Origin of the sequence: Sphingobacterium sp. UBA7625 (genome assembly GCF_002484085.1) — a bacterium.
Taxonomy (GTDB): domain Bacteria; phylum Bacteroidota; class Bacteroidia; order Sphingobacteriales; family Sphingobacteriaceae; genus Sphingobacterium; species Sphingobacterium athyrii.
Genome location: NZ_DLJD01000031.1, coordinates 1 through 57,671 on the forward strand (window position 1 = coordinate 1; position 57,671 = coordinate 57,671).

Here is a 57,671-nt window from a genome sequence, read left to right on the forward strand (position 1 = left end):
TTTGAAATTCAGAAATCTCCACATGCGGTAGGCTATCCAATAGCATCTGGTCCTAAAAAATACAATCAGATAAAAACTGTAAAGAACAAGCTACATCATGTAAAAATACACCTACAATTGAAAAATGAGTTTCAATATAAAACTAACGCTATTTTAAAAAAAAGTAATATTTGTTGTCGGTATCGTCCCGAAAAATAAGACACATCCCACAAATCAAAATAATGATGAAAACAAAAACTGATGATAAAAATCCAGAGCCAAAGAAAACCAGACTTCAATTAGCAATTTCCGAAATTATGAATGGCTATTTGTTATTGGATGAAGCCGTGGCCAAATATGACGTTCCAGCATCGAGCATTATCCAAGGTCTTAAGAAGATTCAGAAACTAAAGAAAGAGGCTGCACGCCCCAATCAGCAAGAAAGCCAGATCATAAAGCCTACTCCCCCGAAAAATGCGAAATAATGAGTTAATTATAACTCATATGTAAGATCGGATATGATTTTCCTTGTCCATCTAAAGCTGACTTTTTGACAACATTGAACCCCATATACTTATAAAAATCCACCGCCTGGGTATTTTGTTCATTTACATCTACTTTCGTCACATTTAAGCTCTCCATTGCATAAGAAATAAGTATTTTCCCAATACCTTTACCCCGAAAATCATTGTGAACAAATAACATTTCAAGGCTATCTCCCGAAATTCCCATAAAGCCAACTAAAGCTCCATTTTCTTCATATCCTAATAATACCACATGTTCAAAATATACGGGCATTTGTTCTTTGTAATAGCTAAAGTCTTCCTCTTTCAGAAAATCATGGGTGCTCTTTACTGCGCTCTCCCAGATAGCTATCAGATCCGGATAATCTCCTACTTCAATTTTTCTAATCATAACGGCAAATTTTATAAGCACAAAAGGCTGGTTTGAGCTGTCGACGAAAAATCATATTACTTATTCAATCTGATATGAACAAAAAATATTTCTCTCCCATTTAACTACTCCCGATTAATCGCACAGCGATTTGTATCGCGTAAATCGACCTATGTGATCTACTTATAGTTTTAAATTAAAATTAATGTAATAAAATTACAATTATTGCTATATTTCATATAATAAATTATTTCTATGACAAGGTCTACCGCATTCTTACTTAAAACAGCTTTGTTTTTCGGTTTTCTATCGAATGTACTTAGCATAAATACATTTGCTCAAAAAGCGCCAAAGATCTACTATGCTACTTTATCCGAGGGAGTAAAACTTTATGCAAGTCCTAGTATACAGGCCAATGCCTTAGCGACTGTCGCCTATGGCTCACAAGTTACATTCAGTAATTCGGATATAGACCAACTGGAAATGGTAGACAATCCGTTGGTCATAAATGGCACAAGGACGTATTGGATGAAAGTGATCTATAACACCGTTAAAGGCTATGTTCTTAAAAACAATTTTGCAACTATAAAACCTCCAAAGGAGAATACAGGTGCGCTTTCTGATTGGGTAAAACAGTTATCTCAACCCATTGGAAATAAGTGGGAAAGTGGAAAAATATCCGAAACGCTGAGCGAGAGCGAAAATGACAATTACTTTTCAAGACAAATATTTCAAAACGGAATGCTCTTGACCTCGACCTCAGGCTTTGATGTAAATTTTTCAGAAGCTTTGCAAATACCTCATACCGACGTGCTGACTGTTTATAATTTAATAAAAAACATTGGGAGCTTTTACCGGATTCTTAAATTAAATACTGCCCTACCCGAAGGGAACACGATCGTTAAGGACAGTGAAGGAAATGTATATCAATGGAAGATATTACGCAAAACACAAGAAGGAAGCGAAGATAAATCCCTAAAATCCATTGAAATAATTTGGAATAACGGGATTTACAACACACTTTCAATTTCCGCTATGGGTAATGATATTGTAGTATTTTATGAAAATACACTTTAAAAACTTTCAATCTGATTTCTTAAAACAAGAAGTAACAAAACCAAACGGCCTGTAACCACTACCGGCAAAAAATTAAATACTTGAGCATATATGATATACAGAAATTGTGGCGTTTTTTCTTTTTTAATCAGCGTTTTAATTTACCTTATCCCAATGAAGGGAATGGCACAAATGGAATCTTTCTATCATGTCACACCGATGGCGATTGAAGGCTATTTCACAAAGACCATATTCCCTTTCAATCCTACGTTTATAAAGGCAAAAAAGGTAAAAAGCATAACCGTTAAAAGTCGGGAAAATGGAATTTTTAATTGTTATACATTTAATTCCAATGGTCTTTTAATGAACATAAGCATGGCTCGGTACGATCAAGAGAAAAAGGATACCGTCTTTTACACAACATATAGTTATCAGGCAAATGGCTTTATTGCCAAAGAAGCGCGGATTGATTATAACAGTGGTGTCGTAAAAATAAAGGTATACGGCTACGACGAAAAAAATCGTATTGATAACATCAGAATCTTTTCATTGAATGCACAGATGCCTAATCAAACGCAGAATAATGATTGGATGGGCGAACCAGTTGCCGGTATCGATCAGCTTATTCTTAAAGGATCATGGCCAGAGGAAAAGCTGTTAAATAACATGATCCGTGAAAATAAGTTCTCTTCATGGCAGTATCGTTATTATACAGAAAACAAATTTGCGGTAGAAGAACGGACAGAGTTTTTCGATTTTATGAAAAATGGGAGTAGTCAAGACACCTGTTATCAAAAAATAACCTATTACCATTTAAATAATCATCCTGTCGCTCAATTCCTTCATTTTGGTTGCGCAGCTAAGACAATACCATCTGAACAATATGAATTCAAAGAAGGCCTCCTATCCGAAATTCATGAAACAGATGCAGACGTTGCACCTAAAAGTGAAAAATACAGTTACGACAAAAACAGAAATCTGCTTTCGATGCAAAATATCCGGAATGGACAAAAAGTAAGCGAACTAATTATGACATATAATCAAAAGGGCTTTTTAACCACGATACAGCGAAAATCTGAAACTGCCAAAATGGCCCAATATTTTGAAGATCGCATCCTTGATCTGAGCTATACTTTTTATTGAAAATCATACTGATATTAACCAATTTTTTTCACCTGTATAAATTTCTTTTACAATTGTAATGAAGCGATCAGATTTATTCATTTCCCTGTGTACATTTTTTATTAGCATTTATCTTTTCGAAGCTCTTATGATATCCCGAAAGAATATGGTCTTCCCGCTTTTGGTTATACCTTGAATAGTAATCCAAAACCCTTCTGGGTTACTATTATTAAAAAATGAGATCTCCATTTCTTTACTGCTTCCATCCAATTTGACACCCGGATTCCAATACAAAGTGGGGCGTGCATCAAATTGATCACTTGCTAAATCATCAGTATAAGCTATCAATTTAAAATGTTCTTCTCGCATATAACCTTCAACTTCTTGCTCGTCCAAAGCTCTGCCTATATATGAATCCCCTTCACTTGGATCCATTTGATAAATATACAATACTGAAGTAACGGAACCGTCGACTTTGAATTTCTCAAAGTACTTGACATACGGAATCCGATCCATGAATGTATCGTATAAATCTTCCATCTTCAATATATTTGTTCTTATTTCATAATTATTAACAAATACACGATCCCATCTGATTGAATCTGCGATTTTGGTATAATTTAAACGAGCATATTCTCCAAAATTTAACGGAAGAGCCTTGACGAAACGGTCGTTATGAGGATCAAGTACGGCATCAGCAGGTCCTTTAAATTTTTCTCGGGCATATCTACCCTCAAGGTAATCAATACGCCTCTGCTGCACACTTCGATCCACTTTGACTTCCTTTAATCGGATCCCCCCGTTTTTATCGCGATAGCTCGATGGTGTGTAGGCCCACTTACTTTCGTTCCATTCCTGAGGTGCTAAAAACTTTTGTTGTAAAGGGGGAATAAAAAAGGTAGAATCTACTTTTATCGGTCCAAAATTGTACTTAACCAGAAATTTATCAAACATCATCTTTTTTTCAATAGCAGACAGCTTAGTTGCTATCGTCCCCCGGATAATCAAATTATCCACGACAAAGTATCCTGAGAGATCAGGTATAATTGTTTTATACCGCATAACCTTATCTTCCGGAAATTTGTATCCAAAAGACATGCCACCGGGTTTTCCTTTCCCATTATTTTTTGTTATCTGATCAACAAGCTTCTTGTGGAAATGCCCCCATTTATTTCCTTCCATTAAAATCTGGCCTTGCAGGTAATAAACGGAGTCCTTTGTCGACTGTACCCTATTAAAATTCAAATTGGATGAAGAATTCCAGGCGCTGGTGGCTATCAAACCGTACTGCAATTGATCATTCCGGAATAAATGTGTTGAATGGACCGGTTCCTTACGCAAGAGATAGGGCCTAAAGTAAATATCCTCAGTAATATTTGGGACGCAATCATTGGGTACTTCCAAAGCTGTGATCGAGATAGACAAGTTTCCTTCTTCATCTGAAGGCAAACTTAGTCTAAAACTATTCTTTCCTCTTTCCTTACGCGTTATCTGCAACCATTTGATATTAGGCACAACTTGAATATCTCTCAATCCGCCCACAAAATGAGCGGATTGAGAGTGTATGCTATCTTGTTGATCGCGCAACTCAAGCCGCAGCAGACCATAATCTAGATCATTGCGGTTTAAATAAATAACAGTCCGTCGATCAGGTCTAATTGTAATCGTATCTATCAAGACCGACCGGTCATTCGAAGTCAATATGATCTTTGTCCTTTCAGCAGGAAGATTACTTTCCAAATAAACGGCGATAGTGTCACCTATATCCCTGCTATATATTTTTCTTCCAAGTTCGGTCTTTAAAAGGATGTCAGTTTTACGCTTACCATCCACTTCCCATTCAATACGACAATTACCAATAAAAGGAGTAATATCGACAACACCGTAACCGGAGCTATCTAACTGAAAACCTGAAAGTAAATCACCATCACTTTTTAAAATAGTCCCTTTAACAAGTAGTGGCTTTTCACTAGCCTCTATCGTTTGCAAATAAAGCCTATTATTTTTGTTTTGTAGAAAACGATTGCCTTCAGGGCGTGCAATCAGGGAGCAATTTACAGTTATTGCCCCACTGTCTGAATCATTTTTATTCTGGTCATTTATTTGAATAATTGGAATTTCCTTGAAATAGTATCGTTCAATCATTCCTTTATCTGTGCCCACGTAAGCATTAATATAGATACTGGTCTGCTTCCAATCCGACGGAAGCAAAAATACACCATCACTCATACCTCCGCGTTGTAAGCTAAGCATAGATCTCACAATATTACCCTGCTGATCCGCAAGATTCAGATGGAGATTGATAGCAGAAGAATCCAGATAACCATGCTGCACGACATAGCTTTTAAACCACACAGAATCCCCAGGGAAGTAAGCCTCCCGATCAGTATGAATGTATATTTTTCGTACTTCCTGTTGTCCATAAACCGGGCCCGAAAAGAAGCCGAAAATCAAAATTATTCTAATCCAAACAGCAACGGTTGAAGTACGGTCCAAAATCATCAAGCATAAATTTCTAATTGGTGCGTAAAAAATTAAAAAACTGTACATTAAGACATGGCTATAATTTACACTACGCCAGATCGGGATGTTGCCAAGGCGTTCGATAAGGTCTTTTCAATAACTTGGTCGCTTCTGGATCATCGGTACATATTTTTTTTTCAGGATCATAGCGCAATGGTCTATTTAATTGCATCGAAATATTAGCGAGGATACAACAGGCCGTCGATATATACCCCTCTTCAATGTCAGCCACGGGCAGTCGATCATGTTCTATTGCAGACAATAGATCCAATAGATGTTGTCGTGTAGCTGGAGCTGTATGCAGTTCAATTCGAGGTTCCTCCAAATCTTCCGGAAATTTTTCTTTTTCATAAACAACATCTTTTTTAATGGGAGTGCCCTTACCTACTGGAATAAATTCATATTTCATCACACTTCCCTTTAACGTTCCTTTATCGCCATAGATAATAAACGCCCAAGGGTATTCGGGATCCACAGGTCCACCCCAGGTACGATGTTGCCATACACAATTTAGCTCATCATATTCGAATACCGCTGTCTGTGTATCCGCAATAGTCGACTTTCCCTCCTGTTGCACGTAAATCCCTCCTGTCGCGCTAATTTTCTTTGGCCACTTGAGTTGTAACAACCAACGTACAGTATCAAACATATGCATCCCCATATCGCCCGTAATACCATTCCCATATTCCATAAAAGTTCGCCACCATCCCCCGTGAGGTAAGCCATCGTAAGGACGTAAAGGAGCAGGGCCTGTCCACATCTCATAGTCAAGAAAATCCGGCACCGGTTCCACCGGAGGGTTTCCATTCCTTCGCATATGATAATAACAGCACATTTCCACATGCGATATCTTACCGAGTAATCCTGGGTCTATTACCTGCTTTTTAGCATCAATCAGATGCGCTGTACTTCGTCTTTGCGTTCCTACCTGCACCTTCTTATTATATTTCCGCGCGTATCGAAGTATCGCTTCTCCCTCAAGTACATCTACACTAATAGGCTTTTGTAAATAGATATGCGCTCCTGAACGTATCGCATCTATCGCCTGTCTTGCATGCCAATGATCAGGCGTACCAATCAGAATGAGATCGAATTGATGATCAGCAAGCATTTTCCTGTAATCTTTGTAGAGCTTTGGAATCTGTCCCGAGCGTTGGCGTTCCCCGACCAGTCGTCCCGCCTCCTGCAAATGCCGGCTATCCACATCGCAAATCGCAACTACATTGACATCGCAGACCTGCATCAGTCTAAATAGATCGCTTTTCCCATACCATCCCGCTCCGACCAGTCCAACCTTGATATTTTTAGGCGGACGTTCAAAAGGCAATCCTTTAGCTTCTAAAGCAGATAAGGCAACAAAAGCACTTGTCCCCAGAATGAATTTTCTTCGGTTCAGTGTGTAATCAACCATAATTTATTGGCATATTGTTTAGTATAAGACAAAACAATAAACTTAAGATAATGTTTGTATACAGGACATTCTGGAGAAAAAGGCCATCAATATACCTATTTCGTCTTCTCGGATAAAAAAACAATGTGATCAACGATATGGATGACACCATTGTTTGTAACAAGACACCTGAAAACCAATACAAGCTCTCGTCATGTTCACCAGTTTTTTCAGGTCAGAATACAAACACAAAAAGCCCTAGAGCGGGGAACTCTAGGGTCTTAGCCATATATTAACCTATTTNNTATTTTATGAAAAGTATTTGCATTAATAACGTATTATTTGCACAACTTATTTTGTACGATGTAAAAAAAAACAATAATCATAAAAAATCCCGTTTGTAAATCTATAAACGGGATTTTTTCACGCTAAATATTTTATTATTTAATCGACACTGCAAAAGCGTATTCATCTGGAGGAAGACATTGCGATGCATCACATGCTTGCCATTCTACCGTACCTTTTACTGTTGCTGCTCCTTTTTTCAAAGCAACCTTTTGTTGAAAGATTACTTCATTTGTAAAATATCCTACATCCATTTTAAAAACCTCTTCGTGCTTTACTTTTGGTTTTGGTTCTGCAGTTTTACCTGTTAGGGCGTAATCCGCTGCTTTAACAAAATTAAATGAAGTCGGAATAGGCCCCCCATCTTTTACATTTTGCGAATAGATATGCCAGCCATTTTGAATTGTCGCCTTGACATAGACTATAGCCTCTTTGTTATTTAGCTTTTTACTGGCTACAGTCCATTTTACAGGTTTGTGAATTTGAGCAAAGGCGCCAGTTACCATAAAGATAACCGCAGTCATTAACAATACTAATTTTTTCATTTTTTATATTTATTTTGGTTTATTGCGCAAGATTTCCATATTGGTCTCCAACAACTTTATTTCTTAGGCGCCAATATATTTTACATAGGCGTTATCAATTTCCGACAGAAACATTAAAAGAGTTACATTGAATAAAAAGACAAAAATATCCACAACAATATTCGTTATAAACAATATAAAAGACAACAACATACAACCAGATCAAAAAATTTTATTGAAAACAGCAGAAAAAACAATATAATCCACACTTCAATACTATTTTTTTAATCTTCTTACCTGATTTTTTTTGTCTTCTAAAAAAGGGAAAGCAATAGCAACTCAGTTATCATTTTACCCAAAGACCTTTATTGCGATTATAAAGTTCGTAACAACAGATTTGTTACGTTATAAGATGCGGGAAAAATAATCTTTGGCACAAAAATCGCAATATTTAAAATTCATAATTTAGGTTAATAATTGGTTAGGTTAAAACGCTTGAAGCTCCCCACTTCAAGCGTTTTTTTTACATCACACAACCGAAATATACTACCATTCAAAAAAATTAGAACACACTCAAACATAATTCAAATCGCTGCAAACACAGCAGAAAAGAACGTTTTAAACAATTAATTTTCCTTCCCCATGCTGACATAGTGCTGTCAATATCCATGATTATCTTTGTCATAGAATAAAAAAACAGAACAATCTTTCATTTGTTCAAATGAGTGGATAAAAATTAAGAGCATCGTATCAAAAAGTATTAAATTAATAGATTCAAAAACAAGATGAATACACTTCAACAACTAAAATCTGAACTTGAAAATGAGTACCAGATCACCAAAAATTTTATCGAACTTTTTCCTGAAGGCAAAAATGACTATGCTCCACATGAAAAAAGCATGAAAATCATGCCCCTTGCTACCCATCTCGTGGAGGTGTTCGAGTGGCCAAGTACAATTTTGAAAACGTCCGAACTGGATTTCGCTGATGGCGGGTATAAGCCTACAATCCTCTCAACACGGGAAGAGTTGCTCAATAAACTAGACCAAGATTTCGAGGCTGGTAAAAAAGCTATAGAAAATGCAACGGAAGAGGATTTAATTCCGACTTGGACGATCAAGAATGCGGGCCATCAATTGGCGAGTTGGACAAAATATGAAGCAATCCGTCATTCTTTAAATCAGATCACACATCACAGGGCGCAATTGGGTGTTTATTATAGGCTGAATAATATTCCCTTACCGTCAAGTTACGGACCTTCTGCTGATTCACAGAACTTTTAGTATAGTTTAACATAACTAAAGTTTTTTGAATGAATATGCATAAAAACAGTCCGTGATCGACCTTCACTTATGATCTAAGACTGTTTTTACATAATTTCGCTATGCTCCTGGAAAGAGACAAGTTCGCTATCTGGGAGCTTCATCCGAGCATGCGGCGTGCCGTAGTGGGGGCAGCGTCAGGATGAATCCGTGGTGTTTCCATAGTGTGTCCGAGGTGAGTCCGTGTTATACTCTCTAAAACCACGTTCACATGATGGCCAGACTATCCTAACACCTGCACTCAGGTATGCTTAAAGCTCGAATCAGACACGAATAATTCTCAAATTGTTACCGAAAATAGTTCAGATACTTGGACTCGCATGCCGGAAACACGGTCTTTTGAGGTTAATAACCGTCCTGTATCCATCAATCACACGAAGAGTCAATATAATGGCATAATTTTTGAAAAAAAATCAATTAACCAATTAGCGAATTATACTAAATAAGCTAGAGGTTCAAAGCAAATATAAGAATCAGCATATTTAAACCTTGATTATGATTATTTTCGGAACAAGAACAAAGTTACTACAAAACAGCTCCAATGCAGCTGTTGGGACTTGCAATTATTGCAACACAGTCGGATCCTTATATGCCTACAAACAGGTTAAATACTTTCATATCTTTTGGATCCCCATTTTTCCATATCGTACAGAGATTATTAGTGTATGTAATCATTGCAAAAAAGTGAATTACCAACGTGAGATTGATCCCCAAACCCTTGCAACAATCCGTTCAAGTGGTATGCCGAAGACACCCGTTGGATATTTTTCCGGATTAATCCTAATCGGCCTTTTCTTCGGATCTGCGGCAGCAGCGGGAATATCCGGATCCATTAAAACAAAAAAATACCTGGAAAGTCCGGCCGCTGGTGATGTATATGAAATCAAACGGAAAGAAAACGGGAAGTCCATGTACACATTATACCGCGTGGCCAATGTTTCGACGGATTCCATTACTTTCGATGTCAATGACTACGAAGCAGAGGGAACAAAAGGTCTTCGTAAATTGAGAGAACAACGCGGTGATAGTTATTCAGAAAAGATTACTTTAGCCCGCACGGAGGTGGTCAAAATGGAAGCTGACAATCAAATATCTACGATAGAAAGAAAATAGAACCGGTGCTTATGCAAAAATTCGTTCTTAAATGAAAAAACTTATTATTCTAGTAAGCCTAATCCTGCTGAAATTTATCATTCAGTATCAATTGATAAGTCCAATATATGACTTACATCGGGATGAGTTTCCATATTAATTCCATTACAATCAGCTATACAAGAGAATTTGGAACTGTGATTTTCACATTCATCAATGCAAAAATAAAGATCAACCAACGTGTCAAGAATGAGGTCGAACAAGAACAACGACAACATATGCTACCCTTTAAATAAAACTTAATATAGGACCATCAGATGAAAACATTATTATGGCAGGGAATCGCTTTCCCCTCTTTAGAGTATTTCAGCATACAGGAAAAGGAAGATTATTATATTGTGACATCAAAAATAATAGGTTCCTATCAGCAAAAAATTTATTCGGCCTCCTATCGACTGATTATAAATAAGCAATGGGAGATCAAGGAGTTTCTTATTGATTCCGAGGTCAATGCTGTCAAAAACACCCTCACCGGGATAAAAATAGACACCAATTGGGAAATCAATCATTCCGTCGATCCGAACTTCAAGGGTTTTCAATATATAGATATCTCTTTGACCCCATTTACAAATACGTTACCAATAAACAATCTACAGCTTGAAACTGGTGATTCAAAAGAAATAGATATCATGTATATCGACCTGATCAACAGCGATATCAAACCTGTTCGGCAACGTTATACAAGGACAGATTTACACGAGTATCTGTATGAAAATATAGTTAGTGATTTCACCGCTCATATTCAGGTGGATGAAAGCGGGTTGGTCCTCACATATCCCGGTTTATTTGAAAAGATAGCGTAAAACTAGTCTCGATCATCCCAAAGCAGAGCCAACGTAAAACCTTCGCTCAATGTGATTCTGTGCTGTCCGACCGACAAGCTGAACAGAACGCTTATAGGCTTTATTATAGTGTTATTAGTATAGCTTTTTTATTACCTTCTTTTACGCAAAATATATCTATATTGGCTCCGAGTTTTTTCATGCCAAATAGATAAATTCTATTGGGCAAACTCCTAAACGCACAATCTATTAAGAAATCACAAAAAAGAACTTTCATGTTTAAAGCTATTTCACTGATCCTTTTATTATTTGTATGCTATTGGCCGCAAACCAATTTTGCGCAAGAAAAAAAACCTATCCCCCAGCTGATCCCTTTTCCCGAACAACTGGAATCATCTGCGGGTTTCTTTCAACTAGCGAAGGTAGAACTCTCCTATACGATTGATCCCGACTTCTCCACAAATTCTTTAGATCATTGGATAGATCGATCGCTGTTCGGAAACACCTCCAAAAAAAAGACAGCACATGCCAACGCAGCACTGAGATTGATTAAAAAAAGTAAGATTTCCAAGGAAGGTTATGAACTAACAATTGATCAAAGAGGAATTGAAATCTCTGCTTCTACCGATCAAGGGATTTTTTACGGATTACAGACAATACAACAGCTGTATCTTCTAGCTAAACCCAATGGCAGTATTCGTTTGCCATATCTGTCAATTAAGGATCAGCCAGCATTTCAATGGCGCGGTGTGGAACTAGATGTAGCGCGGCACTTCTTTTCAAAAGATTATCTATACAAATTTATTGATCTCCTGTCATTTTACAAATTCAACAAGCTTCATCTGCATCTTACAGATGACCAAGGTTGGCGTATCGAAATAAAAAAATACCCGAAGCTAACATCACAGGGTGCCTGGAGGACATATAACAACCAAGATTCGGCCTGTTTTGTCAAAGCGAAAGAGAATCCGGACTTCAATCTGCCCCAGGAATTCAAACGCATCAACAATGGACGTGAAGAATATGGCGGTTTTTACACCCAACAGGATATCAAAGATATCGTGGCCTACGCCTCCAGCAGACATATCGAAATTATTCCGGAGATAGACATGCCGGGGCACATGATGATCGCAACCCAAGCCTATCCTGAATTATTGTTGGACAGTCAGACGGCGGGCTGGGGGAAACAATTCTCTGTACCGATCAGTCCCTGGAAAGAAAGCAGTTATACATTTATTGAAAATGTGCTAAGTGAAGTCATTGCGCTTTTTCCATCTCCCTATATTCATATCGGCGCTGACGAGGTAGAAAAAGATTCATGGTCGAACTCAGAAGCGGCCAAGACATTTATGAAAGAACAAGGCATCGCCAATCTACATGACTTACAAAGCTATTTTGTCAAACGTGTTAATAATTTTATACGTTCGAAAAATAAACGTAGTATAGGTTGGGATGAAATACTCGACGGTAGCTCCGATACATCAATGACGGTCATGTATTGGCGGGGATGGGTTAAAAACGCACCTCGGGAGGCGGTCAATCGTGGTCATCGAGTAATCATGACACCGACCAATCCCCTGTATTTTGACTACCTGCCTAATAGCAGCAGCCTCGATGCCGTCTATAATATGTCCGTAATCCCCTCAGACATCTTAAAGGAAAAATCAGGTCTAATCCAAGGAGCACAGGCAAATATATGGACGGAAATGATCCCATCGACAGCACGGTTAGAATTTATGATTCTGCCCAGGTTGAGCGCTCTGGCGGAACGGGTCTGGACTAACAAGTCATTATATGAAAGCTATAGAACTAGATTAATCGCTCACTTTGGGCTTTGGAACAAGATGGGGCTACGCTACCGTATGCCAGATTTAAAAGGCTTCGCTGATAATCAGGTGATTGTTGATGGACAATCCATCTTGAAAATTGAAAATGAACTTCCGGAAAATGCTATCCATTACACTATTGACGGAAGCTTACCAACTCAGCATAGTCCCGTGTTAACTGATTCACTTATCGTCAAAAAAGAAGGAACCGTACGCTTCGCAACAATATCTTCTTCGGGAGCAAAAAGTGAATTGTATCAAGTAAACTTAAAAAATGACTCCTGGAAACGGGGAGTCTCTGAAGGGATAAAGAATATAAGTCCAGGATTAACCGCAACGTTCTTTAAAGGCACGTTTACAAACACCACGGCAATAACGGGTGATACAGTACGGAAAGAAATTATCGAAAATATCCATTTGAGTGATACCATCAAAATGCCTGCCTTTGGCACAAAAATTTGTGGTTATTTATATGTAAAAGAAAAGGGAATTTATAATTTCTATTTCACTTGTGACGACGGCGGTGTCTTGCGCATTCATAATCAGGTGGTCGTAGACAATGACGGACAACATGCACCAATCATGAAAAGTGGACAGATCGCCCTCGAATCCGGATATCATCCGATAACCGTTGACTTTTTAGAAGCCGGCGGAGGCTTTACACTAAAACTTCAATATAGTGTTAACGGTTCTAAAGTCACAGACATACCCAATGATTGCTTCTTTCATAAAAATTAGATAAGGCCGCCCCCAATAGGGCGGCTTTTTTTTATATCTTTTGAAAATTTATATTTTCCTTGTCATCCAGCCCATATAAATAGCTGATTGAAAAAAACGCACCGGAGCCTCAAAGCCTGCTTCAACACATAAGGCGGCAAGCCGGTCCTCAGGCACATGCAAAAGTTCCTTCTGTATCCTATTCAGTCGATGATCAATCTGTTCTTCGGTAATATCATCAGGCAATAGGAGTCTTAGAATTTTCAGATTTTCCCTGATCATCCGTTCATCCCCGGTGATATCCAGCATCACAAGCAATGCCCCTGAGATTAGCCTATTTCCGATTTGCTTCAGCAATTCTAATTTGCTCCCATTATCTTCAAGAAAATGAAGAACCAACAATAGTGTGGCCGCATCGTATTTTCTGTCAACCTCCAAATCACTGACTAACGCTTCAATAAGCCTAACGTTCGTATATCCCTCAAGTTTCTGTCTGGCTTGCTGAATCATTTCCGGCGAAGGATCTATACCAGTTACATTCCATTTCTTTTCCTTAGCTACAAGTTGCTGGATCTCATTACCGGTTCCACAGCCAACAACCAATATTTCGCTCGGGTCCGAATCCCAAAACAACTTGGGTAAAAAATCCAAAAAATACCGGTAATTTGGTATCCAAGCTTCTACAAACTGATCGTAGCCACTTGCTCTTTCATTTTCAAATAATTCTACTTTGCTCACACTTCAAAAATATTACTGACCACAAACTAATTAAACACTGAATTTATTGCTACTATAAAGATAGCTGAATTGAACCGAAATCTATTTCGATTACAAAAAAGTATATTTAAAAGACAATTCGACCAATGGCCGCTGGCTGTATTCATCGGGAATGGATTACCCGACAAGAATCATTATAATTGAAAAACACATCGTCTTCCATCGAGCACTGTATGGAATCAAAACTTTTACTATCTTTATTATACTTAGCCAGAGTTATGATAACGACAAATGTAGAGCGATCTATTTTAATCAGATGCAATTCAGACAATTTTGTTAAAGTCATACTCGAAAACATATTAACAATACAGTATGAGCTTTTTAAATTTCTTAAAAGGACAGCGTAGATTAAGTCAGATTGACGTCAGTGAAGACCAAGATTTTGTTGATCTACAATTAACCATAACAAAGAGCTGGAATGATGAAAATTTAAATTACATTATTCAGGCAAAGGGTCTTTGGGAAAAAGAAACCGTTGGCATCGAAGTCTCATTTCGACGTGATATGAAACTAGGAATTGTAAATACAGAAGTTGATAAAAAAAGATTTTATCAAGAAGGGATTAGCTTTTACTCTATGGGGGAATTAAGTGATAATTTTACAAAGGCTTTAAGTGCATTGTTTAAAACTGAAGGTAGCTCGTTCAGGATGAATGAGACCGTTGTCTCTACGGCATTTGTGCTCAGTGGCCAACCTGAATATTTTGACGAAGAGTATATAAAGACCAAAATTTTCTTCGACGACACAAACAAAAAAGAGAATTATGCAGAATGGTATGTGAATATTGACCTAAAAAATAGAATTCTAGAGTTAAGGGAAAAAGATCCGGAATACCGAAAAAATATCTTGAATATGTTGACGATTATTTAGTTTTTAATATCAACACATCTTATGACAACTAATATTCATCGAATAAGCTCCGGATATCCGGACCTCATCTTTGGTCTCTTTTTAATACGCCAAATACTATTTATCCGTTAAAAACCTAGCGGTCATTAAAAGAAGTCGTTTAAATACCCGAATCGCATTCGGTATACAATGACGACTCAACCTTTTGAAATATTTGCTTATATTAACAAAAAGGGTATTTTTTACTCTAAAAAAAACAAGTATTTACCCTCTACCCTGCGTATTTGTTTTTATCTATTTTAGCCCTACCTTTTAAAGCTACCATATGTCCACTAAAACAATACTCATGCTCGATGATGACAAGCATGTTCTTGAAGTATGTACGATTATTCTCGAAACCATAGGTTATCGTATCGAAGTATCCGAGACGTCCCATGATATCATTGAAAAAGTGGAAGAAGTACAACCTGATTTAATTCTAATGGATAATTGGATTCCTAAAATTGGCGGTGTTGAAGCAACACGACTACTTAAATCTCACCCCTCCTTCCGGGATATCCCAGTCATATATCTCTCAGCAAATACGGATATACAACAATTAGCCAAACAAGCAGGAGCAGACAATTATTTAGCAAAGCCGTTTGACCTTGAAGATTTAGAAAATATGGTGGCAGATTTATTGTGTTGTTCTTAAGAATCAAGCAATTCATACCGATATTCCAAATGTCCTTATCATCTAACTAAATTACTGCGCTATAATAAACTTCTAGAATCAACGGGCTACACAAGCGATTCGCTGGTCTCACTTTTATGATAAAGTGTATTTCTATAGGTGATCCCCCATTTTGCGATTTCGTCGATAATAGGACCGAGTGTACGCCCGCAATCAGTCAGTTCATATTCCACCGTCAGTGGCTTGGTATTCAATACGGTTCTTCTAATAAGATGGTTCATTTCCAGATCTTGCAGCTCTTTGGACAACATTTTTGCGCCAATGCCATCAACCTCGCGCAATAATTCCATAAAGCGCAGCTTCTCAAATAACATTAACGAACCTATTATGTGAAATTTCCATTTACCAGTCAAAATCTCCATGGTATCTTTTATGGCTAGTATCCTTGTTTTGCAACCACTGGATGAACTTGATAACGCTTCTTTTTTCATTGATCCGATCTCCTTATAGTACAAAAATACGGATTTACAGGATGACAGCATACTATCTTTTTGGAAAGTAGTTTCTTTAAGGAAACTAATACCATAAATAAACTATCTATGCTATACCTTTGTATTGATAATTGAAATGGCATGATTGATGCCGATTAGATATAATAGTGCAAACATCATATTAAAAAATAAAACGATTAAAAAATGAAAAAACAATTAATCTCGGGTTTAGCCCTTATTTTGTTATTCGCATCTTGTCAGAATACAGGTGGCGACAAAGCTAAGACAACATCAGCACAAGAAGTGACTGAACAAAAAGGACAGACTTATACTGTAGACGCAGACAAAAGCACATTAAAATGGACAGGTTACCACAAAGGTGGCTTGAATCCTAGATATGGTGTCTTAAAAAGCGAGGGTACTCTTGCCGCTGAAAACAATGCGATAACCGGTGGTACTTTTACAATTGACGTCAATTCCATTGTAACCGATAGCGCTTCGGTAGACCCAACAACTGCCGGTGGTAAAAAATCAACAGATTTAGATGCACACCTAAAAAGTGCTGACTTCTTTGATACAGCTAAATACCCAACAGCTAAATTTGAAATCACTAAAGTTGCTCCATTTGATGCTGCTCAAGGAAAAAGTGTCGTTGCTGATGCGACAAATACTGTCAGCGGTAACTTGACAATCAAAGACAAAACAGTAAACGTAACATTTCCTGCAAAAATCACGTTCAACGGTAATGAAGTTACTTTCTATTCTAAATTTACGATTCAAAGACAAGATTGGGGACTTTCCTATGGTACAGAAGGTAATCCACAAGATTGGATGATCGCACAAAATGTTGACATTGAACTTAATGTTGTAGCGAATAATACAAAATAATAGGTTTCTAATAGCTACTACAGCTTCCTAAGACCCCAAATATAAACAAGCAAGCTTTTCTCTGAGCTTGCTTGTTTAATACCTGTATGCTATAGTTATTTTTATCCCTTTTATTTATGGTAATCAAGGTAAAATAGTGCGGTCAACGGGGATTGACTCCTGATCTTGTGCCTCCATTATTTTCTTTAGACGTTGTTTTGCCTTTTTGATGGCTTCCGTTGAAACACAAAGAAGCTCACTCATGCTACTGTTGTTTAGGTCTAATTTTTGAAGAACAAGTATCCGTAAATCGTTATCAGTTATTTTTTATAGTTTTTCTTCATTTGTGACAGGTAACCCGGATAGAGGTCAAAACTTCTCACCATATGCTATGATTTTGGTTTGCATAAGCAAAAGCTGGTGTTCACCATTTTTCAATTTTGCAGTTCCCTTGCCATTTTGGGTATCTACGGTAATTTCCATTTCGGCTGCTATATTTTTATCACGATCAAAAAAAGCATTGAATTTTTTAAAAATATCCGCTTCATCAAATTCAAAATCTACAGCGCAACGATTTTGATTTTCATCATACCATTTGATATATATATGCTGTGGAATTCCCCTTTTTTCAAAGGTTATATTTTGAGTTCTTTCATCAAACGCAAAACGTTCAGCATTAAAATAAAAGAAACTAGCATCGTATTTTTTGATTTCTGGAGCGATCACAAACTTTGGACACCATGTATAAGCCGCTCCTATTTTGTCCCAGTAATCATCAGAAACAGGTTGGTCTTTTTTTGCTAGCTGTATAGCCAAAGGAACGATCATGGTATCCGTCAGTACCTTGTTGCGCCACTCCTGATTGAATAAATCTCCGTGCACCATTTCCTTACTGTCAGAAGTCTTCTGATCTATACTAACTTTTTTCGCCCGATACTGACCGATCTCGATCTGACGATAACCAGTTCCAGCAGCCCATATCACCAACCTCCCCTCCGGGGCAAACCCAAAAATAATCTTATCATAATGCTCTTCAACGTCGCTATTTGCTCGTCGTTCTATATAAGATTGTTTAAAAAGTGTGAGCAATTTATTGTAGTCTATTGTGTCATGGTATTGGTAAAAAGCATTTTCCGAGAATGAGTACCAAGTAATATCAATTGCTCTGGGCAATGACATCATCCTTTTATAGGTCTCGGCTCCTGCCACACCCCATTTTGCATGATAATTCACGGTATTTCCCTCGCTAAATGTGAATTCATATTTTTCACCTTTCGGGAAGATGAACGTCCCCTTATAAAGTTGTACTGGATAGCCTGCAGGATTACTCATTGCTCCGGCCCATTCAAATCTTCCCTCTTTTAAATTATCGGCTTGGTCTCTCTGCTCCTGTTCAGCTTCCTTAATCTCACGGCCAACAGTTGAAAAAATAGATACGATCACACTGAAAAAAATATAGGCCAAAAATGTTAATATCAAAGCTTTCCACGATCGCAAACCCCAAACGAATGTGACACTACTGAATAAGCTCAAAAAAATACTCAGAATTAAAATCAAAGGGAACATTTCCGAAATTACTCCGCCCAGATCAGCATATATCTTGTGTTCATGTTCGTCGCCCAACGTACCGAAAAATAGCAGTACAGGTAACAATGTGGAAAATATAAAGTAAAACAAAAAACTGTAAATACCTTCAAAGACAATACGAGGCTTGTCAAATACATTGAGTTTTTTCCGAAGCTTATTGAAATGAAAATAAATAAGGGTAATTAAAAGAAAATAGGGTGAAACACAAAATGCTGCATAAGCCAAATTCATATCGGCATCTTGTGTGAGCAACATGGCCAATAATCCCAAAAGAGTAATCACAAAGGCTGAAATTGTAGCTTTAAGAACCATATATGGATTTTATTATTTATTGATAAATATATAGCGGCCCCCTGTCTACATGTCGATGCAAATTCCCAATTTGACAAACAAGAACAACTTTCCCCAAAAGTAATAAGAAATGGAGTTATATGTACAAAACAATTCATATTCAAGGGAATTCAATACATATTCGTTCTTTTTTTGCAAATCACTTAAAATACCGGCGATCAAAACAGTATTCTCCTTATGTCAGATCGGAATGGATACGTCATAAACCGTATACAGTTCACAACAAACCGTATGCAGTTTAAAACAAACCCAATACAGTTTACGACAAACCCGATACAGTTTACGACAAACCCGATGCAGTTTATGACAAACCCGATGCAGTTTATGACAAACCCGATGCAGTTTATGACAAACCCGATGCAGTTTACGACAAACCGGATGCAGTTTATGACAAGCCGGATGCAGTTTACAACAACCGGCCTGACGCTACTGGTTGCACTTCTGTAGTGCGCAGCCCTGTCAAGAGCTCACGTTTACGTCGTTCACAACGACAACATTTAAAATGATGATTTGAATTGAATGAACCAAAGAGGCTTCAGCGCTACCGCCATCCCCCCTTTGCGACAGAGTCCTTTGAAATGGAGTGCTTCCGGTCAATACAAAGCTGATCCTATCATTTAAAAATCCTTTTGAGCAGAATATCGATAGGATATTTAACAATTACCATCGCCCACCAAGCATTCAATGCGATCGAATGTTATCAGACAGGCGATGGTTACCTGAAAAAATTTGCTGTCAATATATGCGGTGTTAAGCACCGGGAAATTTACTCATATCCATATAAAATATCTCCCAGGTATGGCCATCATAATCTTCCACCTTTCTTAATTGCATAAAGCCATGATCCATCATTGGCATAGGCTCTGTTCCTCCTGCCGCTAGCCCTTTTTCAACAATTTCATTTACCCGCTCCACACTCTCTACGGAGAGAGCAAATAGTGCAGCAATATGACTTTTTGTATCTGCTATCGGTTTATTCGTAAAGGATTTAAATTTATCATGGGTCATGATCATAACAAAAATATGCTCACTCCATACCATACATTTAGAGTCATCATCGCAAAATTGTAGATTTACCTCAAAACCTAATTGAGTATAAAAATTCATTGATTTGTTTACATCCGCCACAGCGAGATTAATAAATACCTGTTTCATCTTTTAAATTTTTAATTGCTATTGATAACACAAAATTGCGCATTATGGTTTACAAAAATCTTCGCATAAGACAATAAAATTCGAGTCTAATTAAATTCCCATATCAGCTGGCAGAATGAAGCTACAAAAGCTATATTTGTCTAAATACTAAGTATAATGTTATCCTTTAATTCTTAAACATGATCATCATAAGAACTTTCGGTGTTATTTTGCTCTTGTTAGGTTTATTTCTAGCATACGGGCTATCCAAAGACAGCAGGCTGATGCTCTTTGGTAGCAAAATTAAAGCCGATGTCATTGGGATAGACAGTGTAAAAAACAAGCGTTTCGGATACGTACATTATCCGATCCTCCAATTCAATTATAAACAAAAACAAGTTCGTCTAGTGAAGGATTTAAGTAGTATTAATCCCAAAAAAGTACCTACTCATATGGAAGTATATTATGAGGAAGATATCGGCATAAGTGATGGTTTTACCTATATATATGCCATCTTTTCTATTATGAGTATCATCATGATAATCTTTGGCATCATAGCTATTCGTACCAAATACCCACATTAACCTATATCAACTTATTTGGAAAGCTCGGTAAGTTCTGCTTGGGAGAATATATGCTCCCCTTTGAGATAACTATTCGCATCCTTCAGGTAGATATAAATTATTTTTCTTGCTTCTGGATTAGGCAGCTTATATAGGTTATGTACCAAAAACTGCTTATCCCGCAACCGGTCCTTACTGTAGTTCAAAAAAGATGGCGCATGTGTCTGTACACTCCAACGGATAAAACGTAAATCAATATTATCAGGATATTTGATGATAACCGATTCCAATAATTTCTTTCCTTTTTTAAACTGCCCCAACTTCGAAAAGGGATTTCCCATATGCTTTGCCCAAAGAATCTGATAAGCGGCAAGGTACCCTTTTTCTGTTGCGGTATTTGCCATAGCTTCCAATGTTTTCAAATTGGCCTCACAGAGTTTTTTATCTTTAACCGCTGCGGCATAATCAGCCCGCATTTTGTCTACATTTATTTGTCCGAAACAACAAATTGTACTTAATATAAAAGAAACACAAACAAAAAAACGTATTACCATTCCAGATTCGATTAAATAAAATCAGCGTATCATCCAAGTGAATTCAAAAATAAATTGTCTCATCAGATTATTTACGCAGATTGCCGTTCCAATATAAAATTTATCCTGGGGTCTTCAACCCTATTCTAGTTCATAACAATAATTAAAGCATCAGAGTTTTCTTATTTTTCTTTTTCATCAAAAACTGCTTTCTCTCGTTTGCCTGTCAAAGGCCATCGCAAACCAGCTGTCCCCTTCTTCATCTTAAGCTTCAACACGCCTCTATTCTTCAAACATTCTCGCATCATAGCTTTTGATCACAAAGCCACCATGCAAGTATCTCGCTTTTCTCGTTATTTTCTTCCCATCCGATTGGCGATAAAAAGAGTAAGAGATCTCCTTATTTTTTGCATCGAATTTTATGGGTATCGGCGCATAGGACTTTAAGTGATCCTTATGCAATTGATCACTTTCTGGAGAAGGTATGTTCTGCAACAGGCTTTCATCAACATTTGTCCAGCTACACACCGATAAAAAATGATTATTAGAATCAATCAATCCCGAATTATCTTCATACAAGTGAGCCTTATAACAGGAAAAAGATAGCTCATCCATTCTTTTGATGAGTAAATACCTATGCTGATCAAGCGAATAGACCGCATAGAAGTAATCAAAGGTTCTTTCTTGCTTATGGATCACCTGCTTATTTTTCAGCACATAATTCCAATGTTCAAAATTATTTCTGAGGGTAAACAGCTCATACTCCCCAGATTTTTTGAAACTAAACGCTGAATTTAAACTATCCAACACCCTTCCAAAGGTTTTAAAACGTACGATATCCTCTTGCTCAAGTGCTTGAATTAATCGTCCCTCAAATGCTTTGGAAAGGGTAGCTTTGGTGTCCGAGTCTTGATTGGAAATCGCTGAGTTAAGATTAAGCAATGCCTGTACAAGCTTTAACTCTTGGTCGCTCTGTCCATAGGACACCTGTTTAGCTTGAAGCAATAACATCAACAGCACTAATTTAAGCAGTCTCATTTGTCCGAGTTTCTACCCTTTGAGATTAGAAAGACGCGATAGCTCATCAAAGTCCGCGGTGATCGTGTCCCTTCCTTTTGTCGCTATAAGCCTTGCTCCCTGTTCCGATATTTTATACCCTTTTTCATCCAGATACCACTGCAAAGCTATCTTATGATCCATTTCAAATTGGGAAATTAACTGCGGAAAGACAGACAATATCCGCAGATGATCATCTTGACGCTGGCGGTCTATAACATCACTTTTGATTGTCACCAGCATTGCCCCCTGTCCATAATCAGCAATATAATAAGCACTTGCATCGAACATTCCCGAAGCGATCAAACCAATGCGATGCAACTCGTCTTTGGAAAAATCAAAGCTACTATTGCTGAACAGATCAATCCCTTGATCTTCACCATATTTTTTCAGTTGAAGAGCCTGCTGCATAATATGTTCAGAAAGACCAGATTTCGTATTTGCCCATGCCCAAAGCCAAGTTTCGGACGAATGCGAAAAAGTCCCTAAGACCTGAATCGGAAAATCAAGGTTTGGTCCAAAACTGATCTCTTCTTTGGTCATATCTATATTCCAATTATTATTACCGATGACCGTTGCAAAATCATACTGTTTATCAAAGGCAATTCCACCAAACCGTTCAATCAATTCCTGTTCTGTGCGACAGGCCAAGCTATCTTCTGACTCCTTTGTAGACGTAACCTGTTCCACTTTAGCGCCTTGCTCTACCTTAGTTCCTTGTTCTGCTTCGGTACCCTGTCCTATTTTAGTACCCTTTCCAAAAAGTTTGTTTAAAAATCCCATAATTATTTCTCTATTTTTTCAATTCAGCCAGCAATTCTGCCCTTCTAAAACTCTCCCCATTAATTGTCAGTACGATTTCATCGATCTGTTTTAAATCAGCTACTATTTTAAGCAATTCATTTTTTCTATCTATTTTGATTTTCTTATTGATAAAAAATTCATGAATATAAAGTGTGTTCAGTTTCGGAATGGTCTTTAAATCAGCCAGATCTTTCAATTGAAACATATTCGTTAACCGCAATTCAACTAATTGATCCAATTTAGCAAAATCAATTAATTTTTTTGAATTGAGTTCAAACAAAGCAATGCGTTCCAATCCCGAGAAATCACGCAGGAAAGATAAATCACCCATCTTTGATACCGAGGAAATTTCGAGATTCCGTAATGAAGGTAGATGCGGAATGGTTAGATGATCGCTTTTAGAAGTAAAACCTTCCAGTCGCAGCGACTCTAGCTCCAGTTCCTCCACAAAATCTAATGTATTTACTGCCCCCTTCGTACTAATAAACATTTGCTTAAGTGACTTACAATTGGCTAGTGGAGATAAATCCTTAATAGATCCCGCAATTGACAAGTGTTGTAAATTCGTGATTTTCTCGATAAATTTTAGCGAAATGCTCGTATAAAAAAACAGTTCCAATTTCTCAATCTGTTCGATAGGTTGTTCTTTGAGAATATCTAAGTCTTTTGCGCTATTGATCTCAATCGCTAATTCCATAGTACTTATTTTTATGCTTAACTCAAATATACTGAATGCAATAACCAACCTAATTACGCATTTACAATCCGTCAAAATCGTTTATGATTCGTGAAATAACTAAATATAAAATGGACGATCGGTATCGGAAATTGAAAGGAATAGCGCAAATTCTAAATGAATTAGATTTTTTTACCCACAATTATTATTTTTACCGAACAGAAAAGTAAAAAAATGATAACAGTCGCGATAATAGAAGATGAACCCGCTGTCCGTAAGGAAATCAGTTACCTCATACAGGAGGAAACCGACACAGAACTAATTGGTTGGAGTGACAGTGTCAAAACCGCTGTAAAGCTAATTGAAGAAAAGCAACCCGATGTGATTATGATGGATATTCAGCTTAAGGATGGTACAGCTTTCGATCTTCTAAAAAAACTCCATGTTATCCCACAGAACGTCATATTCATCACAGCATATAATCATTTTGCCATCAAAGCGATCAAGTATGGTGCATTGGACTACTTGTTAAAACCAGTTGACCAAACTGAATTAAGAGAAGCTTTAGAACGCTACCGCCGTCGCAGCGATAACAATCCGCAATGGATGCAACAATTAAATATGGCACAAAGTGCAATGCACCATGGCGATTTACCTGAAAGTATAGCTTTGACATCCATTCATAATGTGCGTATTGTTGCTGTTCATGACATCGTCTATTGTAAAGGTGATGGCCCATATACTTTTTTCTTTCTGAGTGACGGTTCCAAAGAACTTATATCCAAACCGCTGAAATATTATGAAGAACTATTACCCGCCCCATATTTCCTACGTACCCATCAATCCTATCTGGTAAACCGCAAGTATATAACTGGCGTTAACCGTTCCGAGTATATCATATTAAAAAACAAAGAAGAAATACCTATTTCATCACGGCGGAGAAATGTAATTTTAACCCAGCTTTTCCCAGAGAAATGAGTTATCCGTTACGAAGTATTTTCTTTTTGCTGCTTATTTTACATATTGTAGCTTGCGACAAAAGACCGACGCTTTCTTCCCAAAAACATGACGCTGTTTTAGCGCAGCTCAAGGAACTCGAAGACAAAAAGTTGACGCCTACAAACGGTGACTCGCTCAAGAGTGCCTGGCGGCAGCTTGGCGAAAACCCTGATATAAAGAATGATACCGTATTCTACGCAAAAGTTAAATATAATACCGCTCGGCTTTATGCTATGCTTCAGCAAGATTCCGCCGGCTTTTTTGTGGAGCAGGCACTTGAATTGATCGAACCTACCGCTGGTAATCTAAAATATAAAGCACTTATCTATAATGGTATTGGCAATATCCGCAGTGCCGAAGCAAAAGAACGAGAAGCAGGCTATTACTACAACAAAGCTGCTGCAATCGTTCTCTCAGACAGCACCGCAGGGCTTTCTGCGGAAGCGAAATCGGCCATATTGCTTTCCGCGGCACAAAATAATCTGAACTCATTTCAATATAACCTCGCTGAAAAAATGAATCGGGCAGCATTCACGCTTTCAGATTCCCTTCCAGAGGGACACATCAATCGTCAACGTGTATTTGTACAGATGATTCAGACCCTAAATGCATTACAGAAGCCTGCCAAAGAAATCGCTCCTTATCTCCATAAACTGGAGGATCTGCATCGTGTATTTCCAGATAAGTATAATATCAGCTTTTTATACGATTCGAAAATACAGTACTTTGAAACAACGCAAGAGCAAGATTCCTTGCTACATTACCAACTGCTGAAAATAAAAATTGATGAGCAGCGGAGCAATATCAAGGAGTCATCTGTGTTGATGAATAATCTGTTTGTAAACTACTGCAATGTTGCAGCAATTTATGTGCTATTTAAGAAGCCCGTGCAAGCAGCTCAGTATATTGTAAAAGCCAAACAGCTTAGAACACAATTCCCCAAATTGATCTTTCCGCATAATGAAATACTCTTTCAAAAAAGCTTAGCCGAACTGTACCGGTTACAGGGAAAAAAGGAAGAAGCAATAGCCGTCCTAAATAATATTGTTCAATTACAGAAAAATGTCTATCATTCGGAAAACACACAAGCTATTGCCGAAATGAATGCATTGTATCAACTACAGGCCAAAGATCAATCCATTCGCACATTGAATGAAAGCATTAAGATCAATAAACTACAGTTACAGCAAAATCGCCTGTGGCTGGTAATATCTTCTTTGGGCCTTATCCTATTGATTATTATATTATTCTTTTTATACTATAGTTTCCGTCAGCGACGCCTAAGCCAGGAGAAAGAAAAAGTCCTACTGCAACAGCAATTACTGCGCACACAGATGGAACCACATTTTATTTTCAACACCTTAGCAGCACTACAGAGTTTTGTGCGATTAGATAAGAAAGAAAGTGCCATCAAGTATCTCAATCGCTTTAGTCGTTTGTTGCGGAGCAATCTGGAGCTAAGCCGAGAGAATCTGGTACCTTTAAATGAAGAGATCGAAGCACTGGAAAATTATCTGACCTTGCAACAAATGCGCTTTGAAGATGCATTTACGTACCACATTACGCAGCCAGACGAACAGGATCTCAGTGCCATTATGGTACCTCCGATGTTGATACAGCCTTATGTCGAGAATGCAATCTTACATGGTATTGACCTCGAAACCTGTAAAGGCAATATCGACATTCATTTCCAATTAGATGGGGATATTTTAGCTGTGGATATCCTTGATAGTGGTAAGTCTGAGCCAAATATCCAAGAAACTCCACATCGCTCACTTTCGGGAACAATTAGTCACGAACGCATGCAACTCCTAGGCAGAAAAGCAAGCATAAAAATCACGAAAAATCCGGAAGGAGGGACACTCGTCAAATTGCAAATACCCGTTACATCCTGACTTTTTTTGATCGAACTATGCCTGCTCATTGCCTTGCTATTTTGGGCAATGAAGAATGATACAATGAGTTTATTTCAACAAACGAGCACATAGATCATACATCGAATCTACAGGATTGATATTTGCGAATCGTAAAAACTATTTACGATTCGTAAATATCACTGTTTTAGCAAGCATTCCTTTCTTAGCTTTGATAAATTCAGTAATGGTCTATACATGAAAAATATATTCTCCAATATCGCATCCATTAGACGAATCATAAGTTTCACTATCCTTATTGTTATAACTAGAAATATTATGGCACAAGAAGTCAATCATTATATCGCAACCGGTAAAGACAGATCCAAAACGATCAGTGGACAATATGGTGATCTCAGTGGCATCTGTCTCTTTGAAGATGGCAAATTTATGTTATACGGCTATGCTACCATGGTTTTTGGATCCTATGTCTTTGAAAAGGATTATCTCCTTTTCTATCCAGACCAGTTACCGCGATTTCAACTATATGCAAACCATAACCCCACTTTAGGAGATACCGTATCTGTCAATTTTAGAGGCTTCGAAGAGGGAAAGACTTTTGTACAATTTGGAGATGACAATATGCATCCAGTTTTCAACAATGGGGCCAATTGCTTCGATTTTCCGTATCTCTATGAGCAATCACACCCGATGTCGCAATTGAAATTCGCTGTACAAAAAGAAGATTTTGATGCAGGTCCTGCATACCAGACATTCCACTATCAAAATGACCAACACCTCAATGACTTCATCGCAATTTATAATAAACCACAGCGAGCGCGGACGAATTTCGCTGCCTACCTGTATCTAACTGAGGATAAAAAGCTTGCCATAAGTCTTTCTAATTATGGCGGCAGGAAGGGCTTTTTAAGAGAAAATCAGGTAGACCCAACACAGGAGCGCTGGCTTGAAATACTAGCGATGAAAAATGAATATGATCGTGTAGGAAGCATTGTGCCAACTGCAATATTTTCTAATACAACATACAAAATATTTTATCCTGACTTACAAGAATACAATTTCGATAAAACAACTAATCAATACATCAGCAAGTCCGCAAAGGAAAACGACCAAGAGCGTGATCAGGATGATCGCTACCTGCGTCAATATACCAAAGAACCATTAATACCCAAGCAAGGTCAGTTTGACACCAAAGCTGTCGCTACCGCAAGTCTATTTTTTGCCAGCTGTGACAAACCTGACAAATCATATCATAACACCAAAAAGGAAAAGACTAAATGATCGAACAAAGCTTATACCTCATCTTATTGCTGCTACTTTCTACAATATTACACACAAAAAATGAAGGACATTCTCATTATCGAAGAGCCTGATTATCGTAATTATTATGAATTCGACAGAGCTATTTCTGCTCTTACCGATAACTTTAACAGCGATACCAGTTCCGCGGATTATATCCTGTGCAATGCATTGACATCCGAAAAGTTTGAAAAATATGAAAAAAGAGTTATTATGGTACATTTACTAAAAGTCGCAAGTGAGTGGAAATAAGCAATGGTATCAAGTTTGCTTAGCGTAATGAATAAAAAACAGTGATCGACCATGCGTATCCTGAGACGAGCTATCCTATTACTTATGTCATGTTTCACCCATATCGTTGTCTATGGACAGCATCGTACGGTCCAACAGATCGTAGATCAAGTGATTCATTCATATAACAATAAAGACAGCATCGCTTTTAATGCACTTCTTAACAAAGAGCTTGGTCTCTATTTCATCACCACTTTGGGAGTCAATAATCATTGGACACATACATCAAAAATTTCTTTTAATCACCATACAGATTGTTCGATCAACAACCCTTACCAAGACTTTATGGCGCAGGATCAGATCTCAATCCCAAAATCAAAAAATATAACGTATAGCGATAGACCTTTTTTCGAGTGCGAAACAATCTATAAAAAAGGCATATTTGTCGCAAATAAGGGTAAATATCACCCCTTATCCGAATCTATTATTTTTTATAAAACCCACTATTCAGGCATTATCGGTGAAGAAATTACATTGGATAAAGCGCAAGAACTAGACCTACTCTATAGCGGAGTTAAGCGTATGGAAAATCAGAGCCGACGGATTATTGTCAACAGCGACACAGGTACTTTTATTTTTTATGTTACCAAAATCAAAGGACAATGGTGGTTAACAATGATAGACTTTGCCAGCGCCGACTGCAGCGTCTAATTGTCCGTATCTGAACAAGAAATGTTCGAATATGAACAGTAATGCTACACAAAAATAAATTATAAACAACTAAAAATCAAACAACTAAAACAATGGCAAATCAATTGCAATTCTATTTTAACATAAAATAGTTAGCTATTGATAATTGATACCGCTATGTTAAAAATCTACATAAAAACTGCTTGGAGAAGTTTAAAAAGCCAGCGCTTCTTCTCATTAATAAAAATAGGCGGATTTGCCTTTAGCATAGCGATCTGTATGCTTATTGTTTTATACGTAAAGCATGAGTTGAGCTATGATAAATTTTACAAAGATTCCAGCCTACTTTTCAGGGTAGTAGGCGTGATCAATAAAGACAATACTGTTCTAAAAGGATTATCGCTCCCAGCTCCGGCAGGCACTACTTTAAAAGAAGAATTCCCAGAAATTATTGCCTCCGGAAGATTATTAACAAACCCTCTTTTTGGCGCTGGGAGCAATCAAATCGCCACAACTGGGAATGCCGAACTATTTTCCGAAGAAGGTTTCTGTTTTGCGGATCAGGCGATCATGGATTTCTTCCCGACCAAAACAATCTTCGGTTCATTAAGTCATGCGCTCGACAATCCAAAGACTATTGTAATCACCAAGCGGAAAGCAGCAAAACTGTTTAAAGGAAATCCGATCGGAAAACGCATCTATCTAAATAATGAGAAATCAAATGAGTATTCCATTACAGCAGTCATTGACGATATTCCCACAAATTCCAATCTCCATGGATTTGATTTCTTTATGACATTAAGTGGTCATGAACCTTATGAAGGAGAAAAATTAAATTGGCTGGCCTCCAACTATACAACCTATTTTAAAGTCAGAGAAGGGACCGATATCCAACAATTAGAAAAGAAAATTACAAAATCTTACATCCAGGATCATTATAAACCGGCCATGATTAAAGCAGGTATGACGGTCAATGAAGAGGTTTGGAATACGGCAAGAATGACTTTACAACCCCTGGAAAAGATTCATCTATATTCCAATGATGTACAACTTCATAAGATTGAAAGCCAAAATCGAGGTGATATTCGATTGGTCTATATTTTTGGTGGAATAGCAACATTCATACTGATTATCGCAATGATCAACTTTATTAATCTGTCTACGGCCAATGCTGCTACACGTGCAAAAGAAGTTGGTGTCCGGAAAACAATCGGTTCCGGTCGAAAGGCCCTCATTATACAGTTCATGACGGAGTCTTTTTTATACAGTGGAATCTCGATCGCATTTGCCTTATTTTTCGCTGTGCTGCTACTTCCCTTTTTTAATCAGATTGCCGGCAAATCCTTAGTTTTTCCTTGGACGACCTGGTATTTCATCCCCACCCTTTTCATCTTCGGTTTATTGATAGCTATTGTATCTGGAATTTATCCTGCGATGTATCTTTCTAAATTTAAGCCGATTGCTGTCTTAAAAGGAAACGTAAATTTAAAATCTAGCCGCAACTGGTTTCGAAATGGACTTGTTATCTTCCAGTTCGCAACATCTATCATCCTGATCATTGGCACCTTGGTCATCAACCAACAAATAAAATATATTTTAAATAGAGACCTAGGATTCAATAAAGAGCAAGTGCTCATATTAAGAGGAACGGGCACATTGGATGGAAAGCAAAGGTTATTAAAAAATGAATTAAAGGAACTGTCCAGTGTGGCATCTGTCTCTATAGGTGATTATCTACCCGTTACGATGGACGGTGTAAAACGTAACGGAAATTCATTTTGGAACGATGGTAGACAAAATCAAGACGTGGGTGTAGGCGGTCAGAACTGGATTGTTGATGATGATTATATCTCCACCTTCGGGATCAAAATCCTCGAAGGCCGTAATTTCAACATGAACATGCCAACAGATTCCGCGGCGATAATAGTCAATCAGAAGATGGTTCAAGAGTTGAACATCAAAAATCCGATTGGTGCAAAAATTCGAAATTATGCATCTTATACAATCATTGCCGTGGTCGAAGATTTTATCTTTGGAAACATGCGTAATGAGGATGTGAAACCGCTGGCATTGGTCATTGGTGGTAGCCCGAATATGATGTCCATCAAACTCAAATCAGACAAAATGGAGCAGAGTATTCAGGAAATTACCGCCGTCTGGAACAAATTCTCTCCAAATCAAAAGATCCAATATACCTTCTTGGATGATGGCTTCGCCATGTTATATGCAGATGTACAACGGACTCAGGTTATTGTTTCAACCTTTGCAGGTTTGGCTATATTTATTGCCTGTCTGGGTTTATTTGGACTTGCCGCATTTGTGACCCAGCAACGGACAAAAGAGATCGGCATCCGGAAGGTTCTTGGAGCCAGTTTGCCAGGAATTATAAAATTGCTATCCGCCGATTTTATAAAACTTATTTTCATAGCCATTCTAATCGCCTGTCCTATCGGCTGGTGGGCAATGAACACTTGGTTACAGGACTTCAATTACAGAATCAGCATCCAGGTTTGGACATTTATATTTGCAGGAATCACCAGCATGTTGATTGCATTTGGAACCATCTTTTACCATGCGCTAAAAATAGGACGAATAAATCCGGTCAATAGTTTGAAAGACGAATAATTTCCCATTCCTACATTTTACCGACACAGGGAATATCCAAACAGATTGCTCCAGAGACTTGAGCAATCTGTTTGGATGCGTCTGAATGCTGTGCGATTTTATTCGACTGCAGACTTAAAACATATCAATCTTTTAATTGCATTTTCACCGCCAGGACATGCTTGCATACGCCACGTTTTCCCTGATGGTTTGTATACCAATTGCAGGTACATCGCGCTTGTTCGCCTTCAATCAAAACGGTATGCTGCACACCCGACCCCTCTACTCGAGCCTCCAATATCCGTCCCTCCCGCCGTATAATCTGTATACTATCCGTTTGCAATAATTTTTTTGCATTCTTTAGACGCGGGTTAAGCGACAATATGCGTTCTGTTTTAAATGGCAGGCGTCGATAATAGTGTTTTGCCTCATGCATATCATACCCCAATAACCCAATGGAAGATAATGAGGCCGTTAGGCTATCCATGGTATCAAAGGCGATATCATGTTCTATAGACAGCAGAGTTGGATTAAATAGTTCATTGGATTTCAGTAAGCTGTTAAGTCCATAAATCCATTCCTGCGGAACTTCCTGAACCATATTTTCCAATACATTCCCTTCACCCGAAAACCCGCGATAATTGTCCGGAGAGAGCGCCAGGGTCATGCGCATTTTCCCAAAATCGGCCACCAGACAGACACATTCACCTCCTGCCGCCTGATATACACGTATGAGGTCAACATAAGGTAACAATGACTCCAATAAACGAAGGCGTTGAATACCACCAATTTGTACTGCATCGGCACTTTTCAACGGTGAAAACATGAATTTGTTGCCCCTTTTGCTTAGATAGTAATTCCCTTTGACTGCCCCGCGTGGAATAGTTTGAAATAACTGGACGACCTGCAATTTCTGTAAGACAAAAACCTCTTCCATCGCTGCAAGATACCACTGTACACTGGTCAATCCTTTGATCCATCGCACAGGTAGGGTAACCTTTCTTTCTACGACAGTTCCTCCATCGCTATGCAGTGAAACTTCCTTTTCTCCAACGCCCATCACCATCGATTCCGTTTTTTTGATACTATTCAATGCATTTAACATCGGTTCGTTAAAATCCACATTTGTCGTACCCGCAGCCAAAAACTCCCCGTCTATCGCCTCTTCCAAAAGATCCAGTCGCGCATAAACACCATTACAAGAGGAAAAACCTTCAAAACGAAGCTGTTCCGTTCCGGCAGAAACAATTGGATCCCTTAAACTTGGCGGTACGGGGCCAAAACTCGACCGAACCACCTTAGATAGTGTCAGTAAACACTTTGAACTCAATAAAGGATCAACCAATTTGCCCCAGAAAAAACAGGGAACCTCATTGACATCTTGCAGCTCCGCCTGATGAGCAAGTACGAGCTGTTGTATCCCATTTCGTTCGGCAAGCACCGAAGGCCGTGCAAAGTTCACCTCTAAATCTTTTAATGCCATTTTATAGTTTTTTAAATTTTAATACAATGGGTTTTAACGCTGCAACTTTTTCCCATTCCGCGATTGTTTCCATGAGTTGTTTTTCATCTTTTTTGCCCAGACGAAGCGCAAGGTCGTAAGTTTGCTCGATCAATTTTTTAAAATTGGCTGGCATTTTTGTTTCCCAGCTGACACGTAACAACAGATTTTTTAAAAGTTGATATAATGCATCGTTGTGCACAGGGCTGATGTCACGGACTACCTCAAACAAATCCAGAAAACGATTTATAGGTGCATATGCCCTGCCTATTAAATCGCCCAGATATTCACCCAGTGTCTGAACATCCAGCTTTCCTTTCTCCACCCATTGCAAGACCAATTCCGCTGCCAAAGTACGTGTATTCTTTTCTTTCGTCAACAAGCTACAGGCGATAAACAACTGTGTGCTTGGATCAGTGGCGCCATGATAATCCAACAGGGCCGTCAGCAGCGCCGGTATGGTCTTCGAAGTTTCCAACGAATAGGAATTGAAACGGTAATTTAGCACGAGACTTAGCGGTTCTGCCACCTGGGGAGTCAAGCTAAAAAAATAACGGATGTCAGCGTCGCTCACATAATAAAAATATTCATTTTTCCGGGTAGCGTAAACATCCATTGCATACAATAATGGTGTCGGTGTATCCTGATAAGCAGGCATTGGAAAAGTCAATTCCTGACCGACCAAATATTGCTCATTCTGTTTTGTCCTATAATCGTAGCTCGTATTGTAATTTGGCTTAATCTGATAACCGGGCCGATAGGGTTCGACCACAAAAGGAAAACCGGCCAAGGCTCCAGTCTCAAATGCTGAAAACTTCCCTTCCGGCCACCGTGTCCGCGCAGTCGTCGCCCATACGGCCTGCCATTCCTTTTCATCACCTTCTTTTTTAAATAAACGTTGAAGCCAGTTTTTTCCCTCCTCAACCTTGATCTGCTCTGTATAGCCCAACGCAAAACCCAACAACTCGCGCAATATATCGGTTTGGATATGTTGTAACTGTGCTTTGTTATCCGCCCCTGGTATGCGCGGCATCCTACTGATTGCAATAGCCATATCCACAGGATCTATAGCAATGCCCTGTTGCTCATGTGCAATGATCCGATCAATTAAGACCTCGGGCGACACCCAATAAGGCGCATGACTCGGTGTACTGAGCAGTGAAACAGCAATATGTTGTTGCAAGCGACCTTGAAATAAAGCCAGTAAATGATCTAAAATAGAAATCGATCTAAATTCACTGTTATAACGGCTCTTATAACGATATATGGTCTTGGGTTGATAAATAATATTTAGCAGCACGTTCCCAAATAGACTAGCATACGAAGTCTCGTTGTAACCGCTCTTTAACTGTTTCAGATAAGGATCCAGTTGTTTTATATAATCGGCCGGGAATTCATCCTGCTTGGTTAACCAGGCATGGATAAGCAATTCCATATCCAATGGATCACCGCCCTTTATTATCTTTCCCCAATGAAATAAGATATCACTCCAATTGGCCAGATAAGTGATTGGTTGATCTAGTTGTATATCATTCCCTTTTGGAGCTTCATATTTATACGCTTCATCCATTCCCCTCAATGGAGACAATACTTCTGCTTCACTCAACGGAGCCTCTTCCATCCAAGGATTTAGCAGGGTACTGACATCCCCCATGGGTTGCGTAGCATACATTGTCAACCTCATTTTAATCTCCTCATCTTCCACAGCAGCATATTTGGCAATCAATTTTGCCGCCCGCTCCTGTAGCGAAAGATCAGATAACATAAAGACAGGAGTAATCGCCGAACATACAGGCGACGCAAGTTCCCTTTCCTGTTTCAACCATTTGTCAAATTGGATCAGAAGCGTCTTGATCCCCCCTTTCAAATCGCTGCGCATAAAAACAGGTTCCAACCAAGATAAAAGCTCGGTGCTATCCAATTCCGACCTTCCGATCAAGGGCTTCAGTCGATCAATGGCAAAATTGACGACCGCAGCCTGTTCATGATGCAACAAGGGGAAAAGATGGTTTTGATGGAGCAAAATCACCTCATCATCGATATTCAACTTCGTCAGAAGCTTTCGGAAAAAGCTTTTGAGATTAATATTCCAATCTTTTGTCTGTGTTTCAAAGAGTTGTTGTATAAAAAGATCAGTATCCAATTTCCCTTGTTCCAATAATCTCGGGAAAACATAGTCCCATACCAGCTCCAATTCCTGCGTCTGATAATCATAATGCAAATGGTTGTTTTGCAGATTCGTTTCATAGGCTAGTAACAAGGGAACATCCCGTGTATAAGCCTTCTCGTCTTCAATCAATCTATCCAAATAGACTTTTTTCTCCGGTTCATTATAACCTAGATTTGGGACGTTGCCCAATGAACGCGCATAGACTTCAGGTTTAAACTCAAAGTAGCCCCACTCTTCCAATAAACGGATGTTGTCATAGGTAATTGCCATCCATTCATTTTTAACCAGTTGTTCGGCAGCATATCCTGCCAGCCAGTTCGGTTTCGCCCAGTCCAACACCTTTTTTACGGCTGGATCTTTTGGTGAATTCAGGAGATCAATCAACTCCGTCCAGGTCGTTGTATCGCTCAATGAAAAAGTAGCCAAAGCACTTAAGGCGATCAGCCGTTGTTGGGCCCTATCGCCACGCTGTCCCCAGTTATGATTAGACCGGTGTTTGAATTCCGGCTCTTTGGAAAGATCCGTCCACGTTAGCCAATATTTCTTTGCTTTTCGTATTTCTTTTTTGATAAACTCGACATTCCCTTTTAAATGTCGCTCAAGAAATGGAAGCAGACCATCAATATTTGTCTGACGAATAAGTTCCAGGTATTCATCGGCAATAACTTGCTTGGATTGGCCGCCTCCTTTTTTCTCCGAGGGAGCGACAATGGCCAGACCATCATCCGAATAACCTTTTTTTATTTTCTCGGCAATCAATTTCTCCGCATCTTTCAAACAACTTTCTGCTGAATCAAAGTTTTTTGTTTTCGATTGTCCGTCGGTACCATTTCTTCCGTAAGTTACCGTATGACTATTTCCATTAGTTTCTATTTGCCAGAATTTATCCGATGATCCGTCAATTAATTTTAAATGTCTAAACATAATGATTCCGATTTATTAAAACTGACAATCCTGTCACGGCACAACTCGCTATCAACTAACAAATTGGCTTTACGCAACAGGAGACTTAGCCAAAGATACATTTTCAATGTATCCACAAGATAACGGAAATCAGTGATTTTTAAAAATTTATAGTCTAGCGCAAAAAGATAAAGAAGACCTCCAACAAGTGAAAATGAGCGTTCAAACATTGACTCGTTGGCGGGAATCTGAGGGAGCGCACAAACACGGGAACAGAAGGCAGCGAAAAGGAAAAGAGCCCGGTGGAATGCCGAGCTCTTTTATAAAAAACTTAATTTGAATTAAGGTATGTTCGCCGCTTATTTTCGCTGAAGTTTATCCGATAAGAGCTTCATATAAAAACCGCCTACGACACTACGTGCTTTAAAATTCTCACGTATCCCTGTATTCGCATCGTAAAAATCATTTAGTGGAACACGTGATTCTGTTTGGATCGCATGGTTGTAAACCGGGTGTACCAAAGCTTCAAATTCTTCCCGTGTCGGTGCGAATGTTGCAGTCCACAAAATCCAGTCATTTTTTGTATACGCTTTTCGGCTATCCAACGGAATTCCGAATCTGCTTTGTTTGGTGAGGTAATATTTGATTTCCGTATTATAGACTTTCTGTGGGAACAAATTTAGTCCCAACACTTTATCCCAGATCAGATTATATTTTTGGCTCCAGGTATTTTTATTGTCAAATGTCAGCGCATAATGGTCTCCAGCATCGGCCATTTCCATCCATTTTGGCACCATTTCCTCGGCGATGGCACGATATTTCTTGGCAGTCTCAGTTTCACCGATCGCTTCGGCCATCTGTGCATAACAGGCAATCCCCACGATGGCCTTCACCGACAAATTTGCATTGCGGGCAAGGTGACCGGCAAAATCATCCGTACACAATTGTGTTTTAGGGTCAAAACCATCTTTTGCAAGATAGTCTACCCAAGTGGTAAGCGTCTTCCAATGTTTCTTTGCATAGCTTGCATCCCCCTGTACTTTCGAAATCGCTGCCGTTAAAATAATCATATTTCCAGACTCTTCAACAGGCATCGGTTCGCCATAAGTCTGCCCGTTGGCCAATGGATATGTCCCCAAATCATGTGCCGCCCAGGGGTGAGGATATTTGCCGCTTTCACTAAAGTAAAAGATACCAGTCAACATGCCCTTCAACAATTCCGGATTATAGATCAAGTATAAAGGTGCAGATGGATAAGTGACATCGACGGTATTAATAAAGCCACCGCTGTTGTTTTCCTTTGATAACCACAACAATTCGCCCTGTGGACTTTTTACCAGCGTGTGGGCAGCAATACTTTGCCGATAAGCCAATGTTGTTAAATGGGCATATTCCTTTCCACCAGACTTCAATGCATCGGCATAGACCTCCTTGTCGAAAGCAACACACCTGTCCATCACGGAACGATATTCATTGGCCGCTAAGGTGAGCTGATTTTCGATGGTTTCCTTACCCGAATTATTCCACCAGGGCCGCAGATCTTTTTTGAAATATTGGATTGCATAAATTTCATCATACCCAAGTTCAACAAAACGTTCAACTTCTTTGTTGCCCACTTTCCCAAAAGGAATGATCGTATTCAATGATAATGCCGTTCCCCTTGTACTTGTTGACTTCGTATTCCCTTTTCTAAAGTCGTCCACTGCCGTTGCCATTGGACTTACAAACTGTTGGGCTTGATCCGCTTTTGGGGAAGCGACATAAAAATACCCCCAGTCGATACGCATATCATCGGCTCCTTTTTGCAACATAGGTTGTTCGACTGTTCCTGCTTTCAAAATAGCTAATTTGTCAGTCTCATATTTTTCAGCAACGACCTCTTGTGATGGTTTATACACCGCGATATTGGATGCCGCGCTTAAAAAGACTTTAACAGCATGTTGCTTTCCATCATTTGCCTTTACCTGATACGTAATGTAGGATACAGGTCTAGCCAATAGATTGAGATCATCCATTAATAGCGGCGATGTAAAGGTCAGTTTCAGGTCAACATTGCCCGCCTGGAAGTTGTATATGGTACGCGTGGCTGTTACGTCCACATCCCTCTGTACGGCAGTCTGTATTTTAGGCCCGCTCTCTTTAAGCTTATCGACCAAGCCAAAGTCAAGATAACGGCCGCCAGCAGTATTTCGTAAGTGGACAGCAATCTGATTCTGTCCAGCTTTGAGATCAGATTTATTTATGGGCAGGTATTGAAAACTATTTGTCCAACCTGCTTTTTCATAAACTTTTTTTCCATTTAAAAATACCACCACGTTATCGTCATGGTTCAATTTCAGGAAGAGTTGGTTGATGCGTTGCGGGTCGGTCACATTGAAGGCACGGCGCACCCAGATATCATCTGATTTCCACAACGTCTTGACATGTCTTTGATCATCTCCTATGGGGGCAGCACCTGATTTCCAGTCACTGGCCTGATAAGAAGAAGACTGCCAGTCTCCCGCCGGTTTAGCCTCAGTATATTGTACAGTAAAGGGCTGATCCTCCGCCGTAGGAAGAATCGTTTTATAACTGGGTTCCTCCTTCCCAAGAAAACGATAGATATGACCATCAACATTGATCAGTCCGAGCAGTGAATGATCCGCTTCCGTCCAGTGTTTGGTGGTCGAAGCATTCAGCTGATCCGTCATTGACCAGATACTAAAGTTTGGATTATGGGTAATCAATGGATAGGCTGGAGCTTTTCGTTGTTGTGCCTGCGCATCAAAAAAACTTGATATACAAGCCAGCAAGCAACAAAAACTCACTTTTCCGAGTTTGTTCATCTTAAAAATAGGTTTTTTAAAGGGTTTAATCATATATTTTGATAAAATTAGCGACGTAGCTGTTTTCAGGCATAAAAAAGAGTCATTATACATGCTTCAAAAAAAAATACGCTTAACAACAAATAACGTTGGAATAACTGACATTCAGCAGCCGCTTCGTATCAATTTATATGCAATTTATATCAAATTGCAGCCGGTCCTCCCTTGTATTCCCCGATCTTCCCGGCGCCAATTCAGCCATCTTCAAAACGCATACATAAGAGCTACCCTAGATTTCTTTATCAGTTTTATTGGCATGTTGCATCATCTTTGCTAAATTCCCTAATTGAACGAGGGCAAATCTCAGTTCATTTGTCCAAGGTAGTCCCAAACAAAGGCGCATGCAATTTTGAAATTGATTTTGAAGGGTGAACATTCTTCCCGGAGCAATACTTATTTTCTTTTTTAATCCGTAGTTGTAAAGCTTTGTTGTGTCAATGCTTTTTGGCAACTCTACCCACAATGCCAATCCTCCTTGGGGTCTGCTGATCCGCGTCCCTTCCGGAAAAGATTCCGCGATCACATTGGCAAATCGTTGATAGTTTTCCAGCAATGTTTTCCGAAGATGATAAAGATGATGATCATATCTCCCGGTCATTAAAAAATTACCCACCGCCTCGTGAATCAATGTTGTCGACGACAAGGCATGGATTAATTTCAGACGGAGCACCTGATCCTTGTATTTACCTGCCGCAACCCAGCCCACCCGGTAGCCGGGGGCCAATGTTTTTGATACCGAGCCACACCATAGCACGTTACCATCTTCGTCAAATGTTTTGCAACATTTGGGACGTTCGCGGCCAAAATAGATATCGCCATAGGTATCATCTTCAATCAGCGGAATAGCATACTTGGCGAGTAACCTGACCACTTCCTTTTTATTTTTATCAGGCATACAATAGCCCAATGGGGTATTGAAATTTGGTACAAGCAGACAAACATTGATTTTGGGCAATAGACGTTCAAGGGCATGGATATCAATTCCTGACATTGGATCGCAGGTCAATTCAATGACTTTTAATCCCAAACTTAGGACCAACTGCAAAATACCGGGATAACAGGGACTCTCCAGCACAATGGTATCTCCCGGCTTGGTCAACGCCATCAGACAGAGCGACAAAGCGTGCATACAGCCATTCGTTGTGATAACATCATCCGCTGTCAATCCCCCGCCCCAACCCAGGGAGCGCGCTGCTACCATCCTCCGCAATTTCAAATTCCCCTGTAAAGATTCATATTCAGCGCCACCAGCATCTAATACCCGGCTTGCAAGTACAATTTCCTTTTTTAATTTCGCTAAAGGCAGTAAGTCCCCTGAGGGAACACCGATGGAAAACAAGGTGAGGTCTTTACGGCCCATATTCGCGTAGACATTACTGATCAGCTCATTGGGCTCAACACTATCCGCCATAAGCTGTATTTGACCTGTTTCGGGTAGCTGTAATTTGTGCTGATTCAATGCGTTAACAAAATACCCCGACTGTGGTATCGAATAAATTAGTGATTGCGCTTCCAACGCGAGAAATACCCGCTTAGCTGTGTTCATACTAATGCCATGTTCCTTACTCAACATACGCACGGATGGTAACCGTTCATTGGGCCTGAGAACACCATTTTTTATTTTACTTGCTATATTTTGCGCCAAAACACTGTACAAAAAGTCTTTTCCCATTGTGTAAATATAACTGTATCCATCAATTAAACAAAAACTGTAACTGTACTCAACCTTAACTATTCACGAGATTTGTATCAAAATTTAGATCACAGGACAATGGGCATTCATACAGGAGAGACAAAATCATCAAACGGTTGGCTAAACGGTTTACTTGGTGTAATTATATTTAGTGGCTCACTGCCAGCGACACGGATAGCAGTCTTAGATTTGGATCCGTTCTTTGTAACGGTAGCCCGCGCTACCATCGCAGGCATGCTTGCACTGATCGTATTATTGATCAATAAGGAGAAATTTCCTCAAAAAACACAGTTTTTGTCCCTTGGTATTGTGGCCTTGGGTGTAGTCATTGGCTTTCCCCTATTGAGCGCCCTGGCCCTACGTTATGTGACCTCCGCACATTCCATTGTCTTTGTAGGTATACTTCCTGTGTCGACCGCAGTTTTTAGTATCATTCGTGGTAGCGAACGTCCCCGCCCGGTATTCTGGATCTTTTCGATATTTGGCAGTCTTTTGGTAGTTGGATATGCGCTCAAGCAAGGCATATCTTCCTCCCCCGTCGGAGATATACTGATGTTATTTTCTGTTATTCTTTGTGGACTGGGGTATGCCGAAGGGGGCAAGCTTTCAAAGACATTGGGCGGTTGGCAGGTAATTTCCTGGGCATTGGTGTTTTCATTGCCGGTGGTTCTGCCCCTGACTTTTATTTTCCTTCCAACAACGGTGGCAAACGTAGGTATTGCAGCTTGGACAAGTCTTGCTTATGTCTCCCTCTTTAGCATGTTTATCGGTTTTATCTTTTGGTATAAAGGATTAGCCCAGGGTGGAATTGCTGCTATTGGTCAACTCCAGCTCCTTCAACCCTTCTTTGGTCTCATCTTAGCCGCCAGTCTGCTTCACGAAGAAGTCAATATCGGGATGCTATTCGTTACCATTGGTGTCATACTCTGTGTGGGTGGCGCTAAAAAATTTGCCAGCTAACAAGGTAAAATAAAATAGGCCTTGTTAGCTGACCATTATAAAATCAACACATACATCAGTTCGGCAGCGACAGTACCGTCCGGCCACTCAACCTCACGAGAATGCGTATAGTGTTGTCACTGGACCAGCCACTTTATTGGAGTTGGACCATTTACTCCAATCACTTTAGCCCTATTTTTGTTGTAATCACAAAAACACCCTTGTATGTACGTACCCAGACATTTTCAATTTGAAGACTATAGGGAACAGCTTGCATTTATGAAAGAATATAGTTTTGCAACGATTGTATCCATTAAAAACAATATTCCGATAGCGACGCAACTTCCTTTTCAGATCAACGAACATGCTGATAAGCTCTTTTTAAGTTCGCATTTTGCTGTTGCAAATGAGCAAGCCAATTATATTGTAGAAAACACTTCGTTGGTTATTTTTTCGGAACCACATGCCTACATATCCCCCATGCATTACGACAAGGAGGAAAGCGTCCCAACCTGGGACTATATCGCTGTACATGCCTACGGAACAGCACGGATTATAAACAATGAGGACGAAAAGATAGCAGTGCTTGAACAAATGATCAAGACCTACGACAGTGCTTATTTAAACCAATGGCAAGGACTGTCCGATCGTTTTAAAAAAGGCATGATGCGAGGTATTGTTGCCTTTGAGCTGGAGGTAACGGATCTACAGGGGCAAAAAAAGATTAGTCAGAACAAAGCGCCCGCCGAAAGGGAACGTATAGCTACACATTTAGAGAAAGGGGGCAATTCTGTCGAAAAGAGCATCGCTAAATCTATCAGAAACTTACAGTCTTAATTTATTACACAGATTCACATGGACAAAAATTCAATAAACATAAAAATTCTCAAAGTGAAAATGACTGATATTGATCTATTGCAAAGTATAAGTCAGCAGACCTTTATCGAGGCATTTTCTGAAGCCAATACAGCAGATAATATGACGAAATACATGGCGGAAAAATTCTCGAATGAAACACTATTGGCTGAATTGAGCAATCAAGGGTCGGAGTTTTATTTTGCGCAACTCGATAATAGGGTCATTGGCTATCTCAAAATAAACAGTGAACAGGCGCAAACAGAATTACAACATGAGCATGCACTGGAAATAGAACGTATCTATGTATTACAAGAATTTCATGGAAAAAAAGTAGGACAGCTTCTTTATGAAAAAGCATTGGATATTGCCCGGTTAAAAAATGTTCGGTTCATCTGGTTGGGGGTATGGGAGGAAAATCTTCGTGCAATCAGTTTTTATCAAAAAAATGGCTTTGTCGCCTTCGATAAACATATTTTCAGATTGGGTGATGATGAACAAACCGATATTATGATGAAAAAAAATTGGACCAACAATTAATTCAAAAAAATGAATTCAACCATTATCGACAATATAAATACTGTACGGCATCGGATCAAAGAAGCTTGCCAAAAAAACGGCAGAGACCCACAAGAAGTAAAATTATTGCTCGCAACAAAAACTGTCGCAGCAGAGCGCATAAAAATCGCTTTACAAACCGGACAGACCTTAATTGGCGAAAACAAGGTGCAGGAACTAAAGGAGAAATACGAAGATCTGAAAGAGATTCCACACAGCAATCATTTTATTGGACACTTGCAGACCAATAAAATCAAAGAAATCCTTAAGTATAATGTTTCCTGCGTGCATTCCATAGATCGCTTCGATTTAGCTCAAAAGCTCCATCAGCGGCTCACAGCCGAAAATAAAACAATAGATATACTCATTCAGGTAAATACATCTTACGAGGAGAGTAAATATGGTGCTGCTCCAGATCAGGTCATTGACCTTGTCAGGCAGATTTCGGTTTTCAATACCTTACATATAAAAGGCCTGATGACGATCGGTCTGCTGAGTGCCGAGGCTGACCGAGTGCGTAAGTGTTTCCAGTTGCTCAAACAGATTCAACAAGAAATTATCAGGCTCGACATCCCGAACGTGACAATGCAAGAATTATCCATGGGAATGAGCGGAGATCTGGACATTGCGATTGCAGAGGGCGCAACTATTGTGCGGGTAGGCACAGCAATATTCGGACAGCGAAATACGCCCGATAATTACTATTGGAACGAGAATTTAATGGAATAGAAAATCTGATCTATAAATATAGCTTATGAATGTGCATTTTATCCAACATGAAGATTTTGAAGCTCCAGGAGCCTATTTACAATGGGCGTTATCACGACAACATAAAACGAGTTTCTCTAGGGTATATCAAAATGAAACGCTACCGCAAGATAGCGTGACGATAGACCTATTGGTTATTATGGGTGGGCCCCAAAGTCCAGATTCGTCTCCACAAGAATATCCCTATTATGATGCACCTGCTGAAATTGCATTGATTAAGCAATGCATCCATGCTGGTAAAGCCGTCATCGGCGTTTGTCTGGGAGCACAATTGATCGGTGAGGCGCTAGGAGCAACCTACGAACCGAGTCCGGAAAAAGAAATAGGCGTTTTTGCGATCCAACTGACTGAAGACGGTTTACAGGACAAGAAAATACAGCATTTTGGCAAATCCCTTGCTGTCGGTCATTGGCATAATGACATGCCGGGGCTCAGTCCGGGCAGTCAGGTACTCGCGACCAGTGCAGGTTGCCCGCGACAGATTGTAAAATACAACGATTTGGTCTACGGTTTCCAATGCCATATGGAACTCAATGCAGAAGTTGTTGAACTGCTGATCAAAGCAGAAAAAGATCTTTTGCACAAAAGCCAGGCGCACAGGTTTGTCCAGACCCCGGATCAAATCCGCGGTTACGACTATACCGAAATGAACTATAAGCTATTTCAATTTCTTGATCATCTAGAAGCTACCTATCGGTATAAGAAAAAATAGCTTTTGAAAGAGACCGCACAAGTAAGGAACCCAAACACGCAATAGACATCAACTGTAATCTGTATTCACCTCGTAGGATTTAATTGGTAAAAATAATTCATCAAACATCAGATTTATACAATATTTTAGCGCTGAGGTAAAGAAAAAAATGTAGATTTAGTTATCAAACAACATGCAGATGGATTTTAAACTTAGGTATCTTTTGAGCGGAAGCATCTTATTAATCGTAGGTCTTGTGCTATTCTCCTGTTCTGTTAAAAAGAATGACGAGAATTTGATCTGGTATGAAAATCAGGTCATTGAACAGGTCGTCCCTGATCAGGATTCAGTTTATAGGATACAGATCGGTATGATGGCCGCTTCTTTTTGGTTAGACACCAAAAATGGTGAACGAAAAGATGAGTTAAGCCTTTTACAAAAGAGTTTAAAGCAGCGAAATAAGCTGACCATTGGCGTAGAACAAGGGACCAATAGAATCATTCGTGTTGATAAATAGCAGCTTGTCGCTGACAACGCAAACACGAATGATCCGAATATTTTTAATAACAGTCCATTTTATCCTTCACCCAGTCCCCTGACTTTACCAAAATAGTGTCAGGCTATCCTCTCCATTAAATAAATCTGCGGCGTCTCTTGCAACTTCTCCTCCGCCATGCGTCCGAATGCCAGGATATAAGGTTGCTGATTGTGGTGTTCCAGTCCCGCGCGGCTTTCCCAAATTTCATAAAAGATAAACTGATTCTCATCGTCTGTCGTCTGATGTAGGTCATATTGCATACAAGCGGCTTCTTTGCGGCTTTCTTGGACCATATGTTGCAATGTAGCCCTGACTTCATCTCGATACAACGGATTTGCTTTTAAAATAGCGGTTATATAAATCCTCATGATAATTGATTCTCAAAATAAAATACTTCTTCCAGATATTCTTTATACTCTTTTTCGTAATTGTCTACACGTTCCTGCGTTGCCCCCTTCTCCATATCATGAAAATGGAAACTTCCGATACTTTCCAGTCCCGCAAATTGATTCATCTTATGAAAACCGAACAGAACCCCCTCGTCAACAGAATGTTGATCAAAAAACTCACCCTCCATGGTGAATGCAGTATCTGGCGCATTCCAGCTCGAGGTCACAAAATACTTTTTCCCATGCATCAATCCACCGGTACCATAATTGATTGCGGGATTCTTGCGTGAACGACCATCACTCCGATAGATTCCATTATTGTGTCCAGCGGTAAAAACTTCATCGATATAAAGCTTCAGACGATTAGGTACCTGAAACCACCATACAGGGAAATGATACACGATAATATCCGCCCATTTAAAATTTTCTGCTTCTACCATTGGATCAAATGCATCGTTTACATTTGTCACACGCGTTTCAAATCCGTTTTTAACTAAAGTTTGTATCGTCCAATTCGTAATTGTGGTATTAAAAGAACCACCTGAGTGTGCGAATTCCTGCCCGCCATTGATAATAAATATATTCATTTCTATAATTTTTATTATTGATAACACAAATTTCTATCATTATTATAGATAATACAAATAATTTAAATTGTACATTTGTATCATTAAAATAATAGATATGAAATGGAACTTAGAATGGCTCCGCACTTTTAAAGCGATCTATGAGACCGGTACCCTGTCTGCTGCGGCACAGGAATTGTTTATCTCACAGCCCAGTGTGAGTCTACATCTCAACTCTTTGGAAGCGTTTACCGGGCACAAACTTTTCGATAGGTCCGCACGTAGGATGGTACCGACGGAGAAAGGTAAAATTCTATACAACTATATTATAGATCCACTGAAGAAACTTGAAACAGGCGAGCAGCATTTTCACAAACGTACCCTGGATGAGCGTATTACCATCAGTGTCGGCATGTGTTTTGAAACCTTTCAATACACCTTAGAGGAGCATATTGCACAACTCCCCTTTAACCTGATCATTAAATTTGGTGAATATCCGCAGATGCAACAGGATCTGGACAATGGGCTACTTGACTTAATTATTACACCACAAAAGGGTAATCAACAGAATTTGATTTATCAGGCTTTTTCGAAAGAACGTATTGTATTGATTGCGGGTGGCCAGACCGACACCGCGGACTTAGAAGCCTTATTGCACGACAACAAGATTAAGGAAGCCTCAATGCTATTAAAAAAACAGCTATGGTACAGCACCGCAGCGGATATGGATCATCTCAGGAATTTCTGGTCAACGCATTTTGGCGAACATCCGGATTTCAGTCCCAATTACATTGTACCTAATATCAGTTCTATTATACGATGCCTCAGCAATAACAAGGGCTTTTCCATTGTTCCTGATTTTTTATGTGCAGAAGCCATTGCTTCCGGCAAAATAAAACTGGTCTGGGAAGGACAATCTCCTGTGGAGAATACCCTCTATTTTGGAACACGCAAGAAAACAATGTATCAGGAGGAAATCAGTCAGTTGGAGACATTGCTACAGGAAAAGTGGTAACTGCCCTTATTGATTCAGCATCTTACTTAAGAATTCGGGGGTCACGCCAATATAGGCTGCAACCTGCTTTTGAGGCAAACAGGCGATCAAGCTAGGATAGCGGGTGCAAAATCGTTCATAACGTTCCCTAGCGGTCAAACGTAAGTTTTCCATCGCACGGCTTTGGTAATAGACCAAGGCGTTTTCTGCAAGTATTCTGAAGTAAATATTCAACTGCGGGATTTCTTTGTACAGCCTATTCAGATCCACCTTGGCAATCATAGCGATTTCAGAATCAAATATTGCATCCACAACAAGATGCCCCGGCTTGCCCGTAATAAGGCTATACATATCCCCAATCCACCAGCCTTCAGGAGCAAATTGCTGAATATAAGGACTACCATTTTCATCCACACAATAACTGCGCAGACAGCCCGAAACGACAAATAAAGCATAACGGCTCACATCCCCTTCCAACAATAAAACCTGTTTCTTCTTGACCTTTTTCAATTTGACAAAAGAAAAGAAAAGTTCCTTCTCTTGGGCATTAAGATCAATTTGATTCAGGATGCTCTCCGCTAATAGCTTTTGATCCATAGGATAATGCTGATTGATATACAGCAAATATAGTCTATCCCTAAATCCGAACCAAGGTTTCCGACAATTGTTTTATTCCCTTTAGAAAGCTAGGAGGTCTGCCAGGATAGAGGATGGCCAACAACAGCGCAACCCCATGGACGAGCGGATTTTATTGGAAATATGTTTCGGATATTTTATAACTTCATAACGGATTAGCTATTAAAAATATTTCTCGATGAAAGAACATCAATATAAAGCGACTGTCGAATGGACAGGCAATTTAGGCAGTGGTACAGATCATTATAAGAACTACGAAAGAAGCCACCAGATCAGCATAAAGGACAAAGTGATTATCCAGGGTTCTTCTGATCCGGCATTTCGCGGGGATCCCAACAAGCACAATCCCGAAGACCTCTTACTTGCGTCCCTATCCTCCTGCCACATGCTATGGTATCTTCATTTCTGTTCGGTCAACAATATTATCGTGGAATCGTATATTGACCATGCCACAGGGACAATGATGGAGGAGGAAAGTGGCAAGGGCTTTTTTAAAGAGGTCATACTTAGCCCCTCAATCCGTGTACAGCGACCAGAAATGATCGCCAAAGCGATAGCCCTCCACAAAAAAGCCAGTGAGTATTGCTTTATTGCAAATTCAATGAATTTCCCGGTATTCCATCAGCCCCATGTGCGATCGGAAGAGTAATCTTATCTGTTGCCGAGACGTTCTTGTAATTCCCTTCTAAAAGTAATCCCAACGGGTAGGTTCATATCATTGATCTGCACCATACCATGCTCGTATTTACTGACCTTATTGATCGAGGCGATATAGGATTTATGGATGCGGACAAATTTGGAAGCAGGTACTTGTTTTAAAATCTGCTGGGTAGTACTGGCCGTAAGATAGGTCTGCGCGGGCGTCACGATTTTTACATAATTACCAAAACTTTGAATAAAGTCAATTTGAGCAAGCTTCACCTCAATCAACCGTCCATCCATGCGGATACTGATTGTCTTTGGTTCCTCCTCTTGTGGGATCAGACTACCGGTATAGGAAAGAAAGCGCTGAACAGCTTTAAAAAAACGGGGGAAAGATATCGGCTTCAATAAATAATCAATAACGCCGTAGTCATAGCTTTCCAATGCATATTCCGAGTAAGCTGTTGTTAGTATTGTTTTAGGTGGATTGTCCAACATTTTCAGAAACTCCATTCCAGTGATTTCGGGCATATCAATATCCAGAAAAATCAGGTCGACCCTATTATTGCGCAGATATTCCAGTGCTTCAAATGCATTGTAACATTGGGCAGCCAATTCCAGATCAGCGCTTCTTTCGATATAATTGACCAATACATAATGTGCAGCTGGTTCGTCGTCAACCACAATACAACGATTTTTCTCCATGGCTAAAGATTTATGACTAAAGATACCTCAAACTCCTCTTTACTGGCGTTTGTATTTAACTGATAGCGGTTAGGATATAACAATTTCAATCGTGCTACCGTATTTTCCAAACCTATTTTTGCCGAAAAAACGTTCCTTTTTTTCACGGGAACGGAATTTCGCACATGCAAATATAAGTTCCCTTTTTCAATCCTGATGGAAATCCCTACGTAACAATCTTCTATACTACAAGTACCATGTTTAAAAGCATTTTCAACAAACGTAATCAGTAGCATTGGCGCAATCTGATAATTGACTCCCTCCTCTCGCTGGTAATCAAAGTCAATCTTCGTACGATACCCAAGGCGTTCCCGTTCCAATTCAATATAGCTCGAAATAAAGTCAATCTCATCATCCATAGACACAAATTCCTTATCGCTACTTTCCATTTGATAACGCAGCAATTGCGATACCTTGATAATCAGTTCAGAAGTACGTTCCGGAAATTTGAGGCTGATGCCATAGATGGTATTTAAGGTATTGAACAAAAAATGAGGGTTCAGCTGTTTTTTCAAATTAGACAATTGCGTTTGGTTAGAAAGCAGCTCCCGTCGTGTTTTCAATCGCTGAAAGCGATAAAATTCAATAAATTGGATACTGCCCAAAATACAGATTAACGAGCCCAATAATACGCCGACCTGATAATGGAATGTTTTCTGAGCGAGATTTTTGTACAGAAAACAATTTTTGTAGATTACATTTTCCGTTATTTCTTTTAAAATGAGAGCAAAAACCAGCAGCATTGCGATGGAGAACAGCGCATACAGTACAGCTTTATTCTTTTTCAGCAGCAGCGGCAGCAGAAAGAAACGGTTCACCTGCGCATGGATATATAAGATCAAAAAATAGATCACCCCCATTAAAAAACCTTTCCAGCTTAAAATCAGGATCCAGTCATTCAACGTAAAGAGGATAAACGAAAAGATCAATAATGCAATTTCCTGTATGATCTTATTCTCCAGCACCTTTCTCATAATCCCTTGTTTTGTTAAAAATCTGTTACAAAGTAAAAGTATTAAGTTTATAACCACCGAAAAATAAATGACGAATTAAATTGGTCACTTTTAAACGCTATAGATCATTTTAAACGGACTTTACAGCAAGCATGGTCTTATCTTCGTTTCCATAAAATGATATATAACCTATGCTGAAATTGAATTTAGTGTTGTCATTGGCTGTATCACTTGCGACCTCAACCTCATTTGCACAAAAGCTTACCATCCGTGATGCCGTAGACCAAGGTCTTGCAAATTATGGAATTATTAAGGCAAAGGCGTATTATGTCCAGTCAGCACTACAGACCAACGAACAGGTAAAACGCGACTTCTGGCCTAATTTGACCGTTGCAGCGCAACAAGACTATGGAACCATCAATGGACAGAATGGTCCACTGTATGGATTTGGCGGACTCGGTGTTGCTTCTTCGGGTGCGGCACTTCCGGAGCAAAATTGGAATTCCGCATTCGGAGCGCTTTATCTTGCCAACATCAATTGGGATATCTACACCTTTGGCCGTAGGAAAGAGCGCATTGAATTGAGCAAAGCGGACAGCAAACGTCTGGAAATTGATCTTCAACAAGAACAATTCCAACATAAGATCAAGATTGCCGCAGCCTACCTGAATCTTCTGGCGAGCCAACGTCTCCAGAAAAATCAACAGAAAAACCTGGATCGCGCTCTGGTATTCTTTAACATCGCTGCGACAAAAGCCAAAAACGGGATTTTGCCCGGTGTCGATTCAACATTGGCTTCGGCAGAGGTATCCCGTGCCAAGATCAGTTTGAATCAGGCCGGAGAAAATGTGAAGGAACAAAACAACAAATTAACGGTACTGATGGGGATCAACGCAACAGACCTTCAGATTGACACTGCGCTGGTAACAAAAACACCGGCTCAGCTGCTGAGCACTGACCCAGCTTTGGTAGACAATAATCCGGTACTTCAATATTACAAAAGTCGGATTGAAGTGGGCGAACAACAGCTGAAGCTTTCAAACAAGGAATTTTTACCAACCCTCTCCGCTTTCGGTGTTTTCCAGGCAAGAGGTTCTGGCTTCAAAAGCGATTACACAACAGACCTCCATGCCTTTACAAGAAACTACTGGGATGGTATCCGTCCCAACCGACAAAACTATCTTTTGGGCTTGGGGATCAATTGGAATTTAACCACAATCGCCCGAATCAACAAAAAAATCAGCGCACAACGGCATACCAACGATGCTTTACGGGAGGAATATCAAACCACCGCAGCAGAGTTTGTTGCACAGTTGGATGCCGCCGACGTTAAGATCAGATTAGCACAACAGAGCGATATCGAAGCCCCCCGACAAGTATCAGCCGCCCAACAGGCCTACAATCAAAAGATGGCTATGTACAAAAACGGTCTAGCGGCACTTGTGGATGTCACCCAAACCCTATACACACTTAATAGAGCCGAAACAGATCGCGAAATCGTCCATATCAACCTGTGGCAATCACTTTTGCTGAAAGCCGCAGCAGCTGGAGATTTCGATATTTTCAACAAAGAACTATAAATAACACCGCATGAATTTAATACGTTTTGCCTTACGTAAGCCGATATCCATTCTTGTACTGGTCATGGGACTTATTGTATTTGGAATAGGCGCAGTACGCACCATCAAGGTAGACATTTTACCCAAAATGAACCTTCCTGTTATTTATATTGCGCACCCCTTTGGAGGTTATTCTCCAGATCAGATGGAGTCTTATTTTGCTAAAAACTACGTCAATATCCTGCTTTTTGCCAACGGGGTCAAATCCATTGAGACCAAAAACATCCAGGGGCTGACCTTAATGAAGATCTCCTACTACGAAGACACCAACATGGCTCAGGCTGCAGCCGAATTGAGTGCATTGGCTAATCGTATCCAGGCCTCCTTTCCTCCTGGATCACAACCGCCCTTTATTATCCGGTTTGACGCATCTTCACTCCCTGTAGGGCAGCTTGTACTCAGCAGTGATAAACGTTCCAACAACGAACTGCAGGATCTGGCCAATGTGTATGTTCGGGCTTCATTTACCTCCATACCGGGATTACTTTCCCCGCCACCATTTGGGGGCAGTCCCCGTACCATCGAGGTCAATGTAGATCCCGATCTGATGCGCAGTCACAACATGACCCCCGATCAGGTCGTCGAAGCATTAAAACTCAACAACCAGACCGCACCTGCCGGAAATGTCCGTATAAAAGATAAAAACTACATTACACCCACCAACAACACCATTCGGGATGTAAAAGATTTTGAGAAAATCCCGCTTTTTAAAGGCGGAGTACAAAATCTCTATCTAGGTGATATAGCTACGGTGAAAGATGGTGCCGATGTCACGGCAGGTTACGCGCTCGTCAATGGCAAACGATCGGTCTACGTCAGCATTGCCAAAGCCGGTGATGCCTCCACTTGGGAAGTCGTACAAAATCTGAAAGCCGCACTTCCAAAAATACAGAATACCTTGCCCGAGGATGTCAAATTATCCTATGAATTTGACCAATCCGTCTATGTCATCAACTCCGTCAAAAGTCTGATCACCGAAGGCGCTATCGGAGCAATACTCACCGGTCTGATGGTCTTATTATTTTTGGGCGACCGTAGAGCTGCGTCAATCGTTATCCTAACGATTCCGATCTCGGTTATTTCGGGTGTGCTCTTCCTGAAACTATTTGGGCAGACCATCAATCTAATGTCTCTGAGCGGATTGGCACTGGCAATCGGTATCCTCGTTGACGAGAGTACGGTCACGATAGAGAATATACACCAGCACCTGGATATGGGCAAACCAAAAGCATTGGCCATCTGGGATGCCTGTAAGGAAATTGCCCTGCCAAAGCTGCTGATTTTACTCTGTATCCTCGCCGTATTCGCTCCGGCTTTTACAATGACAGGTATTCCGGGATCCTTATTCTTACCACTGGCTTTGTCCATCGGATTTTCGATGATTGTCTCCTTCCTGCTGTCACAGACTTTCGTACCGATCATGGCCAATTGGCTCATGAAAGATCACCACAAAACCGGTGCACATAAAATAAATCCAAAAGGACTGAATCCGGATGAAGTTCAATTTGCCGAAACAGGTCTATCCATTGAATCCGAACAAGATACCCTGAATCAAAAGAAACTTCTTGTTGAACGGGAAGATTTTAACAACGATGGCAAGATCAGCCTGTTTGAACGATTCAGAAATCGGTTTATGAAAATGATCGACCGACTGTTCAAGCAGAAGAAAATTATCACCGTCGTCTACCTGGTTGGTGCCATAAGTTTGGTCCTCGTTTTGCTCAATACGATTGGACAGGACGTATTTCCAAAAGTCAATTCGAGCCAATTTCAGATGCGTCTGCGTGCCGTCGAAGGCACCCGCATTGAACGTACCGAAGAAAAGGCCAAACGCGCATTAGCTGAGCTTGAACAACTGGTCGGTAAAGAACACATTAGCATATCCTCTGTTTATATTGGTCAACACCCCGGGCAATTCTCCGTATCACCGATCTACCTGTTTATGGCAGGTCCCCATGAAGCCGTTTTTCAGATCGCTCTCAAAGATTATCACCACGATATGGACAGTTTCCGCGACGAATACAGAAAGCGACTCAAGGCCGCTCTTCCTGATGTGCAGGTTTCTTTTGAACCGATCGAACTCACTGATAAAGTCTTGAGTCAAGGTTCGCCGACACCGATCGAGGTACGGATAGCGGGTAAAAACAAAAAGAATAATGAAAAATACGCGGGCAAATTAATCGAAGAACTGAAAGCTATTCCCTATTTCAGGGATGTGCAGCTAGCGCAATCCATCAAATACCCGTCCTATGACATCAATATTGACCGGGTACGTGCCGCTCAGCTAGGTATTGACCTTGCAGAAGTGACCCGATCATTGATCGCGGCAACATCGTCCTCCCGTTATACTGAAAAAAATACCTGGATTGATGAAAAAGCGGGGCTATCCTACAATGTGCAAGTACAGGTTCCCATTGATAAAATGAAAGACGAGAAAGAGATCGGTGAAATTCCGTTGTTAAAAAATTCGTCACGGCCAATCTTGAGTGACATCGCGACCATTACACCTTCCTTTACTTATGGCGAGAACGACAACCTAGGTGCCATGCCCTACATTTCTGTCACCGCCAATATCGACCATACGGATCTGAAAACAGCCTCCAATGATGTACAACGTAGTATTAAAGCTTTGGGCGAACTTCCACGCGGTCTTTCAGTGGAGCAAATCGGGTTGGGAAAAGTATTAAATGAAACCATGGATAGCCTACAGGCAGGTCTGGCGGTAGCAATTATTGTGATATTTCTGATGCTTTCGGCCAACTTTCAGTCGTTCAAAGTATCCTTGGTTGTTCTCACCACCGTACCAGCAGTTGTCCTTGGATCCTTACTGATGCTCTTAATGACCGGTTCAACACTCAACATGCAATCCTATATGGGTATTATTATGTCTGTGGGTGTATCCATCGCCAATGCGGTACTATTGATCACCAATGCAGAGCATATTCGCAAGCACAATCAAAATGCATTGGCAGCAGCACGTGAAGCAGCTTCCCTGCGTCTACGTCCAATTATTATGACCAGTTTGGCCATGATTGTCGGGATGTTACCAATGGCCATTGGTCATGGTGAAGGTGGTGAACAAGTATCACCATTGGGACGTGCCGTTATCGGAGGCTTACTCTTCTCCACTTTTGCCGTACTGGTGATTTTACCGTTGATATTTGCTTGGGCACAAGAGAAAAGTAGCACCCAATCGATCTCCTTAGATCCAGAAGACGAAGAAAGTAAACATTATATCGCAGCATTAAAACCTTTATCATGAAACACAATCTCCTAAAAATATTATCCGCAGTAGGCCTACTCGCCTACTTAACCGGATGTCAGTCCGCAGCTGAGGAAAACAGCAAAAAAGTGGCAGCGGTAACGGCAAGTCCAGTAATGGAAACATTTGCGCCGTCTAAACAGAAACTAACAAACAAAATGCAGATACCCGGCGAGATCAGTGGATTTCAACAGGTAGAAATTTATGCCAAAGTGAGCAGCTATGTACGGGCATTAAAAGTTGACATTGGCAGTCGGGTTCAGGCCGGGCAGCTGTTAGCTGTACTTGAGGCACCAGAATTGAGTTCACAGTTGTCGGCAGCAAAATCAAGATTAAAGTCGCAGGAAGCGATTTACATGGCCACTAAAAGTACCTACGATAGACTATTCGAAACCAGTAAAGTTGAGGGTACCGTAGCACGTCTGGATCTCGAAGTCGCTGAAGCAAAAAAGAATGCTGATTTCGCTCAATTTCAGGCAGCAAAATCAGCCTATGCGGAGGTACAGAACCTACTGAACTACCTCGAAATACGCGCACCATTTGATGGCGTTATCGCTACACGTAATGTCAATCAGGGGGCGTATGTCGGACCAGCGGGCAGAGGTTCGGAGATGCCCATCATGACCATCCAACAGCAGAGCAAGCTCCGCCTGGCCGTTGCCGTACCCGAACAATACGCAGGCTTCCTGGCAGCAGATCAACCGCTGCAGTTTACCGTAAAGTCATTGCCGGGTCAACAGTTTTCAGGCAAGATCGCACGTAAATCCGGGGCGCTGGATAGCAGATTCAGATCTGAAAGAGTTGAAATCGACATTAACAATACAAACAATAAGCTCCTTCCGGGCATGGTTGCCGAAGTTGAATTACCTTTGACTTCCCAGGATAGCACTTTTGTCGTTCCCAAAACAGCGGTCTTTACCTCCGGTGAAGGCAGTTTTGTCATCGCCGTTGTAGACAACAAAACAAGCCGTGTTCCGGTGCAAAAAGGACGTAGCATTGACGGTCAGGTCGAAGTCTTTGGTGACCTTAGTCCGACCATGCGACTCATCAGTAAAGCCGATGAAGAAATCGCAGATGGTACCACGGTTAAATAAAAAGCAAGGCAAGTTAATCTATATCTAAAAGCATTTCTGAGCATTGAGTATTTGAAAAAGAGACTGCAGGAAAAGCAAATAAAAAAGCAAACGGGGCGTCCAAAAATATCGGACACCCCATTTGCTTTTTATATTTCCAGTCGGCTACTATATACCCATAAATTTAAAGGCGTTGGCAGATTTAAATAGCCCATTTGAGATCCCATTAATTGCTACTCCTTGTTTTAAATCCAACTTCATTGTAGGAGCCCCCTTCTTCAAATCAAATTTAGTAAGATCCACCCATAAAGTTCCCGGAGTCAATACATTCTCAAAATAATAAACTTTATTCTTTTGATCCGCGACTGACCGCCATCGGGTAGAGGAAATATTAGGTTCAGTTTCCGAGCTGATACCAAATGGGACAGAGCAATTACGAATGACACTAAATACACTCGCGACAGCGGTTCGTGTATCCGCTGTTTGTGGGATAGCATTGATATAATACGAAGCACGCACAAAACGATCTGCAGCCCGATTGGTACCCGGAAGCATAATTGTCCCCGGAATTCCCTGCCAGTATCTGTTTAAGGCCAGCTGCTCCTCAAATACCGGTGAATTTGTCATCACGGTATATGCCGCATTGTGGTGAATAACCAATTTTCCATTAATGTATTCAAAGATGGCATTGTCACCTGTTGCATCCGAGAGGGACAGGTGTACCGTTGTAAACTTTTCGGTACCCGGAATATAATCACTCACAATGACAAAAGGTTCGTCCTGTAATACCTTCACCGCCTCAGCCACCGTCGCAAAATTGTCAAGTACATATTGTGCCCAGGCCGAGATCGCTAGCCCCTTTTTTGTTCCGGCGGGATCAAATTTAGGATAAGTAGACTCGACCAGCCAGAGTACATTGGCGACTAGTCCTTTTTCATTCAGCCCATCTACGGTCGCAATATCCCATGCACTAGAAATCACACTTCCATATTGTGATGTCCAGGTTAGCGATTGCGGGCCTACTTCGCCACTTCTTTGCATACCCCGCGGAAATACCCAAATATTAGCGGCTATATCATCCTTCCAGTCCATGCTACGTGCTGTAATAACGGTTTGATCCGGCCCCTTATAGACCACCCTGGTGCAGGCATCAGTCTCTCCTTGGAGGAGAACGATAATTAAGATAATTGAAAAAAGATACTTCATAAAATAGTTGTTTTGGATATTAACAAGTCCGTAGGGATTTTGTTTAAAAATAAAATTATGAATTAAAAAACACATCATTTACATACGCTTTAATAACTTACGTTCTGAACGCACGGATGATTTTTAGCGATAATCACGAGCTTTTATAGGTTATAACCTTATTTTTTTATTTTCAATTTATCACAGCGCTGTGATAAATTTGTTCGCGAACAAACAAATTGTGACGTATATACTTGCGATCATTAAATTAGGAGTTCAACTTGGGCTCATTGTATTTGTGATCCAAAGTGCATTGATTTGTAACGAATTTGTATGATCCCTGCCAGTGGTAGCTTGGAAAGATCAAAAAAACAGCTTTGTTTCATTGCCAAAGTAAATTATATTTACAGTATACTAAACCAATCAAATGAAAGAGAA

At 39.9% G+C, this 57,671-nt stretch carries 54 protein-coding genes and 1 pseudogene (1 of these 55 running past the window's edge); 33 read left to right on the forward strand and 22 right to left on the reverse strand.

Annotation, left to right across the window (positions count from 1 at the left end):
• Nucleotides 1-198 (forward strand): hypothetical protein (locus tag B4G94_RS14270; RefSeq protein WP_286859659.1); only part of this gene is annotated, 198 nt, incomplete at its 5' end.
• A 23-nt stretch (nt 199-221) separates the two neighbouring features.
• Nucleotides 222-464, forward strand: coding sequence for a hypothetical protein (locus B4G94_RS14275; protein ID WP_286859661.1), 243 nt, complete (start codon nt 222-224; stop codon nt 462-464).
• A 4-nt stretch (nt 465-468) separates the two neighbouring features.
• Here the strand turns inward: B4G94_RS14275 and B4G94_RS14280 are convergent, their stop codons facing one another.
• Complete coding sequence (locus tag B4G94_RS14280) at nt 469-894, reverse strand: GNAT family N-acetyltransferase (RefSeq protein ID WP_286859662.1); 426 nt, start codon at nt 892-894, stop codon at nt 469-471.
• A 234-nt stretch (nt 895-1,128) separates the two neighbouring features.
• Here B4G94_RS14280 and B4G94_RS14285 point away from each other — a divergent pair, with 234 nt between their 5' ends.
• Both B4G94_RS14285 and B4G94_RS14290 read left to right on the forward strand, forming a co-directional pair.
• Nucleotides 1,129-1,950, forward strand: coding sequence for a hypothetical protein (locus tag B4G94_RS14285; RefSeq protein WP_286859664.1), 822 nt, complete (start codon nt 1,129-1,131; stop codon nt 1,948-1,950).
• A 153-nt stretch (nt 1,951-2,103) separates the two neighbouring features.
• Nucleotides 2,104-3,072 (forward strand): hypothetical protein, encoded by a 969-nt coding sequence (locus B4G94_RS14290; RefSeq protein WP_286859665.1) that lies wholly within the window; start codon nt 2,104-2,106, stop codon nt 3,070-3,072.
• A 108-nt stretch (nt 3,073-3,180) separates the two neighbouring features.
• On the opposite strand, the gene B4G94_RS14295 is transcribed toward B4G94_RS14290, so the two are convergent.
• From B4G94_RS14295 to B4G94_RS14305, 3 genes are all read right to left on the reverse strand, one after another.
• Nucleotides 3,181-5,553, reverse strand: coding sequence for a hypothetical protein (locus B4G94_RS14295; RefSeq protein ID WP_286859666.1), 2,373 nt, complete (start codon nt 5,551-5,553; stop codon nt 3,181-3,183).
• A 70-nt stretch (nt 5,554-5,623) separates the two neighbouring features.
• Nucleotides 5,624-6,985 carry a Gfo/Idh/MocA family protein gene (locus B4G94_RS14300; RefSeq protein ID WP_286859667.1) on the reverse strand — a complete coding sequence of 454 codons (1,362 nt, stop codon included), beginning with the start codon at nt 6,983-6,985 and terminating at the stop codon, nt 5,624-5,626.
• A gap of 419 nt (nt 6,986-7,404) precedes the next feature.
• On the reverse strand, nt 7,405-7,854 hold the full coding sequence (locus tag B4G94_RS14305) for a protein-disulfide reductase DsbD N-terminal domain-containing protein (protein ID WP_108632791.1): 450 nt from the start codon (nt 7,852-7,854) through the stop codon (nt 7,405-7,407).
• A gap of 764 nt (nt 7,855-8,618) precedes the next feature.
• Here B4G94_RS14305 and B4G94_RS14310 point away from each other — a divergent pair.
• The 6 genes and pseudogenes from B4G94_RS14310 to B4G94_RS14330 all read left to right on the forward strand — a co-directional run bounded on the left by B4G94_RS14310 (nt 8,619) and on the right by B4G94_RS14330 (nt 13,653).
• On the forward strand, nt 8,619-9,116 hold the full coding sequence (locus B4G94_RS14310) for a DinB family protein (protein ID WP_108632792.1): 498 nt from the start codon (nt 8,619-8,621) through the stop codon (nt 9,114-9,116).
• A 534-nt stretch (nt 9,117-9,650) separates the two neighbouring features.
• Nucleotides 9,651-9,833: pseudogene (locus B4G94_RS28110) on the forward strand (hypothetical protein); the annotation flags it as partial.
• Between the two features lie 6 nt (nt 9,834-9,839).
• A complete protein-coding gene (locus B4G94_RS14315; RefSeq protein ID WP_349681869.1) occupies nt 9,840-10,268 on the forward strand; it encodes a hypothetical protein in 429 nt (142 codons plus the stop codon).
• 107 nt (nt 10,269-10,375) lie between these two features.
• Nucleotides 10,376-10,543, forward strand: coding sequence for a hypothetical protein (locus tag B4G94_RS14320; RefSeq protein ID WP_286859671.1), 168 nt, complete (start codon nt 10,376-10,378; stop codon nt 10,541-10,543).
• Between the two features lie 21 nt (nt 10,544-10,564).
• Complete coding sequence (locus B4G94_RS14325) at nt 10,565-11,110, forward strand: putative glycolipid-binding domain-containing protein (protein ID WP_286859672.1); 546 nt, start codon at nt 10,565-10,567, stop codon at nt 11,108-11,110.
• A 254-nt stretch (nt 11,111-11,364) separates the two neighbouring features.
• Entirely contained in the window at nt 11,365-13,653 is a 2,289-nt protein-coding gene (locus tag B4G94_RS14330) for a family 20 glycosylhydrolase (protein ID WP_286859674.1), read from the forward strand.
• 48 nt (nt 13,654-13,701) lie between these two features.
• On the opposite strand, the gene B4G94_RS14335 is transcribed toward B4G94_RS14330, so the two are convergent.
• Entirely contained in the window at nt 13,702-14,370 is a 669-nt protein-coding gene (locus B4G94_RS14335; protein WP_286859676.1) for a class I SAM-dependent methyltransferase, read from the reverse strand.
• Nucleotides 14,371-14,721: 351 nt separating this feature from the next.
• Here B4G94_RS14335 and B4G94_RS14340 point away from each other — a divergent pair, with 351 nt between their 5' ends.
• On the forward strand, nt 14,722-15,279 hold the full coding sequence (locus B4G94_RS14340) for a hypothetical protein (RefSeq protein WP_286859678.1): 558 nt from the start codon (nt 14,722-14,724) through the stop codon (nt 15,277-15,279).
• 304 nt (nt 15,280-15,583) lie between these two features.
• Nucleotides 15,584-15,952: a response regulator gene (locus tag B4G94_RS14345; RefSeq protein ID WP_108632798.1), complete on the forward strand. Its 369-nt coding sequence runs from the start codon at nt 15,584-15,586 to the stop codon at nt 15,950-15,952.
• Between the two features lie 86 nt (nt 15,953-16,038).
• On the opposite strand, the gene B4G94_RS14350 is transcribed toward B4G94_RS14345, so the two are convergent.
• Complete coding sequence (locus B4G94_RS14350; protein ID WP_108632802.1) at nt 16,039-16,422, reverse strand: winged helix-turn-helix transcriptional regulator; 384 nt, start codon at nt 16,420-16,422, stop codon at nt 16,039-16,041.
• A 204-nt stretch (nt 16,423-16,626) separates the two neighbouring features.
• Here B4G94_RS14350 and B4G94_RS14355 point away from each other — a divergent pair, with 204 nt between their 5' ends.
• Entirely contained in the window at nt 16,627-17,310 is a 684-nt protein-coding gene (locus tag B4G94_RS14355) for a YceI family protein (RefSeq protein ID WP_108632803.1), read from the forward strand.
• 348 nt (nt 17,311-17,658) lie between these two features.
• Here B4G94_RS14355 and B4G94_RS14360 read toward each other — a convergent pair whose 3' ends face one another.
• Nucleotides 17,659-19,188: a DUF2931 family protein gene (locus B4G94_RS14360; RefSeq protein WP_286859680.1), complete on the reverse strand. Its 1,530-nt coding sequence runs from the start codon at nt 19,186-19,188 to the stop codon at nt 17,659-17,661.
• A gap of 216 nt (nt 19,189-19,404) precedes the next feature.
• Here B4G94_RS14360 and B4G94_RS14365 point away from each other — a divergent pair, with 216 nt between their 5' ends.
• The gene (locus B4G94_RS14365) at nt 19,405-19,674 is read left to right on the forward strand and encodes a hypothetical protein (protein ID WP_286859682.1); all 270 of its coding nucleotides are present in this window, start codon (nt 19,405-19,407) and stop codon (nt 19,672-19,674) included.
• Between the two features lie 303 nt (nt 19,675-19,977).
• On the opposite strand, the gene B4G94_RS14370 is transcribed toward B4G94_RS14365, so the two are convergent.
• The gene (locus B4G94_RS14370; protein ID WP_108632805.1) at nt 19,978-20,382 is read right to left on the reverse strand and encodes a VOC family protein; all 405 of its coding nucleotides are present in this window, start codon (nt 20,380-20,382) and stop codon (nt 19,978-19,980) included.
• 179 nt (nt 20,383-20,561) lie between these two features.
• Here B4G94_RS14370 and B4G94_RS14375 point away from each other — a divergent pair, with 179 nt between their 5' ends.
• Nucleotides 20,562-20,945: a hypothetical protein gene (locus B4G94_RS14375; RefSeq protein ID WP_108632806.1), complete on the forward strand. Its 384-nt coding sequence runs from the start codon at nt 20,562-20,564 to the stop codon at nt 20,943-20,945.
• Nucleotides 20,946-20,956: 11 nt separating this feature from the next.
• On the opposite strand, the gene B4G94_RS14380 is transcribed toward B4G94_RS14375, so the two are convergent.
• The 4 genes from B4G94_RS14380 to B4G94_RS14395 all read right to left on the reverse strand — a co-directional run bounded on the left by B4G94_RS14380 (nt 20,957) and on the right by B4G94_RS14395 (nt 24,014).
• On the reverse strand, nt 20,957-21,400 hold the full coding sequence (locus tag B4G94_RS14380) for a hypothetical protein (RefSeq protein WP_108632807.1): 444 nt from the start codon (nt 21,398-21,400) through the stop codon (nt 20,957-20,959).
• Between the two features lie 339 nt (nt 21,401-21,739).
• Entirely contained in the window at nt 21,740-22,495 is a 756-nt protein-coding gene (locus B4G94_RS14385; protein WP_286859685.1) for a hypothetical protein, read from the reverse strand.
• A gap of 12 nt (nt 22,496-22,507) precedes the next feature.
• Nucleotides 22,508-23,296 (reverse strand): DUF6882 domain-containing protein, encoded by a 789-nt coding sequence (locus B4G94_RS14390; RefSeq protein WP_286859686.1) that lies wholly within the window; start codon nt 23,294-23,296, stop codon nt 22,508-22,510.
• 10 nt (nt 23,297-23,306) lie between these two features.
• On the reverse strand, nt 23,307-24,014 hold the full coding sequence (locus tag B4G94_RS14395; RefSeq protein WP_286859687.1) for a hypothetical protein: 708 nt from the start codon (nt 24,012-24,014) through the stop codon (nt 23,307-23,309).
• Between the two features lie 213 nt (nt 24,015-24,227).
• Here B4G94_RS14395 and B4G94_RS14400 point away from each other — a divergent pair, with 213 nt between their 5' ends.
• The 6 genes from B4G94_RS14400 to B4G94_RS14425 all read left to right on the forward strand — a co-directional run bounded on the left by B4G94_RS14400 (nt 24,228) and on the right by B4G94_RS14425 (nt 31,711).
• Nucleotides 24,228-24,971, forward strand: a complete 744-nt coding sequence (locus tag B4G94_RS14400; RefSeq protein ID WP_286859688.1) for a LytR/AlgR family response regulator transcription factor — start codon at nt 24,228-24,230, stop codon at nt 24,969-24,971.
• Nucleotides 24,968-26,887, forward strand: coding sequence for a sensor histidine kinase (locus B4G94_RS14405; RefSeq protein WP_286859689.1), 1,920 nt, complete (start codon nt 24,968-24,970; stop codon nt 26,885-26,887). The genes B4G94_RS14400 and B4G94_RS14405 overlap by 4 nt, the downstream gene beginning before the upstream one ends.
• Before the next feature lie 297 nt (nt 26,888-27,184).
• Nucleotides 27,185-28,147, forward strand: a complete 963-nt coding sequence (locus B4G94_RS14410) for a preprotein translocase subunit SecD (protein WP_286859690.1) — start codon at nt 27,185-27,187, stop codon at nt 28,145-28,147.
• A gap of 60 nt (nt 28,148-28,207) precedes the next feature.
• The gene (locus B4G94_RS14415; protein ID WP_286859691.1) at nt 28,208-28,417 is read left to right on the forward strand and encodes a hypothetical protein; all 210 of its coding nucleotides are present in this window, start codon (nt 28,208-28,210) and stop codon (nt 28,415-28,417) included.
• 84 nt (nt 28,418-28,501) lie between these two features.
• Nucleotides 28,502-29,107, forward strand: a complete 606-nt coding sequence (locus B4G94_RS14420; RefSeq protein WP_286859693.1) for a hypothetical protein — start codon at nt 28,502-28,504, stop codon at nt 29,105-29,107.
• 156 nt (nt 29,108-29,263) lie between these two features.
• A complete protein-coding gene (locus B4G94_RS14425) occupies nt 29,264-31,711 on the forward strand; it encodes an ABC transporter permease (RefSeq protein WP_286859694.1) in 2,448 nt (815 codons plus the stop codon).
• 124 nt (nt 31,712-31,835) lie between these two features.
• On the opposite strand, the gene B4G94_RS14430 is transcribed toward B4G94_RS14425, so the two are convergent.
• The 4 genes from B4G94_RS14430 to B4G94_RS14445 form a co-directional block, all read right to left on the reverse strand.
• Complete coding sequence (locus B4G94_RS14430) at nt 31,836-33,173, reverse strand: SWIM zinc finger family protein (RefSeq protein WP_108632817.1); 1,338 nt, start codon at nt 33,171-33,173, stop codon at nt 31,836-31,838.
• Nucleotide 33,174: 1 nt separating this feature from the next.
• Nucleotides 33,175-36,285, reverse strand: a complete 3,111-nt coding sequence (locus B4G94_RS14435; RefSeq protein ID WP_286859696.1) for a DUF6493 family protein — start codon at nt 36,283-36,285, stop codon at nt 33,175-33,177.
• Between the two features lie 338 nt (nt 36,286-36,623).
• Entirely contained in the window at nt 36,624-39,089 is a 2,466-nt protein-coding gene (locus B4G94_RS14440) for a glutaminase family protein (protein ID WP_286859697.1), read from the reverse strand.
• Between the two features lie 268 nt (nt 39,090-39,357).
• A complete protein-coding gene (locus B4G94_RS14445; RefSeq protein WP_286859699.1) occupies nt 39,358-40,800 on the reverse strand; it encodes a PLP-dependent aminotransferase family protein in 1,443 nt (480 codons plus the stop codon).
• A 99-nt stretch (nt 40,801-40,899) separates the two neighbouring features.
• Between B4G94_RS14445 and B4G94_RS14450 the strand changes: the two genes are divergently transcribed.
• The 6 genes from B4G94_RS14450 to B4G94_RS14475 all read left to right on the forward strand — a co-directional run bounded on the left by B4G94_RS14450 (nt 40,900) and on the right by B4G94_RS14475 (nt 45,149).
• Nucleotides 40,900-41,781 (forward strand): DMT family transporter, encoded by an 882-nt coding sequence (locus B4G94_RS14450; protein WP_286859700.1) that lies wholly within the window; start codon nt 40,900-40,902, stop codon nt 41,779-41,781.
• Nucleotides 41,782-41,985: 204 nt separating this feature from the next.
• Entirely contained in the window at nt 41,986-42,597 is a 612-nt protein-coding gene (locus B4G94_RS14455; RefSeq protein ID WP_108632822.1) for an FMN-binding negative transcriptional regulator, read from the forward strand.
• A gap of 60 nt (nt 42,598-42,657) precedes the next feature.
• The gene (locus B4G94_RS14460) at nt 42,658-43,155 is read left to right on the forward strand and encodes a GNAT family N-acetyltransferase (protein WP_241255008.1); all 498 of its coding nucleotides are present in this window, start codon (nt 42,658-42,660) and stop codon (nt 43,153-43,155) included.
• A gap of 9 nt (nt 43,156-43,164) precedes the next feature.
• On the forward strand, nt 43,165-43,902 hold the full coding sequence (locus B4G94_RS14465) for a YggS family pyridoxal phosphate-dependent enzyme (RefSeq protein WP_286859703.1): 738 nt from the start codon (nt 43,165-43,167) through the stop codon (nt 43,900-43,902).
• A gap of 25 nt (nt 43,903-43,927) precedes the next feature.
• A complete protein-coding gene (locus tag B4G94_RS14470; protein ID WP_286859705.1) occupies nt 43,928-44,653 on the forward strand; it encodes a glutamine amidotransferase-related protein in 726 nt (241 codons plus the stop codon).
• Nucleotides 44,654-44,831: 178 nt separating this feature from the next.
• The gene (locus B4G94_RS14475) at nt 44,832-45,149 is read left to right on the forward strand and encodes a hypothetical protein (RefSeq protein WP_146190990.1); all 318 of its coding nucleotides are present in this window, start codon (nt 44,832-44,834) and stop codon (nt 45,147-45,149) included.
• Nucleotides 45,150-45,247: 98 nt separating this feature from the next.
• Here the strand turns inward: B4G94_RS14475 and B4G94_RS14480 are convergent, their stop codons facing one another.
• Both B4G94_RS14480 and B4G94_RS14485 read right to left on the reverse strand, forming a co-directional pair.
• A complete protein-coding gene (locus B4G94_RS14480) occupies nt 45,248-45,538 on the reverse strand; it encodes a putative quinol monooxygenase (RefSeq protein WP_165305891.1) in 291 nt (96 codons plus the stop codon).
• Entirely contained in the window at nt 45,535-46,146 is a 612-nt protein-coding gene (locus B4G94_RS14485) for an NAD(P)H-dependent oxidoreductase (RefSeq protein ID WP_286859707.1), read from the reverse strand. Before B4G94_RS14485 ends, B4G94_RS14480 begins: the two co-directional genes overlap by 4 nt.
• Before the next feature lie 97 nt (nt 46,147-46,243).
• On the opposite strand from B4G94_RS14485, the gene B4G94_RS14490 reads away from it, so the two are divergent.
• Entirely contained in the window at nt 46,244-47,140 is an 897-nt protein-coding gene (locus B4G94_RS14490; protein WP_286859709.1) for a LysR family transcriptional regulator, read from the forward strand.
• Between the two features lie 6 nt (nt 47,141-47,146).
• On the opposite strand, the gene B4G94_RS14495 is transcribed toward B4G94_RS14490, so the two are convergent.
• Nucleotides 47,147-47,716: a Crp/Fnr family transcriptional regulator gene (locus B4G94_RS14495; RefSeq protein WP_108632830.1), complete on the reverse strand. Its 570-nt coding sequence runs from the start codon at nt 47,714-47,716 to the stop codon at nt 47,147-47,149.
• Nucleotides 47,717-47,933: 217 nt separating this feature from the next.
• Between B4G94_RS14495 and B4G94_RS14500 the strand changes: the two genes are divergently transcribed.
• Complete coding sequence (locus tag B4G94_RS14500) at nt 47,934-48,404, forward strand: OsmC family protein (RefSeq protein WP_286859711.1); 471 nt, start codon at nt 47,934-47,936, stop codon at nt 48,402-48,404.
• A gap of 2 nt (nt 48,405-48,406) precedes the next feature.
• Here the strand turns inward: B4G94_RS14500 and B4G94_RS14505 are convergent, their stop codons facing one another.
• On the reverse strand, nt 48,407-49,102 hold the full coding sequence (locus B4G94_RS14505; protein WP_286859713.1) for a LytR/AlgR family response regulator transcription factor: 696 nt from the start codon (nt 49,100-49,102) through the stop codon (nt 48,407-48,409).
• Nucleotides 49,103-49,104: 2 nt separating this feature from the next.
• On the reverse strand, nt 49,105-50,115 hold the full coding sequence (locus tag B4G94_RS14510; RefSeq protein ID WP_286859715.1) for a sensor histidine kinase: 1,011 nt from the start codon (nt 50,113-50,115) through the stop codon (nt 49,105-49,107).
• A gap of 170 nt (nt 50,116-50,285) precedes the next feature.
• Here B4G94_RS14510 and B4G94_RS14515 point away from each other — a divergent pair, with 170 nt between their 5' ends.
• From B4G94_RS14515 to B4G94_RS14525, 3 genes are read left to right on the forward strand one after another with little or no spacing between them, the layout of a single operon-like run.
• Nucleotides 50,286-51,674 (forward strand): TolC family protein, encoded by a 1,389-nt coding sequence (locus B4G94_RS14515; protein WP_286859717.1) that lies wholly within the window; start codon nt 50,286-50,288, stop codon nt 51,672-51,674.
• 10 nt (nt 51,675-51,684) lie between these two features.
• Nucleotides 51,685-54,975 (forward strand): efflux RND transporter permease subunit, encoded by a 3,291-nt coding sequence (locus tag B4G94_RS14520; RefSeq protein WP_286859719.1) that lies wholly within the window; start codon nt 51,685-51,687, stop codon nt 54,973-54,975.
• Nucleotides 54,972-56,069 carry an efflux RND transporter periplasmic adaptor subunit gene (locus B4G94_RS14525; protein WP_286859721.1) on the forward strand — a complete coding sequence of 366 codons (1,098 nt, stop codon included), beginning with the start codon at nt 54,972-54,974 and terminating at the stop codon, nt 56,067-56,069. The genes B4G94_RS14520 and B4G94_RS14525 overlap by 4 nt, the downstream gene beginning before the upstream one ends.
• A 147-nt stretch (nt 56,070-56,216) precedes the next feature.
• On the opposite strand, the gene B4G94_RS14530 is transcribed toward B4G94_RS14525, so the two are convergent.
• Nucleotides 56,217-57,254 carry a linear amide C-N hydrolase gene (locus B4G94_RS14530; RefSeq protein ID WP_286859722.1) on the reverse strand — a complete coding sequence of 346 codons (1,038 nt, stop codon included), beginning with the start codon at nt 57,252-57,254 and terminating at the stop codon, nt 56,217-56,219.
• Nucleotides 57,255-57,660: 406 nt separating this feature from the next.
• On the opposite strand from B4G94_RS14530, the gene B4G94_RS14535 reads away from it, so the two are divergent.
• Nucleotides 57,661-57,671 carry the 5' end (the start) of a class I SAM-dependent methyltransferase gene (locus B4G94_RS14535; RefSeq protein ID WP_286859723.1) on the forward strand. 775 nt of this gene lie beyond the right edge of the window, so the window shows 11 of its 786 coding nt (coding positions 1-11); its start codon is at nt 57,661-57,663; the stop codon falls past the right edge of the window.

What these genes read in the sequence shown, in the direction of transcription:
- B4G94_RS14275 (WP_286859661.1), top strand. Translation starts at nt 222, where the DNA reads ATGATGAAAACAAAAACTGATGATAAAAATCCAGAGCCAAAGAAAACC.
- B4G94_RS14280 (WP_286859662.1), bottom strand. Translation starts at nt 894, where the DNA reads ATGATTAGAAAAATTGAAGTAGGAGATTATCCGGATCTGATAGCTATC.
- B4G94_RS14285 (WP_286859664.1), top strand. Translation starts at nt 1,129, where the DNA reads ATGACAAGGTCTACCGCATTCTTACTTAAAACAGCTTTGTTTTTCGGT.
- B4G94_RS14290 (WP_286859665.1), top strand. Translation starts at nt 2,104, where the DNA reads ATGAAGGGAATGGCACAAATGGAATCTTTCTATCATGTCACACCGATG.
- B4G94_RS14295 (WP_286859666.1), bottom strand. Translation starts at nt 5,553, where the DNA reads ATGATTTTGGACCGTACTTCAACCGTTGCTGTTTGGATTAGAATAATT.
- B4G94_RS14300 (WP_286859667.1), bottom strand. Translation starts at nt 6,985, where the DNA reads ATGGTTGATTACACACTGAACCGAAGAAAATTCATTCTGGGGACAAGT.
- B4G94_RS14305 (WP_108632791.1), bottom strand. Translation starts at nt 7,854, where the DNA reads ATGAAAAAATTAGTATTGTTAATGACTGCGGTTATCTTTATGGTAACT.
- B4G94_RS14310 (WP_108632792.1), top strand. Translation starts at nt 8,619, where the DNA reads ATGAATACACTTCAACAACTAAAATCTGAACTTGAAAATGAGTACCAG.
- B4G94_RS14320 (WP_286859671.1), top strand. Translation starts at nt 10,376, where the DNA reads ATGACTTACATCGGGATGAGTTTCCATATTAATTCCATTACAATCAGC.
- B4G94_RS14325 (WP_286859672.1), top strand. Translation starts at nt 10,565, where the DNA reads ATGAAAACATTATTATGGCAGGGAATCGCTTTCCCCTCTTTAGAGTAT.
- B4G94_RS14330 (WP_286859674.1), top strand. Translation starts at nt 11,365, where the DNA reads ATGTTTAAAGCTATTTCACTGATCCTTTTATTATTTGTATGCTATTGG.
- B4G94_RS14340 (WP_286859678.1), top strand. Translation starts at nt 14,722, where the DNA reads ATGAGCTTTTTAAATTTCTTAAAAGGACAGCGTAGATTAAGTCAGATT.
- B4G94_RS14345 (WP_108632798.1), top strand. Translation starts at nt 15,584, where the DNA reads ATGTCCACTAAAACAATACTCATGCTCGATGATGACAAGCATGTTCTT.
- B4G94_RS14350 (WP_108632802.1), bottom strand. Translation starts at nt 16,422, where the DNA reads ATGAAAAAAGAAGCGTTATCAAGTTCATCCAGTGGTTGCAAAACAAGG.
- B4G94_RS14355 (WP_108632803.1), top strand. Translation starts at nt 16,627, where the DNA reads ATGAAAAAACAATTAATCTCGGGTTTAGCCCTTATTTTGTTATTCGCA.
- B4G94_RS14360 (WP_286859680.1), bottom strand. Translation starts at nt 19,188, where the DNA reads ATGGTTCTTAAAGCTACAATTTCAGCCTTTGTGATTACTCTTTTGGGA.
- B4G94_RS14365 (WP_286859682.1), top strand. Translation starts at nt 19,405, where the DNA reads ATGTCAGATCGGAATGGATACGTCATAAACCGTATACAGTTCACAACA.
- B4G94_RS14370 (WP_108632805.1), bottom strand. Translation starts at nt 20,382, where the DNA reads ATGAAACAGGTATTTATTAATCTCGCTGTGGCGGATGTAAACAAATCA.
- B4G94_RS14375 (WP_108632806.1), top strand. Translation starts at nt 20,562, where the DNA reads ATGATCATCATAAGAACTTTCGGTGTTATTTTGCTCTTGTTAGGTTTA.
- B4G94_RS14380 (WP_108632807.1), bottom strand. Translation starts at nt 21,400, where the DNA reads ATGCGGGCTGATTATGCCGCAGCGGTTAAAGATAAAAAACTCTGTGAG.
- B4G94_RS14385 (WP_286859685.1), bottom strand. Translation starts at nt 22,495, where the DNA reads ATGAGACTGCTTAAATTAGTGCTGTTGATGTTATTGCTTCAAGCTAAA.
- B4G94_RS14390 (WP_286859686.1), bottom strand. Translation starts at nt 23,296, where the DNA reads ATGGGATTTTTAAACAAACTTTTTGGAAAGGGTACTAAAATAGGACAG.
- B4G94_RS14395 (WP_286859687.1), bottom strand. Translation starts at nt 24,014, where the DNA reads ATGGAATTAGCGATTGAGATCAATAGCGCAAAAGACTTAGATATTCTC.
- B4G94_RS14400 (WP_286859688.1), top strand. Translation starts at nt 24,228, where the DNA reads ATGATAACAGTCGCGATAATAGAAGATGAACCCGCTGTCCGTAAGGAA.
- B4G94_RS14405 (WP_286859689.1), top strand. Translation starts at nt 24,968, where the DNA reads ATGAGTTATCCGTTACGAAGTATTTTCTTTTTGCTGCTTATTTTACAT.
- B4G94_RS14410 (WP_286859690.1), top strand. Translation starts at nt 27,185, where the DNA reads ATGGCACAAGAAGTCAATCATTATATCGCAACCGGTAAAGACAGATCC.
- B4G94_RS14415 (WP_286859691.1), top strand. Translation starts at nt 28,208, where the DNA reads ATGAAGGACATTCTCATTATCGAAGAGCCTGATTATCGTAATTATTAT.
- B4G94_RS14420 (WP_286859693.1), top strand. Translation starts at nt 28,502, where the DNA reads ATGTCATGTTTCACCCATATCGTTGTCTATGGACAGCATCGTACGGTC.
- B4G94_RS14425 (WP_286859694.1), top strand. Translation starts at nt 29,264, where the DNA reads ATGTTAAAAATCTACATAAAAACTGCTTGGAGAAGTTTAAAAAGCCAG.
- B4G94_RS14430 (WP_108632817.1), bottom strand. Translation starts at nt 33,173, where the DNA reads ATGGCATTAAAAGATTTAGAGGTGAACTTTGCACGGCCTTCGGTGCTT.
- B4G94_RS14435 (WP_286859696.1), bottom strand. Translation starts at nt 36,285, where the DNA reads ATGTTTAGACATTTAAAATTAATTGACGGATCATCGGATAAATTCTGG.
- B4G94_RS14440 (WP_286859697.1), bottom strand. Translation starts at nt 39,089, where the DNA reads ATGAACAAACTCGGAAAAGTGAGTTTTTGTTGCTTGCTGGCTTGTATA.
- B4G94_RS14445 (WP_286859699.1), bottom strand. Translation starts at nt 40,800, where the DNA reads ATGGGAAAAGACTTTTTGTACAGTGTTTTGGCGCAAAATATAGCAAGT.
- B4G94_RS14450 (WP_286859700.1), top strand. Translation starts at nt 40,900, where the DNA reads ATGGGCATTCATACAGGAGAGACAAAATCATCAAACGGTTGGCTAAAC.
- B4G94_RS14455 (WP_108632822.1), top strand. Translation starts at nt 41,986, where the DNA reads ATGTACGTACCCAGACATTTTCAATTTGAAGACTATAGGGAACAGCTT.
- B4G94_RS14460 (WP_241255008.1), top strand. Translation starts at nt 42,658, where the DNA reads ATGACTGATATTGATCTATTGCAAAGTATAAGTCAGCAGACCTTTATC.
- B4G94_RS14465 (WP_286859703.1), top strand. Translation starts at nt 43,165, where the DNA reads ATGAATTCAACCATTATCGACAATATAAATACTGTACGGCATCGGATC.
- B4G94_RS14470 (WP_286859705.1), top strand. Translation starts at nt 43,928, where the DNA reads ATGAATGTGCATTTTATCCAACATGAAGATTTTGAAGCTCCAGGAGCC.
- B4G94_RS14475 (WP_146190990.1), top strand. Translation starts at nt 44,832, where the DNA reads ATGGATTTTAAACTTAGGTATCTTTTGAGCGGAAGCATCTTATTAATC.
- B4G94_RS14480 (WP_165305891.1), bottom strand. Translation starts at nt 45,538, where the DNA reads ATGAGGATTTATATAACCGCTATTTTAAAAGCAAATCCGTTGTATCGA.
- B4G94_RS14485 (WP_286859707.1), bottom strand. Translation starts at nt 46,146, where the DNA reads ATGAATATATTTATTATCAATGGCGGGCAGGAATTCGCACACTCAGGT.
- B4G94_RS14490 (WP_286859709.1), top strand. Translation starts at nt 46,244, where the DNA reads ATGAAATGGAACTTAGAATGGCTCCGCACTTTTAAAGCGATCTATGAG.
- B4G94_RS14495 (WP_108632830.1), bottom strand. Translation starts at nt 47,716, where the DNA reads ATGGATCAAAAGCTATTAGCGGAGAGCATCCTGAATCAAATTGATCTT.
- B4G94_RS14500 (WP_286859711.1), top strand. Translation starts at nt 47,934, where the DNA reads ATGAAAGAACATCAATATAAAGCGACTGTCGAATGGACAGGCAATTTA.
- B4G94_RS14505 (WP_286859713.1), bottom strand. Translation starts at nt 49,102, where the DNA reads ATGGAGAAAAATCGTTGTATTGTGGTTGACGACGAACCAGCTGCACAT.
- B4G94_RS14510 (WP_286859715.1), bottom strand. Translation starts at nt 50,115, where the DNA reads ATGAGAAAGGTGCTGGAGAATAAGATCATACAGGAAATTGCATTATTG.
- B4G94_RS14515 (WP_286859717.1), top strand. Translation starts at nt 50,286, where the DNA reads ATGCTGAAATTGAATTTAGTGTTGTCATTGGCTGTATCACTTGCGACC.
- B4G94_RS14520 (WP_286859719.1), top strand. Translation starts at nt 51,685, where the DNA reads ATGAATTTAATACGTTTTGCCTTACGTAAGCCGATATCCATTCTTGTA.
- B4G94_RS14525 (WP_286859721.1), top strand. Translation starts at nt 54,972, where the DNA reads ATGAAACACAATCTCCTAAAAATATTATCCGCAGTAGGCCTACTCGCC.
- B4G94_RS14530 (WP_286859722.1), bottom strand. Translation starts at nt 57,254, where the DNA reads ATGAAGTATCTTTTTTCAATTATCTTAATTATCGTTCTCCTCCAAGGA.